Origin of the sequence: Eubacterium sp. AF17-7 (assembly GCF_003461285.1) — a bacterium.
In the GTDB taxonomy this organism is placed as follows: Bacteria; Bacillota; Clostridia; order Lachnospirales; family Lachnospiraceae; genus Eubacterium_U; species Eubacterium_U album.
The window spans coordinates 1-57,671 of record NZ_QTWU01000009.1 but is presented as its reverse complement, the minus strand read 5'-3'; the positions used below and the strand labels follow the sequence as shown (position 1 = coordinate 57,671).

Here is a 57,671-nt window from a genome sequence, read left to right as displayed (position 1 = left end):
CTCCAAGCCAAATATGTATTCCTGTTTTCTTTCTTAAAAACATAGTTGACAATACAGGTACTAACACTATGTACATTGCTGTGAGAAATCCTGCTTTTCCGACCTCAGTATATTGAATTCCTATCTGTTGAAATGTCATCCCACCAAAAAGGCATAATCCACAACACAATCCTCCAATAAATACTGCTTCCGTACTCTTTTTTGATTTCTTACTTCCTTTACCCATAACCATAATATATATGGCTAAAAATATGCCTCCAACAATACATCTGGAAAAGTTAAATGTAAATGGCTGAACAAAATTCATACCAACACTCTGTGCTACAAATCCGCTTCCCCAAATTATTGCCGTAAGAAGTAACAACAACGGATTAATTATTTTATCCTTCATAATTTTCTCCTAAAAACAAAAATTACTTTATACATACATATAGGGAGCCTCTATTGAAGCCCCCTTTGTCTTCATTAAATATTCGGAAGAGTGTCTATATATTCCCTAAACACTTTCCAATTTCCTTTTTTATATTGAGAAATATCTTTTTTCTTACTGTTGATTAGACATTCATTAAGTAAAAATACATCCATGCCAATTTCTAATGCACACATGTCTTCATCTACATCATTACCAACCATCAGACAATCTTCAGCATCCTTATCTAATGTCTTTAGCAAATGTCTGTAGTAACTCAGATTAGGTTTGCTAAAGCACGAATTCTCATATGTAGTAACATGCAAAAATTCATCCGGTTCAAATCCTGCCCAACTAAGTCTTTCATATGTTGCAACCTGCGGATATAAAGGATTAGTTGCTACAACAATCTGATATCCTTTACTTTTAAGTAAATCAACACATTCATTAGCAAGACTGTCAGGTCTTGTATTAAATCTTGCCACCTGAAAATCACTCTTGTAAAACTTAGTCATTTCTCTTTCTATCTTAATTCTTTTTCTACGTTCTAATTTTTTCCCGTCGTCCGAAAAATATTTTTCAAAAACATTCCAAAAACATTCTTCATTTGTTATGTAGCCTTCGTTAGCAACCATGGCTTTTGTTCCGGCCCATAAACATTTTTTAATCTTCTCAGGATCAAATCCTAACGTTTCAAATCTTGACTCTAACGCCTTAAAATATGTATCCATAAAATCATCCATATTCATCGGTAAAAGCGTTCCGTCTAAATCAAACAGTACTGTATTCATATTTTTCCTTTTATTTATTCATCCCAATTGTGGAAAACTTCCTGTACGTCATCATCTTCATCTAATAAGTCGATAATTCTATTCATCTTCTTAATAGATTCTTCGTCAGTAAGTGTTACATAATTCTGTGGAATCATTGTAACTTCTGCTTCTGTCATCTTAACACCAGCTGCTTCTAATGCTTCTCTTACTGCACTAAATTCTTCAGGCTGAGTAAGAACTTCATAGCATTCTTCTTCATCTGAGAAATCTTCTGCACCTGCATCAAGTGCAATCATCATTAACTCATCTGCTTCCATATCACATTCTTCTTTGTCAATTATAATCTGACCTTTTTTATCGAACATAAAAGATACACATCCCTGAGTTCCAACGTTTCCGCCACCTTTAGTAAATGCATTTCTGACATTAGCTGCTGTCCTATTTTTATTATCTGTTAACGCATCAACGATAATAGCTGTTCCGTTAGGACCATATCCTTCGTATGTAACTGATTCATAATTAACTGCATTAACGTTACCTGCAGCCTTCTTAATTCCACGTTCAATTGTATCGTTAGGCATATTGTTAGCCTTAGCCTTAGCAATAACATCACGAAGCTTACTGTTATTATCCGGATCAGCTCCGCCTTCCTTTACTGCAACTGCAATTTCTTTACCAATGATGGTAAACATCTTTCCTTTTGCTGCGTCATTTTTTTCTTTTTTATGCTTAATATTAGCAAATTTTGAATGTCCTGACATTTATATATCCTCTCTTCCGTATTTATAACTTATAACAGGATTTAATCCTGATTTTCATTGTGTATTAATCAAAACACACACTATAAAAATATATCATTTTATCTATTATTAGTCAACTTTTGCAAATTATGTATTGAGTTCTAAACTTATAGCTAATGCCTCATTGACTGCACTTAAGATTTCATCATCTAAATGACATACCTTATCCTTCAATCTTTTTTTATCTATCGTTCTTAACTGTTCTAATAAAATAACTGAATCTTTTATTATATTATACTTATGCGAATCAACCTCAACATGAGTTGGCAGTTTCGCCTTATTCATCTTTGACGTAATTGCTGCAATAATAACAGTCGGGCTGTGTTTATTTCCTGTATCATTCTGAATAATAAGCACAGGTCTTATTCCACCCTGTTCTGACCCAATTACAGGTCTTAAGTCAGCGTAATAAATATCACCACGTCTAATAACCATATCCACACTCCAAAAAATAGATTGTGTTAACACAATTATATTATTCCACTTTTCAAAATGTGTATTCATTTTTGGAAAAATTTATATAAATAAAATATTCTAACATTTTTATTCATAAAAAAATGTCCTCCACCTATATACTTTATCGGCAGAAGACATTTTATTTTTTTATTTTTTAATTATTACCCTTTTTGTTTTTGACCATTTTCCATAAATATCATTGTTAATTGCTCTTACTCTTACATAATACTTTTTCTTAAATGTTAAACTTTTAATTGTAAGAGAAGTTCCTTTTGTAATTTTTGTTTTTGATTTCTTAAACTTCTTATTATTACTATATTGTACTTGATATTTTTTAGCATATTTAGCCTTTTTATATTCTATTTTTATAGATTTTTTCTTTATATTTTTAATTGATTTAATTAAAACTGTAGCTGGTTTTCTAGTTATAACTTTCTTTGTTGTCTCGACTATATTCTTTTTAGTTGCTTCTTCATTGTTTTTAGTAGATTCAATTTTAATCGAGCTATTATTATTATTATTACTATTATCAGCATTATTTGTTACATTTTCATTAGCTTTTGTTGTAGTATCGGTAACAATTTCTGGATATTTATTTGATTCATTAATTGATTGTTCTTTTTCAAATCTATGAATTGATTCATTCCAATAACAATAAATTTTGCTGTTATTTTCAATTCCATTTACTCTAACATTAGAATCACATGGTAATTCTCCCCATGTAGTATCAATATAATACCAATGATCTCTTTCAGGATCATAATAAGCTATTATACCATAACCTCTATCAATATGTTCTAAATCTGAATCACTATAATTTTTATTAGTTGTTTCAACTTCTTTTTCTCTAGTTTCAGATTCACCACAATTTATACAAGTTCTAGTCTGATATCCACCATATGAATCCTGCCAATCTGTCCAATTATGTCCAGTTTTATTTTCATATACTGACCAAAGATCTGTACCACAATCTCTACAAAATACTCTTTCAGAACCATTTTCAGTGCATGTTTTAGTTATTTTCATGAACTGCCAATTATGATCTTCTTTAATTTCTTTTTCATCAATTATGTTATCTCCATCTTTAGTTATAATAACTGAAGGAGTTTTGCAATTACCTTTTACATATTCATAATTATATTTTTTAATAATTGGTATTATATAATGATGAGATTTATTACAATAATTACAATCAATATCTATATGACCTTCTTCAGTTTCAGTAGCTGCTTTTACATCATAAGTATCACATAATAAATCGCTTCCATTTGATATTTTATTGTTAATATTTGTATTAGTATAACTAATATTTAAAAAATCTATTGCTTTTTTACTATTTATATCTATACTATTCATATCTTTGTTATAACCATTTCCATATAAAAAGCAATTAAAACTTTTATTTTTATAAAAAGTCTTCCCATCACTAGTATCACATAAATACCAAGAATTTCCCATTTCTATTATATTCCAAGCATGATAACTATTACCAATATATAAATTTTTAATTCCATAATCATTTAACATACTTGAAAATAATTCAGCAAATCCAGCACAAACACCTTTCTTTTCTAATAATGTATAAAGTCCTGTATGCCCACCATATGTTGAAGTTGTTCCAACTTCTCCATTAACTCTATCATATTTTATATTATTTACAATATAATCAAAAATAATAGCAGCCCTTTCATAATTACATAAATCATTATTAAGACCTAAAGAATTCTCAATATATGTTAATTCATTATAATATTCTTTATTTGCTTCTTTTTCTGTTTCTGAATATTTTTTACAAATAGTTACATTAAAAATCTGATAGTATTTATCATCCTTTTTAAATACATATTTTCCATTATGCATACTATAACTATCTACAGATGGTTCTATATCATAACAAAAACTTGGATTTCTTGCTATTAAAGCATTCCATAAATCTTCCTGTTCTATTTCTTTATCAGATTCAATAAATAATGTTCTTTCCTGTTTTTCAAAATCAATATCGCTTATTTTAACCAAATCTTCAATTGCTTCATCTACAGGTTTAAATAAATAAAACATATCACTGTCTTCAAAAGCAATTTTATTTTCATCTGCCTTTATCAATACAGAATTTACATTTAATGCTACAAGAGAAGCAATTAATAGAATCGCTATTATCTTTTTAGTTTTCATATCCAATCTCCATTTCCTATTTATCTCTGTATCTCAACGTCATATCTGTCATCAAAGTAATCTTTTGTTCCAACTATTTTGTCATCTTTAACATAAACTCTTGGAATACGTTTGCTTAAGTCACATACAAATTCATAATTGAAGGTTCCTGCTAATGCTGCTAATTCATCAACTGTTATTTCTTCGTCTCCTTCTTTTCCAATAAGAGTTACCTTATCTCCTTCTTTAACATCCATTCCCGTAACATCAACCATAAATTGATCCATGCATACTCTACCCACAATATTTACTTTTCTGCCATTAATGAGTACATATCCTTTATTGCTAAGATTTCTCTGATATCCGTCCCCATATCCAAGTGGAATTGTAGCAATTTTCATATCATGAGGTGCTATATAAGTCTGTCCGTAACTTATTCCTCTTCCTTTTTTAATTGTTTTTACGTAAACTACATGACTGTGAAGAGATAATGCAGGATATAGTTTCATATTTTCACGGCTCATTTCATCTGATGGATACAATCCGTACATTGAAATTCCTGCTCTTGACAATGATAATGAAGTCTTTGGCATTTCCATCATTGCTGCACTATTTGCACACTGATGTATCGGAATCTTAACTCCATTTTTTTCTACTTCATCAACAAAATTTACAAACTCATCAAACTGCTTGTCAGCAAATGACTTGTCAACATAGTCTGCTTTTGCAAAATGTGTAAATATAGATTCTATTTTTATAAAAGGAAGTTTGTTTATTTCAACAATTTCTTTTACTGCATCACTTCCCGGAATATAACCAATTCTGCTCATTCCCGTGTCAACAGCAATATTAATCTTTACTTCTTTGCCAAGTTTTTGTGCGTGCTTTGATAATTTTGTTGCCATTTCTAAAGAAAAAATTGCTGGAATTAATTCTTTTTCTATAATCATATCGTACGATGATTCATCCGCATAACCTAATAAAAATGTAGGTTTATTAAGTCCATGATTTCTTAAATTATTGCCTTCATATGGAGTTGCAACTGCATATCCATAGCACAAATCATCTAGTGCTTTAGCTATAGGCACTGCTCCATGCCCATACCCATCTGTTTTTATTACAAGAACAACTCCTGTATTTTTATTAAGTCTTGTTTTCATCTCATATACATTTTTGTATATTGCATCCAGATTGATTTCTGCATAGCCCCTAAAATATTCTTCTTCACATATTTCTCTTTTCATTTTCTTCTTCTCCACGTTTATAAATTATTTGAATTTATATCTTTATCGTTTTTTATTACATTACAATTCCAAATTATCTCTATTATGTACAGTTTTAAATGAAAATTTATCATTATTGTGTCACAATTATTTACTGAGGCATAATATTTTTTATTTCCTCAATTATATCTGTAGCCATTATAGAGGCTTTAGGCATCTTTGTTGCTACCAAATCTCCGGCAATTCCATGAATGTATGGTGCAAGCGTTGTAGCGTTTTCTACATTGCACCCAATAGCCAACAATCCTGCAACAATTCCAGTAAGCACATCTCCCGAGCCTGCAGTCGCCATGCCACTGTTTCCTGTCATATTTATGTATATATCATCTTGCGTAACAGCAACGCTTCTTGCATCTTTTAGAATTCCATTTGCATTGTACATATAATTAATATTGAAAGCACTTTTTACAAGATTGTCCTTTATTTCATCTATCGTTTTATTTTCAAATCTGGCCATTTCGCCTAAATGCGGTGTCAATATTACATTCTTATGAAGCATTTTTTTTAGTTTAACATTTTGTGAAATAACATTAATTCCATCTGCATCTATTACCGTGTTCTTTCTGCTTTCAAGAACTGCTTCAACCATATTTTTTTGTATTCCACCCGTTCCAATTCCCGGACCAATTGCAATAACATTTGCCCATTCTATACAGGCATCTAAAGCCTTTTTGTCAAAATCATCTGTATCATATACATTTACCATTGCTTCAGGTAATAGTTTTTGTATTACTTCACGATTTTCCTTTGCAGTAAATATCCTTACCAGTCCGGCTCCTGTCCTAAACGCTGCCTTTGCACATAAAAACGCTGCCCCTGTTATATCTTTATTACCTGCTATAACAAGAAGTTTTCCATATGTACCTTTATTAGAATAATTCGGTCGTTTCGGAATTAGTTTTAAATCATCGCTTGTGTGGTATTTATAAACTGTTTCACACTTCTTATAGGAAACATCCGGAAAACCTATATTATCAAATGATAGTTTTCCACAATAATCTGCTCCCGGATAAAGAACTGCTCCAAGTTTAAGTTCTCCAAAGCATACAGTATAATCAGCTTTAACAGCCACACCCATCACTTTTCCTGTATCTGCGTTCAGGCCTGATGGAATGTCTACAGCATAAACTTTAGCCTTGCTTTGATTTATTGCTTCAATTAACTTTTTGTAATCGCCTTCTACATTTCTTGATAATCCGACTCCAAATATTGAATCAACAATTACATGTTTCTTATCCATTTCATCTCTTGTCAGTCTTGAAGCATCTTTGATTTCAATTCCAACTTTCTGTGCTATCTCAATCTGTGTTTTGAATTCCTGTGTTGCTTTATTTATGTTTCCCATAATATAAATGCAGGTGTTATATCCATCTATATATAACATCCTGCAAACTGCAACGCCGTCGGCACCATTATTACCAGTTCCGGCAATAGCAATTACCTCACTGTTTTTATCTGTTGTTTCTTCAATTAAATCAGCAACACTCTTTGCTGCTCTTTCCATTAATACTAAACTTGGGATTCCAACTTCATTAATTGTATATTCATCAACCTTTTTCATATCCGTACCAGAAATTATTCTTTCCATAGTACTTCACCTCTTATTTATTTTTATTTGCTTTTTCTGATATTCTATATGTAAGTTTCATTAAGCTTTCTGATAAATGAACATTCTCAACTATTATGTCATCGCTAAATCCTAAATCAGTGTGAGCAAAATTCCAAAATGCCTTCACTCCACATTCGACTAATTTTTCAGCAATATCTGTTGCCGGTCCTTTAGGAAGTGCCAATGCCACAATCTCAATATTTTCATTTTTCACATAATCTATTATAGTAGAAATGTCTCTGATTTCAGTCCCATTCACTGTCTTTTTACCAATTAAATCTTTATTTTTGTCAAATAAAGCCGTAATTTCAAAACCTCTGTTTCTAAAATTTCCATAGTTTGCAATTGCCTGTCCAAGATTTCCTGCACCTACAATTATCATCTTATGCGTCACATCAAGTCCTAATAATTTTCCGATTTCATCATACAGATATTTAACATTATATCCGTACCCCTGTTGTCCAAACCCACCAAAATTATTCAAATCCTGTCGTATCTGAGAGGCCGTAACATTCATCATGTCACTTAATTCTTTAGACGAAACTCTTTCGACATCCTGCTGTATTAATTCATCTAAATATCTATAGTATCTTGGCAATCTTGTGATTACCGCCTTGGATATTTTTCTCATTTCCATTCTCCTTCGTTATTTAACCACTTCAATTATATGTTTTAGGGCAAACATTGTCAAATATTTATCATTCTTTTTGACACTGTTCTTTTACAGTATTTCATTGATTGTTTTAGCTTTTCGTTTTATAATCTTACGTGGTATCAGCCTATTTTTGCTGATTATATAAAAACACTACAAACACAGGAGGATTCCTATGATTTTATCATGCAATCATATAAGCAAGGCTTATGGTGAAGAAGTTATTCTTGACGATTGCAGTTTTTTTGTAAATGACCATGAAAAAGCTGCCATTGTAGGCAATAATGGAGCCGGAAAGTCTACTATATTAAAAATAATAATGAATGAACTTTCATCCGATTCAGGGGATGTAATTATCGGAAAGGACAAGTCTGTTGGTTATCTTGCCCAATATCAGAATTTAGATACAGACAATTCTATATATGAAGAAGTACGTTCCGTAAAGCAAAATATTATAGATATGGAAAATAAATTAAGGGAATATGAATCCTTAATGGCCAACGGATGCGACAACTATGATGATATAGTTAACAGTTACACAAATCTACATCATCAGTTTGAATTGTTAAACGGATACGCATACAAAAGTGAAGTTGATGGTACTCTTCGTGGACTTGGTTTTGAAGACAGTGATTTTAATAAAAAAATTTCAACTTTATCCGGAGGTCAAAAAACCCGTGTTGCACTATGTAAACTTTTAATTCAAAAACCGGATATTATTTTATTGGATGAACCTACAAACCATCTTGATTTAAATTCTATCAAATGGCTAGAAACTTATTTGTCTAACTATAACGGAGCTGTTGTAATCGTTGCCCACGACCGTTATTTCTTAGATAAGATTGTAACTAAGATTGTTGAAATAGAAAATACACACTGCCATGTTTACGATGGCAACTATTCAGCTTACGCTGTTAAAAAGAAAGAACTTAGAGAAGCAGCAATTAAACTCTATATCAAACAACAGGCTGAAATAAAGCATCAGGAAGAAGTCATTGCCAAGCTTCGCTCATATAAACAGGAAAAGTTTTATAAGCGTGCTGAAAGTCGTGAAAAAGCTTTAAGTAAAATGGAAGTAATCGATAATCCTGATACATATGAAAATGCCATGACTCTTAGACTTGAACCAAACTGTACGAGTGGCAATGATGTTTTAAGTGTTTCAAATTTAGCAAAGTCATTTGATAACAAATCATTATTTTCCGATATTTCTTTTGAAATTAAGAGAGGTGAACGTGTTGCTCTTATCGGCGATAACGGAACCGGAAAAACTACAATTTTAAAAATTATAAACGGACTAATTGCTGCAGATAGCGGCTCTTTTACTCTCGGAACAAATGTTAATATCGGATATTATGATCAGGAACATCATACATTAAATGATTCAAATACTTTGTTTGATGAAGTGAGCGATTCTTATCCTAATCTTACAAACACAAAAATCAGAAATGTGTTAGCCGCTTTTATGTTTACAGGTGATGATGTATTTAAACGCGTAGGAGATTTAAGTGGTGGAGAAAAAGGTCGTCTTTCTTTAGCAAAATTAATGCTTTCAGAAGCTAATTTCATTATATTAGATGAACCTACTAACCATCTTGATATGGTTTCAAAAGAAATTCTTGAAAACGCATTAAACAATTATACCGGCACAATTTTTTATGTATCTCATGACAGATATTTTATTAATCAAACTGCCACACGTATCATTGAATTAACAAATAAAGCAATTGTAAATTATATTGGAAATTATGACTATTACGAAGAAAAGAAGGACGAACTTACAGCAATATATGCTCCAAAAGAAGAGCAAACTTCTTCTAATACTCCTTCTGCTTCTACTAATAAGCAAAATTATTTAGAAAGGAAAGCCGAACAGGCAAGGATTAGGAAGTTGAAAAATGATATTTTAAAAGTTGAAGAAAAGATAAAAGCTAATGAAGAGCGTTTAAATGAATTAGATGAACTTTTAGCTGACCCTGAAATTGCTAAAAACTCAGCTAAATTAAACGAAATCAGTAAAGAACAGGATAAAATTAGCGAAACTCTCGACGAGCTAATGGTCCAATGGGAAGAATTATCCGATTTACTTGACGAATAAACGGTTTATTTATTGTATTTTTCCTTATTATAAGTTAAAATATTTATAAGATTTTGGTCTCAACGGACCTCAAATTACATCAGGTTTTATCCTGATATCAGTAAAGGAGACTACTTATGGCTAACAAAAAAATTGTAGTTGCTTTAGGAAGAAATGCTTTTAGTGAATCATTTCCTAAACAACAGGAACGTGTAAAACTTGCTGCAAAAGCTATTGCAGATTTGGTAGAAGAAAAATATGATGTTGTTATTACTCACAGTAATGGTCCTCAGGTCGGAATGATTCAGACTGCAATGACTGAATTTTCAAGACTTGACCCTGACAGAACTGTTGCACCTATGTCAATCTGTAGTGCAATGAGTCAGGGATATATTGGATTCGATTTACAGAATGCAATTCGTTCAGAGTTACTTTCAAGAGGATTATATAAACCTGTAAGTACTATTATTACTCAGGTAAGAGTTGATCCTTTTGACAGAGCATTTAACGCTCCTTCTAAAGTTATCGGACGTCTTATGACTAAGGAAGAAGCTGAAAATGAGAAGAAAAAAGGTAACTACGTTGAATACGAAGAAGGCGATGAAGGCTACAGAAGAATCATTGCAAGTCCTAAGCCAATTGATATTTATGAAATTGATGCAATCAAGGCTTTAGTTGATGCTCATCAGTTAGTTATCGCAGCAGGTGGCGGTGGAATTCCTGTTCTTGAACAGCGTACAGGATTAAAAGGTGCCAGTGCTGTTATTGAAAAAGATTATACAGCAGCTAAACTTGCAGACATGTTAGATGCTGATGCTCTTATGATTCTTACATCAAGTGATAATCTTACAATTGATGTAGACGGAGAAGTTAAAGAACTCGGTACTTTAACTACAAAAGAAGCTGAAGAATTAATTGATAAAGGATACTTTGATCCTATTACTTCTCTTCCTAAGATTGATGCATCTCTCAATTTCGTATTAGCAAAGAAGGGAAGAAAGGCTATCATTTCTAACCTTGCTAAAGCTAAAGATGCAATCAGAGGAAAAATTGGTACTGTAATTGAATAACAGTCAATTTAATTAACAAATGTTTACAATATGCTCTCTACAAAATATACAATGCGTATTTTAGTAGCGGGCATATTATTTATTCAAAAATAATGTATACATACAGGAATTATTTTTTTATTATTTCTGTATATAAAAGGGGTATTTATGCACGATATTTTACAATATGAAGAAAAGCTAATTAAAACCAGATTAGAACTAAATGATTTAATTGAAAAGTATTCTAACAATAAAGAAAACATAGACAAAGCTATAATCGAAAATAAAATTGAATACTTAACAAAAGAATTAGACTATCTTAACAACCAGTTAAATCTTTTAAAATTATCTGTTGAGAATGAAACCGAACATAATAATACATATTCTGCGGACAAACCTACAGTTAATCCACAACCTTATTATTCTGCCGGGCACAGTTCTGCACCACAGCCTTATTATTCTAAGGGGCAGGTTCATCCTTATTCACCTGTCACTTCTACTACAGGCACTAGCATTGACAATGGTGTTAGAAAAAATTCAACTAAAAATTTCAATAATTTTGAATTACTCATGGGCAAATCTTTAATGGGAATTTTTGCCTCTGTATTAATTTTTATCAGTTTAATTTTATTTGCCACTTTAGTATTGCCAATGTTATCTGATACTGCAAAAATTTTAATTTTATATATTTTCAGTTTTGCACTTATGATAGCCGGAATTTTTCTTCTAAAAAAAGATTCACATAACAAGCTTTATATTTCAATTAGTGGATGTGGCACAGGGGCAATATTCATTTCATTGTTGCTGAGTAACATGTATTTTAAAATTATTAACGAAATAACATTATATTTATTTATATTTGTATGGGCATTATTTGTTTGTGTATTATCTAAAACAAAATCATATATTTTTGCAATTATTGGTCAGGCAGGTATTACAATTTCCATTTTATTTGGCACTTATTTTTGTCACGCTTCAGGCGATTGGAACAAATTGCTTTTTCTCTCTGCATTTTTTGTAGTAACAGAATCAATATTTTATTACACTAATATTCAAGATGAATATCACAAAAATTCAATTTGCAATATATTCAATATAATATGCTTATTCACTTTTAATGCTACAATGCCTGACTATAAACTTTATGCAGGAAATAGCACAGTGATTATTTTGTCTTACTGCATCCTACTACTTTTTATATCCTCTATTATTATTACCGGGTTTGTTAAAATGAAAGTAGATAACAATTTTTCTGCTGTATTCAGTATTACAAATATGTTTTATTATATTGCTTTAACGACCTTATATTGTTTTAGTTTCAATGAATTCTTTAATATAGCTGTAGCGCTCTTAATTCTTATTGGAATTGAATTAAAATTTAAAGACGAAAACAAATTTGATATTATACTTCTTCAAACTGCTATGATGCTTGTTCCGATAATTAGTATGGTACAAATTGCTTTTGATAACAGCGGAAATTTTATTTATAATTATTTTTATTTATCAATATTTATTATCCCATTTGCTGTATACGGTTATTTTTACAAGCAATATATATATAAGATATTCAGTATTGTGTATTTTATATTTTTCGTACTAAACAGTTCTACTAATAATATTTCAAGATTACTCATTAGTATTTCACTTTTATGTCTATTTTCATTCTTAATGAAATATACAAAAGATTATAGTAACAAAATAAAAATATTATTATACTGTATGTTCATCTTTATTACGATAAATGATTTTAGCAATATAATTGCTCCTTTATTTTCTACACATATAGCTAAGGATTTTACAAGCTTTATTATTATATGTTTAGTTAATATTGTAGCAAAGTTCACGCCATTCTCTAAAAACTGGATATCAGGAAAGAATGAAAAAAGTACAAATATTACAACTAATATTGTAAATTTATTTTTAATGATTTGTGGATTACGTTTTATTATCAAACTAAATAGTCCTGCATTACATATCATTGCCATACTAGTGACTCTAGTACTATTTTTGATAAATTCACAGAATTATTTAAAGAAAGAAAAAATTACTTTTGGTATATATGTTGGAATTAAATTCACTATTCTAATGGTTATAATTTTAAATTCATTCAATTCACCAAATTACTTAATTAGCATTTTTGCTTTTTTGTTTGCAATATTATGTATTGTGTTAGGATTTTGTTTTTCTTTCAAATCGCTTCGTATTTACGGGCTTGTACTTTCTTTAGTAAGCATTGCAAAACTAATTTTATTAGATATTACATATGATAACACTATCGGACATGCTTTAAGCTTTTTTGTCTGTGGAATATTATGTTTTGTAATTAGTACAATTTATAATATAGTAGACAAAAAAATAAATAAGCAATAGGTCCTTTATATAAAAATCAGGATGGTTTAAACCCACCCTGATTTTTTTGTTTATGGACTTTAGTCTGTCCGAAAACAATCACGCAGCGTATGATTGTTTTCGGACTATAAACCACCTGCTATGCGGATGGCGGCATTTGTATTTATTTTCTACTAATTATTTACATTATATAAATCATAATATATTCCATGTTTATTTATAAGTTCATCATGTGTTCCCTGCTCTTCTATTCCATTTTCAGTAAGAACAAGAATCTTTTCTGCATTTCTGATTGTTGTTAGTCTATGTGCAATAACTAATGTTGTTCTGTTTTTTGCAAGCTTTTCTAAAGATTCCTGAACTACTTTTTCACTTTCATTATCAAGAGCTGATGTTGCTTCATCAAAAATCAAAATAGGCGGATTTTTAAGAAATACTCTTGCAATTGATAATCGCTGTTTTTGTCCACCTGACAATTTAATTCCTCTTTGCCCTATATCAGTTTCATATCCATTTGGAAGTGACATAATAAATTCATGGGCATTTGCATTTTTTGCAGCCTCAATAACTTCTTCTTTCGTTGCATTTTTCTTTCCGTAACGTATATTGTCATACACTGTTCCCGCAAACAAATACACATCCTGTTGCACAATTCCAATATTATTTCTAAGATTCTCTAATTTTATTTTTCTAATATCAGTATCATCAATTGTAATTTCGCCTTTTGTAACATCGTAAAATCTCGGTATTAAATTACACAAAGTAGTTTTTCCGGCACCTGATGAACCAACCAAAGCTACATACTGTCCTTGTGGGATTTCCAAATTAATATGCTTTAATACTCTATGTGCTGTGTCATTATACTTAAATGAAACGTCATTAAATTTAATATTTCCTTTTACATCATTTAATTCAATTGCATCAGCATTATCTTTAATATCCGGTTCAATTTCCAATATTTCCAAAAATCTTTCAAAACCTGAATACCCATTTTGAAACTGTTCAGTAAAATCAATCAGAGTCTTAATTGGATCCGTAAATATATTTATATAAAGTAAAAATGTAATCATGTCTGTTACATTTACAATTTCTCTTGTTATACAAAATCCACCTACGATTATTACAATCAGATTAATCATTGTAGTAAATGCAGTTAATCCCGAATTGTAACCACCCATATATTTGTAATTATCTTTTTTAGCTTCTAAAAATTCCTGATTTCCAATTTGGAATTTTTCATTTTCAAGTTCTTCATTTGCAAATGATTTAACAACACGTATTCCTGATAAATTATCTTCAATTTTTTCATTGATTGCTGCTATTTTTACTCTGTTTTTCTTAAATGCTTTTTTCATTTTTTTATTAAAAAAGTAAGCATAACAAATCATAAACGGTACCAGAATAAATGCTGCAATTGTAAGTTGTGGACTGATTGTACAAAGAATAATAAGAGCCCCTATTATTTTTATAAAAGAAATTGTCAAATTTTCCGGTCCGTGATGAAGTAACTCTGTTATGTCAAATAAATCTGATGTTACCCTTGACATAAGCTGTCCTACCTTCTGGTCATCATAAAATGAAAAAGATAATTTCTGATAATGTGCAAATATTTCTGCTCTCATGTCATATTCAATTTTTGCTCCCATAACATGTCCATAATTTGAAATATAAAAATTAGAATATGCCTGTATTGCAATTAATATTGTTACAACTACTGCTATAACTATAAGTTGTCTAAAAACATCTTTAGCCGGTAAATATACTACTGTTGAAGTCACATATCTAACTACTAACGGAATTACAAGCGCTATAATTGATGCTAAAAATGCGAAAAACATATCTATAAAGAATACATGTTTATACGGTTTGTAATACTGAAATAATTTCTTTAAATTTTCTTTCATTTTTTACACACTATCCTTTCTTTTTTTCTGATTTGTTCCTAATACCAATACACTAATATTTTATTAGTCTATTGGCATTGGGAATAAATATTTATTATAACGCATAAAAACACTTGACCCACATTATGAGCCAAGTGCTATAATTTTATGCTTTAATTTTAATAATAAAAATTGTCTATTCCATATTCAAATAAATTTATTTCCACTTTATAGAATAAACTCCATTGCTGTTTGCATTTGCTTTTTCAATCTTAATATAGTATGTTCCGGCATTAGCTTTTCCGTAAGTTGTACTATATGTAAGTTTTAAATCTCTCTTGTATCCATAATATGATGTGCTATCAATCTTTTTACCTTTTTTATTGTAAATAGTGAATTTAAGATTATTTTCTACGTTACCATCAAGAGTTATTGTAACAGGTTTCTTTTTCTTTACTGTAAATTTATACCAATTTGCTTTCTTATCTCCTGCTGTAACAATACCCTTTACTGTTTTTCCTTTTTTTATCTTTACTGCTTTAGCTCTCTTAGCTCCGCTTTTAGCCTTAACAGCTGTTTCCTTTAAAGAAAAGCTCTGTTCTTTACCATATGATGTTCCATTAGAAGTAACCTCAAATTTATAAGTTTTACCCTTCTTTACTGCAAAAGATGCCTGACTGTCACTTGTCAAATCAGATACCCATTTTTTTTCACATACAGTCTTACCTGAATCAACAAATGTTACATAACTGCCCATAGAATAAGGAAGTGTTACTGTAACTTTTCCTGTCTTTGTAGCTGTATAATTAAAAACATACTTATCTTCGCCTGAGTTTCTATAATATGTAATTGTCTCACCATCCTTGATTACTTTTGCATCAAGTGTATAGAATCCTGTCTGTACTGTGAATGTATTTGTATAAACATCTTCACCGTTATAGCAATATGAATCAAATTTTATGTAATATGTTCCCGCATTTGAAAATGAAACATAATCTTCAACTGTTGTTGAACCAACCTTCAAATCTGTTAAATATTCCATTCTGTTAGTGCATGCTGCATCAGAATATACTTCAATATTAATATCCTTTAATACACTTGTAGCTGTTGTTACAACTTTTAAGCTTCCCGCTTTAGTAACATTTACAGGTACAACAACACCCTGATAATACTTTCCATTAATAAAATTGCTATTATTATAGCTAAATGTCTGTGGAGCTGTCATTGCTTCTGTGCCATAATAAAATTCTGTCGGTGTAATTGCATCAGCCGCAAACGCTGTTGTAATCATTCCTACAGCCATAATAGTTGTAGCTGCAAGTAAAGTAATCATTTTCCCTAATTTTCTCATTATATTTTCTCCTTAAATAAATTTTTTATATTCAAAATATAAAATGTTCATCTTATATTTTAAATCGTTAATTACATACGTCAAAATTAAAGTAATGCTTCTAAGTGTCTTCTTATTGCTAAAATGAAATCCTGTGTATTTAATTTCTTTTTATTCTCTAATGTAGAAATAATATATAAATCTCCTGTCATTTCTCCATCTTCAATTGTATCAATACATGCCTTTTCAAGCTTATCAGCAAATTCCATTAATTCAGGGATATTATCTAACTCACCACGTTTTCTTAAAGCACCTGACCATGCAAAAATAGTTGCAATTGGGTTTGTTGAAGTTTCTTCACCCTTTAAGTGCTTATAATAATGTCTCTGAACTGTACCATGAGCAGCTTCATATTCATAGTAACCATTTGGTGAAGCAAGTACTGATGTCATCATTGATAATGAACCGAATGCTGTTGCAACCATATCTGACATAACGTCGCCATCATAGTTCTTACAAGCCCAAATATATCCGCCCTCTGAACGCATAACTCTTGCTACTGCATCATCGATTAATGTATAGAAATACTCAATTCCTGCTTCTTCAAATTTTTCTTTATATTCTGCTTCATAAATATCAGCAAAAATATCCTTGAATGTATGGTCATACTTCTTAGAAATAGTATCTTTTGTTGCAAACCATAAGTCCTGCTTTGTATCTAATGCAAAATTGAAGCAGCTTCTTGCAAAACTTTCAATTGAATCGTTAAGGTTATGCATACCCTGTACAATTCCTGCACCCTTAAATTCATGAATTAATTCTCTTGTTTCTTCTCCTGCTTCATTTGTGTATACAATTTCAGCCTTTCCAGGTCCCGGAATCTTCATTTCGCTTCCCTTATATACATCACCATATGCATGTCTTGCTATTGTAATTGGCTTTGTCCAATTCTTAACGTATGGCTCAATTCCTTTAACAATAATTGGAGCTCTAAATACTGTTCCATCAAGAATTGCACGAATTGTTCCATTTGGGCTCTTCCACATTTCTTTTAAATTATATTCTGTCATTCTTGCTGCATTAGGTGTGATTGTTGCACACTTAACAGCTACCCCATACTTCTTTGTAGCTTCTGCTGAATCAAATGTAACCTGGTCATTTGTTTCATTTCTGTACTCAAGGCCTAAATCATAGTACTCTGTCTTTAACTCTACGAAAGGTTCTAATAACTCATCCTTGATTAATTTCCAAAGAATTCTTGTCATTTCATCTCCATCCATTTCAACTAATGGAGTTGTCATCTTAATTTTTGCCATCTTACTTCCTCCTAGAAATATACTCATGTTAAATTATACTTCATTGAACCATCTTTGTAAACTAAACATTTTAACACTTTACACTTTTAAAGACTTGATTTAAAAATCTATAACCGGCAAAATATTTGATGCGTATTATAGTTTAATCATCATAAATATATAAAAGCAAATATAACAATCATCATTTAACACCCAATAATTCTACAGGATTTATAACTCCTGCGCCCTGAATATTAGCCGGCAAATTAACATCCTTGCATGATTCTATCATCTTTCTTTTCACATCTATATTTTTTAATTCAGGATATTTAGATAGCAACAATGCAACACATCCTGTAACAACAGGTGTTGCCATCGATGTTCCACTTTTTACTGTATATTTTTTCAATTTATAATTATTGTTGCAGCTTACAATATTATTACCATAAGCTATCAAATCAGGCTTTTGAATACATTCACATGTTGGACCTCTTCCAGAATAATTCGATGTGTATCTCCCATTTACATTTACTTTTTTCCCATCCTCTACTACACCAACAGTAATAATTTTTTTACTCACACCGGGCACAGTTATACTGCCTATATCAGGACCATTATTACCTGCAGCTGCAACCACAACTAATCCTAACTGCCATAGTATTTCTACATATTTAATCAAACGCATTTCTGAGCAATTATTATGAATTGTTCCAAAAGATATATTTACTATTTTTATATTATATTTTTCATAATTATCTATTATCCATTTAATACCATCTATAACTTTATCTTCAATACCTATTCCCTTTGCATTAAGAACTTTTAGAACAACTAACTGAGAACCCTTTGCAATTCCATTTATATTCATTCTTCCATAGAATCTGTCTTTAGATTCTCCGGCTATTATCCCTGCAACGTGAGTTCCATGTCCATTATCGTCATAACATTTTTCCCTATTCCCAACAAAATCCTTAAATAATATAATTTTTTCCTTCAAATCAGGATGTTCTGCCATTCCTGTATCAAGTATAGCTACAACAATATCCTGCCCGATAATTCCCTTTTCTTCTATACAATCTATTTTCAATAATTTTCTAACTGTATTCATTTCAACTTTCCAATAAAAATATGATATGTAATAAGCAGGCATATAAAAGTTCTTATGTTGTCTATACTTTAATATATGTTTTTTTCTTTTAAAGTTTATTTTTTTGTAAACAATTTTAAGTTCATTACATATTATTTAGTGTAAACAATATTTTAGGGGAAACAAATATGAGTGATTTAGCAGCAACAAACTGCGGATGTGGATGCGGTTGTGAAGGAGGAAACAATACTTTATTTTTAATTCTTATCCTTTTATTCTGCTGTGGTGGAAATAACGGATGCGGTTGTGGAGGAAACGATGGCTGTGGTTGCCAGAGCATTCTTTGGATTTTAGTACTTCTTTGTGCATGCGGAAATAATAACGGTGGCTTCTTTGGAAATGGTTGCGGCTGTTAATTGATTCGAAAGATTATTATCAATATGATTTAGAATGTCTTTTGAAAAATGCACTTGCCACTAATTTTTTAGAAGATACAAATCTGTTTTTATTACTAATGGCATTAAGCATTTAAATTAAAAAGGAGGTCAGCCTTATGGATAATGCAAATATGAAGCAAACGTTATTTGACAGCATGCTTACTAACAGAAATCTGCAGATTCTAAAGGCTGTTCTCCCATACATAGATTATGATACGGGCAAATCTCTTGGAATATATATAAAATTTCAGGAATTAAAAAATTCATTTTCTATTAACCCCGGTTCATACATGATTAAAGATAAAAACGGAAATTATAAAGCCATGAATTGTGACAAGCCTCTTGATTTTTCTACTTTATATCCCATTGTAAAAGATTATCTTACAACTGATGAACAGGAAATGTTTGAAACATTTATCGGTATGATGGATATGTTTTCAATGGATAACGAGGCAAAAGAATCTATGTTTGGTGAATATATGGATATGTTTAAAGAAATGTTTTAACTTAAAATTTATCTGCTTTCATAATACATTTTATAAATTTTTAGCGTATAGTAATGCAGATTAAAAATTATTATGTGCTGCATTTATTGTAGCAGAATGGAGATTTTATATGAGCAATAACGAATGGATGAATGATCCTGTTTTATCAGGTATTTCTAATGAAAAATTAAAGATTCTTACAGACATTGTTGAGAACACAGGTGAAATGGATGCAAAGCAAATGATTCCTTATTTCATAAAAGCATCTAATGAAGCGACAAAGCAAGGTGCCTCTTTTACAAATGAAGAAACTGATGCAATTCTTAATGTTTTAAAGCAAAAAATGACACCAAAAGAACAACAAAGAATTGAAATGGTTAAACGCCTTACAAAACTAATGAGTAAAAATAAGAAAAGCTGATTTTTCCTGATAATTTGATAGAATTTTAAATTGCAAGATAGCTTCTTGATTTTACTCATTTTAATAAGTATATTTATTACATATATATATTTATTAGATTATGTACAAATTGTATTAGATTGTGTAAAAAATGTATTAGATATGGACAGTTTGAATACTGTAATCTGCGTGTAAATTAAATTAAATATGGATGTTTTAAATACTATAACTTGCATGTAATTCAAATTATTTACATACACTATCTATGCTTTTGACGATATGAAAGGTACCTTAAAGATGAGCGAATATCCTATTAAAATAATTAAAAGTAAAAGAAAAACTATGTGTTTAGAAATAAAACATGACGGAACGCTTATTGTAAGAGTTCCGTTTTTCATGAGAAATGATGATGTATTAAAATTTGTTAACAGTAAACAGGATTGGATTAATTCCCATTTAAGCAAAATAAAAAACAATCAGGCTGATTTAGAAAATAATTATTTGACAAAAGATGAAATAAACAATTTAATATCTACTGCTTCCGATTATATTCCAACACGTGTTTCTTATTTTGCAAAAATAATGGGTGTTTCCTATAACCGTATTTCAATTAGAACACAGAAAACGAGATGGGGAAGTTGCAGCAACAAAGGCAATCTTAATTTTAATGCTCTACTTATGCTTACTTCTAAAGACATAATTGATTATGTTGTTATTCATGAACTAAGTCATAGAATTGAAATGAACCATTCTCCCCGTTTTTGGTCTATTGTTGAAAATGTATTACCAAATTACAGAGTTCAAAGAAAATGGCTAAAGGAAAATGGATACAAACTGATTAGCAGAATCCCAAGATAAAAATGACGCAGATAACATTACCTGCGTCATTTTATATTTCCCGAAATATAAATTCTATTTTATTTCAAGAAATTATTTTATTGTGTTTTTTGTCCCAATTATTTCATTACTATGTTAATGATTCGTCCCGGAACATAAATTTCTTTTACAACGTTTCCTGTAAGCTTGTCTGCTATTGCTTCTTTTCCTGCTAAAATAGCATCATCTTTTGAAACATCAGCCGGAAGTTCTACGACTGCTTTTGTTTTACCATTTATCTGTACAGGAACTTTAATTGTATCTTCTACCATCTTGCTCTCATCATATTCAGGCCATTTTTCAAATGCAATTGTATCATTGTGACCTAAAATCTGCCAGATTTCTTCACCTACATGTGGACATATACATGAAAACATTTTAATAAAGTTTTCTGCATATTCTTTTGGACATTTTCCTGCTTTGTATACTTCATTAACAAATGTCATCATCTGAGCAATAGCTGTATTATATCCTAACTCTTCAAAGTCATTTGTTACTTTCTTAACTGTCTGATGATAAATCTTTGTTAATGTATTATCGTTTTCATCTACGATTTTCTCTTCATCTGTAAAGAATGCCCATACTCTCTTAATGAAACGATAAGCTCCCTGTACTGCATCAGAATTCCATGGTTTTGAAACTTCAATCGGTCCCATGAACATTTCATATAATCTTAATGTGTCAGCACCATATTCCTCTACAATATCGCTTGGATTTACAACAAATTCAGGGAATCTTTTACCCATCTTAATACCATTTTCACCAAGAATCATTCCCTGATGAACTAACTTCTTAAACGGTTCTTTTACAGGTGAAAGACCCTGGTCATATAAAAATCTGTTCCAAATACGTGAATACATCAAATGACCTACAGCATGTTCAGGACCACCTACATATAAATCTACAGGCATCCAGTGTTTTAACAATTCCTGATTTGCAAATTCTTTATCATTATCAGGGTCAATATATCTCATATAATACCATGAAGATCCTGCTGAACCGGGCATTGTTGCTGTTTCACGCACACCCTTAATTCCATTTTTATCATACTGCTTCCATTCAACAGCATTTTCAAGAGGAGCTTTACCATTCTTTCCTTTATAATCATCCAATGGCGGAAGAATTAATGGAAGTTCTTCGTCAGGAAGGAAATAAATTTCTCCATCTTCTTTATATACACAAGGAACAGGTTCTCCCCAGTATCTTTGTCTTGCAAAAATCCATTCACGGAAGTGATAATTTACTGTTTCCTTTGCAACTCCCATGTCTACTAATTTCTTTGTAATTGCAACTTTTGCTTCTTCAACTGTAAGGCCTGTAAATTCTTCAGAATTAATAAGCTTGCAACCTTTTCCAAGATAATCCTGTTTTTCAAATGCATGCTCAGATACATCTGCGCCTTCAATTACCTGAATCATATCGATGTTATGTGCTATCGCATATTCAAAGTCTCTCTGGTCATGACTTGGAACTGCCATAACAGCTCCTGTACCATAACTTGCAAGTACGAAATCACCAATAAATAAAGGCACTTTCTTACCATTTACAGGATTGATACAATAAATGCCTTCAAGTCTGCAACCTGATTTTGTTTTATTTAATTCTGTACGGTCAAAATCATTCTTCTTAGCTGTTTCAGCAATATATGCCTCGACTTCTTCCTTATTTTCTACTCTGTCCATAAGGCTCTTAACAATTTCACCGTCCGGTGCTAATACCATAAATGTAATTCCATATATTGTTTCAATACATGTTGTAAAGATAGAGAATTTTCCTCCGTCTACGATTTCAAATTCTACTTCTACACCTGTGCTCTTTCCAATCCAGTTTCTCTGCATATCTTTTGTTGATTCAGGCCAGTCAATTTCTTCTAAGCCTTCCAAAAGTTTTTCTGCAAATGCAGGCTGGTCGATTACCCACTGTTTCATATTCTTTCTAACAACCGGATAGCCTCCTCGTTCTGATTTTCCATCAATTACTTCGTCATTTGAAAGAACTGTTCCTAATTCTTCACACCAGTTTACAGGCATATCAATATGTTTTGCATATCCTGCTTCATATAATTTTTTAAATATCCACTGTGTCCATTTATAAAACTTAGGATCAGATGTTGCAATCATCTTAGACCAATCATAATCAAATCCTAACTCTCTTAACTGTTTTGAGAATGTTGCAATATTCTTCTGTGTAAATTCTGCAGGATGATTACCTGTAGTTACCGCATACTGTTCTGCAGGAAGTCCAAATGAGTCATATCCCATTGGATGAAGTACATTGTATCCCTGCATTCTTTTCATACGTGACATAATATCTGTAGCTGTATAGCCTTCCGGATGTCCTGCATGAAGTCCTACACCTGATGGGTATGGGAACATATCAAGAGCATAATATTTTGGCTTGCTAAAATCCCAGACATCCGTTTTAAATGTCTCATTTTCCTGCCAATATTTCTGCCATTTTTTTTCAACTGTCTTATGATTATAAGCTGTAGACATAATTATTTTTCCTCCTAGATTATAGATTATAATTTATAATCATTTTATTATTTACTCAGCTAAATTTGCTGTTGTTTGCATTTCACTTGTCTGAGAAGTAGTTTCCTTAGAATTCTGTGTTGTTGTTTCCTCAGACTTTTTCTTTGTCGTTGTTTCTTCTTTACTCTTCTTTGTAATAGTTTCTTCTTTTTTATGCTTAGTCGATTCAGGTACTTTTGGTTTCTTATTTAATTTAGTTTCCTTAATAACTAATTCAACTGTTGCTTCACAGTTTCCAATATTACCTGATTCATCAGTAGCAATTACTTTAACGGAATTATCTCCAATTTCTAATTGATCTTTAGGAAAAGCCACTGCTTTAATTGTAACTCCACTTTCATCACAACTTGCTTTTGACTTAACTAAATCTTCTATTGCTTTTTTTACTTTATCTTTCTGATAATCTTTTATGCTTGCACTCTTAACTTCATATTTAAATTTATATGTTGATAATGTTACCTTAGGACAGGTCGTATCAATTACTTTAAATACAACTGTCTGAGAAAATTTTTCTCCGGCTTTATTTTTATATGTAAATTTAACTTTATTTTTTCCAAGCGTGCCTGAATCTATTTTATTGTATTTTAATTTCGATGTAACATCCTGTCCGTTAGCATTAATTGCAATTATATTTTCAAGGTATTTTACATCTGTACCTTTTTCAACATATACAACCTTATCACCAACAGCAATTGTACTGTTAGCAAGCTTTAAATAAGGATTAGCTTCATCAGTGTCAGTAGGATCCCACCCACATTTTTTATATGTTTCAGTCTTTGCAAGCGGTTCCATAGGTAATACATCCTTCTTTGAACCTTTTACAATTTTAACTTTAGTTCCTGTTCCACAGTTATCATATATCCATTTTGCATCTCTTGCAGTAAGCAAAATACATGAACCTGCTTTTTGCTTTTCTCCTAAACTGTTATATGATTTTTTATTTAAAGTCCAACTATATTTTTCACTATAATTAACTGACTGAATCCAACTGTTTTCAGAAATCTGTGAGTTATATTTATGCCATGATTTATTAATATCAAGCCAGGTGTATTTTTTCTGAACCTTACCCTTGCCTTCATTTATTCCATCTCCAACGGAACACTGAAAGACATAGGTAGGAACCTCATTATTATCCTTGTCTGTCTCGTATACAATGAGAGCATTCTTTTTTATATTGACCACAAGATTATATTTACCTGTCCCACTATTCTGCTCTTCATCCTGTGTTTCTTCTTTACTGTCAATTCCTTTTCCTTGTGTACTTGCAGTTCCTCTTGACTGTAATCTATGCTGAACATACATCAGGCCGCCAAAAATAATAGCTGCAACAATAATAACCTCTATTAATGTTGTAATTATATTTTTTAAATTTTTAGCTTTTGAATTATCTTTTCTACTCACAAAATCATTCCTTCCCATAATTTCACGCATACTGTTATATTATACAACAAATGGTTATTTTTGCAATAGAATATAGACGTCGCTCATAAGCCCTGATATATGATATTCCCTACTGATTTTCTTCTTTTTCTTTAGCTATTTTTACAATTCTGCTTGTCCCAAGTCTGTCTGCTCCTAATTCAATAAATTTTTCTGCATCTTCTAAGCTACTGATTCCACCTGCGGCTTTAATTTTAGTATTGTTGAATACATTGTCAGCAAATAATTTTACCGAATGGAAAGTTGCCCCTTCTGTGGAAAATCCTGTTGATGTCTTTATATAATCTGCTTTTGAAAGCGAAACAATTTCTGACATTTTTTCTATTTCTTTATCTGTTAAAAGACAGGTTTCAATAATAACTTTAAGTAATTTTCCATTACATGAATCTTTTACTTTGTTAATCTCATTAAATATTTCTCCCCATTTTTCCTCTTTTACCCATCCGATATTTATAACCATATCAATTTCACTAGCACCATCTTTAACGGCACTTTGTGCTTCATAGCATTTTACTTCTGTAGTATTATATCCATTTGGGAAACCAATTACCGTACATATTGCAATTTTTCCATCAACATATTCTGCAGCCTGTTTTACAAAGCTAGGAGGTATGCATACTGAAGCTGTATTGTATTTAATGCCCTCATCACATATATTTTTTATCTGATTCCATGTCGCCTCCGGTCTTAATAACGTATGATCAACTTTTGATAATATTTCTTTAATATCCATCTCATTCTCTCCTTTATAATTTATTTTTCTTTATTTAACAACTAATCGTTAGAAACGTTAAACTAAATGAGTCGTGTTCACTTTATTTTCTTTTACAATATAATATTGAGTTTTTGATGCCTACGGATTGTTCTGTGCTACGCGCTCTCACAATCCTACCACAATATTAAACTATAGGATTATTTGCTTAAGCAAATAACCCTATAGTCACTTACATTTAACATATCATTTAGTTTTTATAATTTCAAACATAATACTTTACACAAGAATCATGCAAAATTATTTATTATTAGCCTCACTTCTTTCACGCACTTCTTTTTCCTGTACATCAACCGGTGCCTGCTCGTATCTGGACAATACGTATTCAAATTCACCAAGTCCACCTGTTATTGCTCTAAGGCTTGTTGAATATCCATACAAATCAGACATAGGAATTTCTGCTTCTATAATTTGAATATTATTTTTATCAGGAGTCATTCCAACAACTCTTCCATGTCTCTTATTTAAATCTCCCATTACATCTCCTGTAAATTTATCAGGTATTGTAACTGTAAGTAATGCCATTGGCTGTAGTAATACAGGCATCGCTTCCATAAATCCTTTCTTAAATGCAATCATGGTTGCTGTTTTAAATGCAACTTCTGACGAATCTACAGGATGATACGAACCATCAATTAATGTTGCCTTAATTCCAACAACAGGATATCCTGCAAGAGGTCCCTTTAAAACGCTTTCCTGTATTCCTTTTTCGACCGCAGGAAAATAATTTTTAGGAACTGAACCACCAAATATCTTTTCTTCAAATACATATGGTCTTGATAAATCTCCTGATGGCTCAAATTCAATTACTACATCGCCATACTGTCCATGTCCGCCTGACTGTTTTTTATGTTTGCCCTGAGCCTGAACTTTCTTTTTAATTGTTTCTCTAAATGCAAATTTTGGTTTTAACAATTCAATTTCTACTTTATATTTTTCCTTTAATTTACTTGCTACAACATCTAACTGCTGATCTCCTATACCATAAAGTAAAAGTTGTCTGTTTTCTTCGTCACTTACTGTCTTAAGTGTCAAATCTTCTATACACAACTTAACCAATGCCTGTGCTAATTTATCTTCTTCACCTTTCTTTACTGCCTTATATCGTTTATATGTATATGGTTTAGACATTGTAGTCGGGTGATAAACTACCGGCCATTCCTTTGTTGCTAAAGTATCGCCTGTTCTGGTGCTTGTAAGCTTGCCTACCGCTCCTATATCTCCTGCGTGTAATTCGGTTATTTCAGAAATATTTTTGCCACATATAGTATAAAGTTTTCCTAATTTTTCCTCGATTCCTTTTGACGGATTATAAACTGTAGTTGATGCCTTAAGTATACCTGTTCTTACCTTTACTAATGAATATTTACCGACAAACGGATCCATTATTGTTTTAAATACATATGCCGTTACAGGTTTAGTTTCATCAAAATCAGCTATTACATCCTCACCTGTATCCTGATTTTTTCCTTTCTTAAATACCTCTGCCTTATCAGGTGATGGAAAATATTTTTCGCATGTCTGTAAAAGCATATTTACACCTTTACAGTTAATACCTGCTCCTATTTGTACAGGAACTATATCACAACTTATTACACTTTTTCTAAGTGCTTTTGATATTTCTTCATTTGAAAATTCTTCCCCACTAAAATATTTATCCATAAGTTCTTCGTCTGACTCCGCCACAGCCTCCATAAGCTGTTCTCTACATGGAATCAAATCACTTTCAAGATTATCCGGTATATCTCTTTCCACATATTCGCCATTATCACCTACAAATTTTCGTCCACCCATTTTAACAACATTTACATATCCTGTTAAAATGCCATCTTCAATTATTGGCAAATGAAACGGAGCAATCTGTTTACCAAATGTTTCCTTTAATTGCTTTACGGTTTCCATATATTTAGCATTAGGATCATCCATTCCTGTAATAAAAAATATTCTTGGAATTTTTCTTCGTTCACATATTTCCCATGCCTTTATCGTTCCTACTTCTAATCCTGCTTTGCCATTTACTACTATTACAGCTGCATCTGCCACACTCATGGCATCCTCTGTCTGTCCGACAAAATCAAAATAACCCGGAGCATCCAGTATATTAATCTTTAATCCGTTCCATTCTATTGGAATAACTGCCGCATTAATAGAAAACTTACGCTTAATTTCTTCTGAGTCATAATCGCTTATAGTGTTTCCATTATCGACACTGCCCATTCTGGTTATCACTCCTGTTGCGTACGCCATTGCTTCTGCTAATGTAGTTTTACCTGCGCCTCCGTGTCCTAAAAAAACTACATTTCTAACCTGAGATGTTTTATACACATTCATAGCTGTACCCTCCTAATATTATTATGTATTGCCCCTTCCAGTGGTTGGTGGCTTATTTCTTGAAACATTTATAAAAAATAATTTCGTTCACCATTTTTAATATTTAATTAATCCGTTCACTATCATACAATCTATTTTACAAAATTATTATATGATTTACAACATTCCTCTATGTTAAAAAACGTTACAATAAAAATTTGTTTTTTCCTATAAAATGGGTTATAATGCCTTGAATAATTCTTATAATTTTTTATTTAATACATAAAGTTTAAATTTTATATTGAATATCTTGCTTTAAAGTGCTAAACTTTAAAGCGTTAAAGTTAGAAGATTAATTTACGGGAAGAAAGGACTTAAAAAATGAGAAAACTAACATTTGGATTTATTGGAATCGGATTAATTGGTGGTTCTATTGCAAAAGCTATTCGACGTGTTTTACCTGAATCAACAATTATTGTATATAACAGACGTGAATCATCCAGAACATTAGCTTTAAATGATGGTACTGCAAATATTGCAACTGATAAGGTTGATTCAACATTTTCACAATGTGATTATATTTTCTTATGCACTCCTGTTGAAAAAAATGTTGAATACCTAAGTATTTTAAAAAAAATTATAAATGATAACTGTATTATAACAGATGTTGGTAGTGTAAAAACAAATATTCATCAGGCTGTAAATGCCCTTGGTCTTGAAGAACATTTTATCGGCGGACATCCTATGGCCGGTTCTGAGAAAACAGGATATGAAAATGCTAATGACCGACTTGTTGAAAATGCATACTACCCTCTTACTCCTACAAATAAAGTTGAGCAAAAATATGTAGATGAATTAACTAAAATTGTTAAAATGATTGGAGCAATTCCAATTCGTATATCTTATGAAGAGCATGATAAAGTTGTTGCAGCAATTAGTCATCTTCCTCATCTGATTGCAGCCAGTCTTGTTAACTTAGTAAAACATAACGACTCAAAGGAAGAGTATATGAAAACTTTAGCTGCCGGAGGATTTAAAGACATAACAAGAATCGCCAGTTCTTCACCTGAAATGTGGGAACAGATTTGTATGACTAACACCAAAAACATCAGCATTATGCTTGACAAATATATTCATGATTTAAAAGATATTAAATCAAGCCTTGATAACAAACGTGGCTCAGACATCAATGCTCTTATTACTGAAAGCCGTGATTACAGAGATAACATTGAAGAACATAACAATTCTATCATACCTAGAAGTTACAGAATTTACTGTAATATTATCGATGAATCAGGTGCAATTGCTACTATTGCAACTATCCTTGCAACAAGTGGCGTCAGCATTAAAAATATCGGAATTGTTCATAATAGGGAATTTGAAGATGGTGTTCTTAAAATTTCTTTCTATGACCAGGATTCAGCTGATAGAGCTGTAGAAATGCTTGAAAGACATAAATATGACATAGTAAAGAGACAATAAATATAACAAAAAAGTGTAACAATTAACAAAAATAACTGTTACACTTTTTTATTTAATACAACGAATCAATTATATCAAAGTAATTTTCAAATGTTTTTTTACAGCACATCGGATTTTTTATAGTTATGCCTCCGCAAACTAACCCAATAAGTGTAAATGACATAGCAACTCTGTGGTCATTAAATGTTTCTATCTCTCCACTGTTGACTTTTCCCGGTTCAATGCAAATATTAACTTTACCATCCGCTAATTCTTCTCTTGCTTTTATTCCTAAACAATTAAGATTAGTTATTATGGCATTTACTCTATCACACTCCTGCATTTTTATATGTCCTACATTTTTTATTAATGTTTTACTTTTTGCAAATGCAGCTACACACGCCATTGTCAATGCCTGATCAGAAAAATCATTCATATCAATTTCTATTCCTTTGTATTCAGATACATTTGAACCATCAATTATAATCCCTTCATCAGTATCTTTTACAAGGCATCCCATTTTTTTCAAAGCATATAAAAATTTAATATCTCCCTGCATTGAATTTAAATGCAGATTTTTTACCAAAACTTTTTTCTTAATCATTAATGACATTGCATAGAAATAACATGCTCCTGACATATCAGGTTCTATCTGATATTTTTCTAATCTGAACCTTTGTTTTTCTATATTATATTTATTTTCTTCAAATTGAACATATTTAATTCCAAATTGCTTAAGCATATTTAAGGTAATTTTTATATATGCACCGTTAACACGTTTTCCTGTTAGTTTTATTTTCAAACCTGTCATAACAGCAGCCATTAATAATGCACTTGCATACTGACTACTTGTATCTGTGTTAATCGAAACTTCTTTCTTGTCTAAACCATTTGAAGAAATAATAAATGGAAAATGACCTTCTTCTTCTAAACAACTAATCTTAACTCCTGCATTTCTTAGCAAATCAATAATTTCACCCATCGGTCTTTTTTTCATTTGTTCTGAAGAATTAAGAGTATATTCTCCTCCTGTAACTGCAAGCATAACCGTTAGGAATCTGGCTGCAGTTCCAGCGCTTCTTACATCTATTGTTGCTTTTCTATTTGGTATTTCCCCTGATGTTCCAACAACCTTTACTCTTTTTTCATTTTCGTCTATAAATAATTGAAATCCCAATTTTTCAAGGCAATCTAAAAATGCTCTGGAATCATCACTAAAAAGTACCCCATCTAAGTTACACTCTCCATCAGACAATGCAGCTAACATTAATGCTCTGTTAGTTATGCTTTTTGAACCCGGCACATTTACAATAATATCTTTATTATTTTCTAATTTCTGTACTATATAAACATCTGTCATTACTAATCCTCATATAAGTTTATGTGTCTATTCTTCTGTTTCATTATCTGTTATAAACATAGCATCTCCAAATGAGAAAAATCTATATTTTTCTTTTACTGCTTCTTCATAAGCTGCCATAATATTTTCTCTTCCTGCAAGTGCTGATACAAGCATTAAAAGTGTTGATTCAGGAAGATGAAAATTAGTTATAAGACAGTCAATTGCCTTAAATTTATAGCCCGGATAAATAAATATCTCTGTCCAGCCATTTCCTGCCTTAACAATGCCATCTTCACCTGTAACAGATTCTAGTGTTCTACAGCTTGTTGTCCCTACAGCAATAACTCGTCCACCATTTTTACGGCATTCATTAATCTTTTTAGCCTCTTCTTCCTCTACATCATAAAATTCGGAATGCATATGATGTTCTAATACATTTTCTACTTTTACAGGTCTAAATGTACCTAGTCCGACATGAAGAGTTACATTTGCAATTTCAACACCCTTTTCTTTGATTTCATTTAACAATTCTTTTGTAAAATGAAGACCTGCTGTAGGCGCTGCGGCACTACCTTCATACTTTGCATATACTGTCTGATATCTGTTTTTATCTTTTAACTGATGTGTAATATATGGTGGAAGCGGCATCTGTCCTAACTTATCAAGTATTTCTTCAAATATGCCTTCATATTTAAATTGTATTAATCTGTTACCTTCTTCAACAACATCAATAACCTTTCCAACTAAAAGTCCTTCACCAAATGAAATTTCAGTTCCAACTTTGCATTTTTTACCCGGTTTAACTAATGTTTCCCAAACATCATTTTCTTTTCTTTTTAATAATAATACTTCAATCTTCGCATCTGTTCCGACTTTACTTCCAAAAAGTCTGGCAGGAATAACTTTTGTATTATTAATTACAAGACAATCTCCTTTATGCAAATATTTAACAATATCTTTAAATATATGATGTTGTATTTTTCCTGTGTTTTTGTTTAATACCATAAGTCTTGAACTACTTCTGTCCTCAAGTGGGTCCTGAGCTATCAGTTCCTGTGGTAAATCATAATAAAAATCATGTAAATTCATTGTTTTTTCCATTATTTTATAATTTCCTTACTATCTAAAACAATTGTGAATGGTCCATCATTTTCCAGACTAACTTTCATATCTGCGCCAAATATTCCTTTTTCAACAACGCTTATTTCTTTTTTGCATTGTTCTATAATGTATTCATACATTTCATTTGCCATATCTGGTTTTCCCGCATTGATAAAAGAAGGTCTGTTTCCTTTTTTACAATCTGCATACAAAGTAAATTGTGAAATAAGTAAAAGTTCACCTGATACATCTTTTAAACTAATATTTGTTTTTCCATTTTCATCTTCAAAAATTCTTAAGCCAATCATTTTCTTAATCATTTTATCAGCTATTTCCTTTGTATCATTTTCAGATATACCTATAAGTACCATATAGCCTTTATCTATTTTACCTACTACATTTCCATCAACCTTAACTGATGCATGATTTACTCTTTGTATTACAAATTTCATTTTATTCTCCTGTGCAATATGTAATGCCCCTGCCCTTCTGTCAGAGGCTATTCGTCGGAAACATTTATAAAAAATGAACTTCGTTCATTTTGTTTCCTACTATAGCAACAAAGGAAAGGTTGAAATTTTATTCCAACCTTCCCTGTTTAATTTAATCCTACAGATATATGAAAAACTTTGTTCACATACATCCGCACAGACAATGTTCCTTTCTTTATTGGAACTTTGCAAATAATGCATGAATTAAAATTATTTAATTCCAAACATCGTTCTGCATATACGCTTGCCTGATTCTGTCTTAAATACAGCTTCATAAGCAGCCTTTACATTCTGAGACGGCAATCCGTCTTCATACATATTAACTAAAAAATCTGCTTCAACTAAAATCTGGTAATCGCTGTCACATATATCATTATATGTGTGATGATGAGCAACTAAATAACTTACTCTTTCAATGACATCTTTAGGATAACCTAATTCATTTAACATTTTTTCAGCAATTTCAGGTCCAAGTTTTTCCTGTAATTTTCCACTACAGTTTCCTTTTCCATGTACTTCTTCTGCTTTTTTTATTCCAATATCATGAACTAAAGCTGTTGTTTCTAAAGCGAACTGCTCTTTTTCAGGAATATTTTCCATTGTTCCAATGAGTCTACAATATTCAAATACTTTTGTAAAATGCTGTATTCTCTTTGGATCGCCTTCATAATACTCAATCATTTTATTAAAAAGTTCTATATGATCCATTTTTGTCCTTTAACCTCTTAATTCAATACCAAGTTCCTGTAATCCTTTAAGAATCTTGTCCATTGCCTTTGTGATATCAGCTTCTTCAAGTGTTCTGTCACTTGCTCTAAATACAATCTTATATGCAACTGACTTAAATCCTTCTTCAATCTGATTTCCTTCATAAATATCAAACAACTGATAGTTTTCAAGATTCTTTCCGGCACATTTCTCTATTACTTCTTCAATCTGACCTACAAGTATTTCTTTTGAAACTACCATACTAATATCTCTTGTTACAGCAGGATATTTAGCAATTCCTTTATATTTTGTATCAAATGATGCCATTTCAACGATATATGGCATGTCAATTACTGCAACATATACTCTGTCTTTAATATTATAGTTATCTAATACTTCAGGATGAACTTCTCCTAAATAACCAACAACTGTATCATTATAAATAACATTTGCCTGACGTCCCGGATGTAAAAATGTCTTTCCTGCTTTAGCATCATATGTTACTTTTTTATCCATTCCAACCTGTGAAAAGAATTCTTCTACAACACCTTTCATTGTAAAGAAATCACCTTCTCCATAAAATCCAAGTGTAAACTGCATTCTTTCATCTGGAAGTTCTGTTACAGGCATTGATTTTGGAAGATAAATATTTCCAAGTTCAAATAATTTAACATTCTTATTTCTTCTGTTGAAGTTTGTTGAAAGTGATGTAAGCATTCCATTTAACGATGTAGTTCTCATTACACTAAAATCTTCACCTAATGGATTCATTATAGAAACTGTATTTCTAAGTTCTGAATCTTCAGGTAATAAAAGTTTATCAAATACTTTCTTGCTTTCAAATGAATATGTCATTGCCTGAGAGAATCCACAGAACCGTGCAACTGAACTTGCAATTTTTTCAATCTGTACTTTAAGTGGAATCTTACCTGATGTTGATTCTCCTGACGGAAGTGTCATTGGAATCTTGTCATATCCATAAAATCTTGCGATTTCTTCTGCAATATCACATGTTCTGTATAAATCCTGTCTAAATGTAGGAACTGTAATTAACTGTGTATTATCATCATATTTTAATTCTAATGCAGGGAAGTAACTTAACATTTCCTCTTTTGATAAGTCTGTTCCTAATAACTTGTTAATTTTTTCAGGCTCAAATTTAACTGTATTTTCTTCTTTCTTTTCAGGATAGATATCTACCATTCCCGCAACAACTTCACCTGCTCCAAGTTCTTCAATTAACTGACATGCTCTGTTGATTGCTGCTTCAGCATTATTAGGGTCTAATCCTTTTTCAAATTTTCCTGATGCATCTGTTCTTAAGCCTAAACGTTTTGATGATAAACGGATGTTAGTTCCATCAAAGCATGCTGCCTCAAATACCATATCTTTAACATCATCTGTGATTTTTGAATTTTCTCCACCCATGATTCCTGCTAATCCAATTGCTTTTTCTCCATCACATATCATAAGCATTTCACTATCAAGATTTCTTTCCTGTCCATCAAGTGTTGTAAATGTTTCACCATCATTTGCACGTCTTACAACAATCTGTTTACCTGCAATTGTATCTAAATCGTAAGCATGCATTGGCTGACCAAATTCTTCCATAACATAATTTGTAATGTCTACAAGATTGTTAATTGGTCTGATTCCACAAGCTGCTAAACGTCTCTGCATCCATTTAGGTGATGGTCCAATTTTTACGTTTTTAACTACTTTTGCACAATATCTTGAGCATAAATCAGAATCTTTAACTTCTACTTTAATATATTCGTTAACATCTCCATCTGTTCCAACTGCATGAGTTTCAGGTGCATGGAATGGTTTTCTAAATGTTGCTGCAGCTTCTCTTGCAATACCAATTACACTGTAGCAGTCAACTCTGTTAGATGTAATTTCATATTCAAATACACTGTCATGTAATCCTAATGCTTCTACTGCATCACTTCCTACCTCTGTTCCTTCAGGGAAAATATAAATTCCATTTTCAGGTGCTTCCGGGTACATTTCATTTGTTGAGCCCAATTCTTCTATTGAACACATCATACCAAAACTTTCAACTCCACGAAGTTTTCCTTTTTTGATTTTAATACCACCCGGAGTCTTTGAGCCGTCATGTCCTCCGGCAACTCTTCCTCCATCAAGAACAACTGGTACGATGGCACCTTCAAATACATTCTGTGCTCCGGTAACAATCTGTACTGTTTCTTTTCCAACATTAACCTGACAGACAACAAGTTTATCTGCATCAGGATGCTTTTCAATTTTTTCTATTTTACCTACAACAATTTTATCAAGGTCAGCATCTAATCTTTCAAATCCTTCTACCTTTGTACCTGACAAAGTCATTGCATCCATATATTCCTGATCTGTACAATCCAAATCATCAACATATGCTTTAATCCAAGATAATGGTGTATTCATGATTAATTCTTCCTTTCTCTATAAACAAAATTAGAACTGTGATAAGAAACGATCATCATTTTCATATAACAATCTCATATCATCGATTTCATATTTTAATAATGCGATTCTTTCCAAACCAACGCCGAAAGCAAATCCAGTATATTCTTCAGGATCAATTCCACTCATTTCTAATACATGAGGATGAACCATACCACATCCTAAAATTTCAATCCATCCTTCACCTTTACAGAATCTGCATCCTTTTCCTCCACATTTAAAGCATGTAACGTCCATTTCAGCACTTGGCTCTGTGAATGGGAAATGATGGGGTCTGAATTTAACCTTTGTATCTGCTCCAAATAATTCTTTTGCAAATTCCTGTAATGTTCCTTTTAAGTCAGCAAATGTAACATTCTTATCTATTACAAGTCCTTCTACCTGATGGAAAGATGGTGAATGTGTTGCATCTACTTCATCTGAACGGAAAACTCTTCCCGGTGAAATAATTCTGATAGGAGGTTTCTCATTTTCCATTACATGCACCTGAACTGATGATGTCTGAGTTCTTAAAACCATATTTCTGTTTATGTAGAAAGTATCCTGTTCATCTTTAGCCGGATGGTTTGCCGGAATATTTAAAGCTTCAAAGTTATAGTAATCATATTCAACTTCCGGACCTTCAACAACTTCATATCCAAGTCCTACGAAAATCTTTTCTAATTCTTCTAATGCAACTGTATTTGGATGTAAATGACCAATCTTATTTTTCTTTGCAGGAAGTGTAACATCAATTACCTCTGCTTTTAATTTAGCTTCCCTTGCTTTAGCAGCTAAATTATTTTTAACTTCTTCCATTTTTTCTTCGATGGCTGCTCTTGTTTCATTTACCATCTGTCCAACCTTAGGTCTGTCTTCAGGAGCAACATCCTTCATTCCTTTAAGTACTTCTGTTAACTGACCTTTTTTACCTAAATAAGCAACTCTAATTTCATTTAACTTATCTAAGTTTTCTGATTCTAAGATTTTAGAAACAGCTTCTTCTCTGATTGCTTTTAACTTTTCCTTCATTATTTATTTTTCCTTTCACTTATTTTCGGATACTGTTTAAAATATTTTTTTGCATAAAAAAAGTACCCTTGATTAAGGGACGGAAATATCCGCGGTACCACCCTAGTTCCTGATTAAAATAATCAAGCTCTCTATATGCTTAACGCGCATAAACGTCATTCATTACTAAGAAAATTCCGTTTACAAATGCAGCTCCAGTGGGAAATTCAAATTGCAGCGTAACCTAAAAAATCTCTCAGCCGATGAATCTTTCTCTCTTAAAGAATACTGCAACTTTACTTACACTATCATTGCCTTTAACTTTAGTAATTCTAACACACATAAAATTTAGTGTCAACACGCTAATTAGGCATTATTTAACTCATTTTGCAGCAATAACCATTCTGCTGTTGTTACTCTGTTCATTATTAGTTTTCGTCTTTCTTGTTTCATTAAACAAAAAATGTTATAATAAATATGTTTTCCTTAAATTACTAAAGGAATTATTTAAATACAAAAAGAATATAATTATTTATTAGAAGTAATATCATTTTCTTCTATTTAAAATGAAAAGGGTATATTTATGAAAAAAATAGAAAATAAATTTATCAACACTATCATGGATTTTGTTAATGCAATTGGTAAAGACAAGGTTGGTGTATATAGTGCTCAGGCCTCTTTCTTTATTATGCTTTCAATTTTTCCATTTGCTATGTTGATTTTAAATATGATTGGGCTTACTCCAATCACTGAAGACTACATAGTTAATTTTGCAAATTCTTATTTACCTGATAGCGTTAAGCCTCTTATTATTCAAATAATAAACGAGATGTATTCAAATGTATCCGGTACTGTTATTTCCATTACAGCTATTGTCGCTATATGGTCTGCGTCAAAAGGTGTATTATCTGTTATGTTTGGTATATATAATATTTATAATGTGCATTCATCAAGGAACTATTTTATATCACGATTTATCTCTATGATATATACTGTTTTCTTTGTAATTGCCATGGTTGTCACATTAGTACTTTTAGTATTTGGAAACAAACTGTTTAAACTTGCAATTTCAATTGTTCCGCCTTTGATAAATGTTTCTGTTTTATATACAATAACAAGTTACTCGGCAGTTTTTATAATATTAACACTATTCTTTCTAATAATATTCAAGGTTGCAAATTTAAAGTTAGCTAAATTCAGGAAAATATTACCTGGAGCTGTATTCAGTTCTCTTGGATGGATTTTGTTTTCATTTGCATTTTCAATTTATGTAGATAATTTTTCTAATATGACATATATGTATGGCAGCTTAACCGCAGTTATAATTATGATGTTTTGGATTTACTTTTGTATTTACATTTTATTTATCGGAGCAGAAATAAATGTTTATTTTTATCCTGAAATTTCAAAAAAAACAGCAATTAACCAATAACGGCAATTGCTGTTTTTTTATAAAAAAATTCAATTATATTTTCGTAACTATAGCCGGAAAGTGCAAGTTCTTTGCAACCATTCTGACTCATTCCGCAACCATGTCCAAATCCTCCACCATATATTTTAATCCCCCACCATTTTCCATTCCTATAAATGTTTTCAATTGAAAAAAAACTACTAGGAAGCATTGACATATTACTCCTTATATCACCATCATTAAGCTTTATCCCTAAGCCATATGGATTAAGTGCTTTTCTTATATTAATTTGGTTGCTTATGCTAATCTGCTTATTTTTTCCGTACACGGTAATATTAGAAACTATACCTCCTGCACCTCTATTATTAATTTCTATTTTGCTAATTTTTCCTATATCGTATCCTATATAATTATTTACAACATATCTTAAATGAGACTTAGACATTTTTACATTCCATCTATAGAACGGATATTTATTTTCTAAATCCGTTTTAGATTTCTTTTTTATATAAGTATCAAAATCTGCCTGCGTTTCTGCTTCTTCTAAATTTTGTTTTACATGAACGCTTTCCAGATATTTTTGTTTTTTTGTTCCCCAAATTTTATAATCTGTAGTATACCCACATGATGTAGAAAAGAAATAAGTGTTTATTAAATTATCATTATAAGTAACTACTTCGCCTTTTGTTTGTGCTACCGCATCTTTTATTTTATTATCAGGCTCAACTATATTGTATACCTGATACGCTGTACTATCATCTCCAAAAGCATTATATTCCTTATATTTTTCATTATTAATTCTTTTTGCAATATATGTTCTTGCACAAACAGCCTGGGCTTTTAATGCTTCATTTGGATATGAGTTATTTAATTCACTTGATACAACAGCCGCTACATAGTCTTCAATTCCCACTTCATTTACTACAACAATTCCATTTTCTGTCTTATATAAATATATATCTCCTTTGTAACCGTTAATTTTTCCATTTCTTTTTATCGAGTTAATATGAATTTTTTTCTTATTATTTGAAATCTTTATTATACTACTTCCATTAAAATATTCTGACCCACATGAAATTATTTTATCTTCATTTACAATTTCTGAATTTTGAAAGTCTTTTCCATAATTAATATTTATTTTTTCTTTTTTCTTTATTTCTATATTATTGTGATAAATCGAACTAAAATCACTATTCATAAGAACTATTCTTACATTATTCAATTCCATATTTATAATTTTTTCAGTCTGATTTTTTTCTTCATTTGCTTTGCTTTCATCATCATATATAATTTTATTAACTATGATATCCTGACCATATGTTTTTAACTGATTGATTTTTATAAGTACATCCTGACACTTAATTGTATATGCACAAAAAGTAACTATAAGTATTGTAGATAAAGCAAAAATTATCTTTTTCATTTTTTGCACCCAGCCTTTCAAATACGACTTACAGCTTTATATCTAAATTTACTATTACATAAGAAAGGCACAGCAAAAATGCTGTGCCAACTTATCTTTTGATTTATACTCGAAATGCCGTCCTTGCCTTTTGAGTCCTAGCTTGCGCCAGGTGGGCAACCGCATTCACACTTCTGCCTTCCACTAGCTAGCCACCTGTACTATGTACTGACGGCATATATGAGGCCTGACATCCATGCAAAGATATAGGAATCCCGTCTCGATAAATGTAGGTTCAAAATATACAAGTCTACGAGCATTCCAAGGAAACAAACACAATCAATGACTGTGTTGTTTGTAATATTATTATAGAATATATTATTCTTTTTATCAATGGAAAATACTGACTATTTATTATTTTCACAAAACTTTAACATTATAATTTGCATTTCCACTTGAAGATTGTCGTATAACAATCTATTTTTTACCTTATCTTTTTTCTACTATTTCTCCCTGCTTTTTGTAGATTGAATTGGCTTTAACTACGCCTCTAACACTTGATAAAGGATAGATATTTACATTTCTTCCAATGACTGTTCCCGGATTTAGGACTGAACCACATCCTACTTCTACGTAATCTCCAAGCATTGCTCCAAATTTCTTTAAACCTGTTTCAATCTTTTCTTCTCCATCTTTAACCACAACTAATGTTTTGTCTGATTTTACATTTGAAGTAATTGATCCGGCTCCCATATGCGAATGCGTTCCTAAAATACTATCTCCAACATAATTATAGTGTGGGACCTGAACAGTATTGAATAATACAACATTTTTTAATTCTGTAGAATTACCAACAACACAATCTTTTCCAACAATAACTTTTCCACGGATAAATGCCCCAGGTCTTACTTCTGTACCTTCATCAATTATCAATGGTCCGTTTAATGTTGCTGTTTTTGCTATTGTTACATCTTTAGCAATCCATATATCTTCCTGTGGATGGTCAAATTTATCTTTCGGCAAAGTCTTACCTAATTCAATTATAAAATCACCTATATTAGCTAATACTTCCCATGGATATTCTACCCCATCAAATAATTTAGCTGCAATTGTTTCGTTTAAATCATATAAATCTTTTATTTTGTACATTCTAGCACCTCTCTTTGTGAATTATTTTTCTTTCACTATTTAAAGAAAAACTGTTACTAATATAAGTAACAGTTTTTCGATATGATCTTATTCTACTGTAACTGATTTTGCAAGATTTCTTGGTTTATCTACATTTAATCCTTTTAATACAGAAGTATAATAAGCTATCATCTGTAACGGAATAACTGTTACCATTGGCATTAATACATCTTCTAATTCAGGTACTTCTACTATATAATCATTTACACCTTCTGCAAATTGCTCTCCTTCCTTACAAACAGTAATTGTCATTGCCCCTCTTGATTTAACTTCAACAATATTGCTTACTGTTTTTTCAAGTAAGTGACTCTGTGTAGCAACTGCTATTACCGGCATACCATCTGTAATAAGAGAAATTGTTCCGTGTTTTAATTCGCCTGCAGCATAACTTTCAGAATGAATGTATGAAATCTCTTTCAACTTAAGTGAGCCTTCCATACTAAGTGCATAATCAAGCCCTCTACCAATATATAATAAGCTTGACGCTGTTATTAACTTGCTGGCAATATATTTACATTTACTCTCAGCCTGCATTGTTTTTTCTAAAACTTCAGGAATATTCTTTAACTCTTCTGTAAGTCTCTTACACTCTGCTTCGTCTATACATCCTTTAGCATATGCCATTTCAAATGCTATTAAATACATAACAGACATCTGTACTGAGAAAGCTTTTGTTGATGCTACTGAGATTTCAGGACCTGCATGAGTATAAAGAACCATATCTGATTCTCTTGCAATTGAAGAGCCCTTAACATTAACAATTGAAAGTACTTCTGCGCCTCTTTCATGTGCTAACTGCAATGCTGCCTTAGTATCTGCAGTTTCACCTGACTGTGATACAACAACCATCAAATCATCTTTTCCAATTATAGGGTCTCTATATCTAAATTCTGATGCAATATCAACTGTGACTTCTGTTCTTGCTAATTTTTCAATTACATACTTTCCAACCATTCCTGCATGCATTGCTGTACCACATGCAACAATAAATAACTTATGATATGATTTTAATTTTTCAGGTGTAAGTCCACATTCTGATAAATCAGGCATACCATTCACAATTCTTGGTGCAATTGTTGTATTTACTGCTGTTGGCTGTTCATGTATTTCTTTTAACATGAAATGTTCATATCCACCCTTTTCAGCTGCATCCATATCAAGTTCTGAAACCTGAATTTCTTTCTTAATATTCTGCTTATGAAAATCACAAAATTCAATTCTATCTGACTTAATTGTTGCAATCTCACCATATTCAAGAAGATAATAATTTCTTGTATATTTTAAGATTGCAGGTACATCGCTGGCGATAAAGTTTTCTTCTTCACCTTTTCCAATAATTAATGGGCTGTCTTTTCTTACTGCATAAATTGTATCAGGAAAATCTTTAAAAATAATTCCCAATGCATATGCACCTGTAACATCTTTTAATGTCTTAATTATTGCATCTATAGGATCACCTTCATAATAGTAATCTAATAATTTTGCAACTGTTTCTGTATCTGTTTCACTTACAAATGTATATCCTTTATCAATTAGGAAATCTTTAATTTCTTTATAATTTTCTATAATCCCATTGTGTACAATTGATACTCTCTTATTTCCATGTGGATGAGAGTTAATGTCTGATGGTTCACCATGTGTTGCCCATCTTGTATGTCCAATACCACAATGTCCATATGGTTTATGTTCTTTTTTCATTTTTTCTGTAAGTTTCTTTAATTCTCCTTTTGCCTTACATACAGATATTTCACCTTTTTCAAATACTGCTATTCCTGCTGAATCATATCCTCTATACTCAAGTTTACTTAATGAGTCTATTAATACATCAGCGCAGTCTTTACTGCCCACATATCCTACTATTCCACACATTATTTGTTCCTCCTGTAAAATTGTGCCACATAATTATAGTAATTCACCATCTGATTAGCATTGTTGATTCTTAGAACATTATCTGTTCTACCTCTTATAAAATCATCTAATTTCTTCATATATTCATCAGCTGTTATTTCACCCTCTGCAACCTTGGTAAGACCTAATTCCCAACTTGCTGTCAATTCAGGGTTAAGAAGAGATCTTATTGACATATAAACTACGCCATAAACCATTTCTCCTAATTGCATTGGTGTCACAATCTGTGTTTTACTATTTAACTTAATGTATTCATTTTTTTGTAGTTTGGTTATTATTCCAGCTCTGGTAGCACTTGTACCAATTCCACTTCCTTTTATCTGAGCTCTTAAATCCTCGTCCTCTATAAGCTGACCTGCGTTCTCCATTGCAAGAATTAAAGAACCTGAATTATATCTTTTTGGTGGTTTTGTTTCACCTTCTTTAATATCCAGACCTACCATTGAAATTTTATCATTTTTCTTTATATTTTTCAACAATTCAAAAAATTTGCTGTCTAGTGTTAACTCCTGATTTTCACTATCATTAGTGCCATCCTGATTTTCAGCATCATTTTCCTGCTTATCTTTTGAGCTTTTCTTTTCGCCCGGAACGCCTGCAATTTCAAAATAACCTTTCTGAACTAATATTTTAAAATTGCTTCCAAATTGTTCCATTGTTTCACTACCATCTTTGAAAACAGATTTAACATTTCCTATCAATGATGCTTTTTTGTATATAGCCGGCGGATAAAAAATACTTAAAAATCTTCTTACAATAAGCACGTATACTTTCTGTGCAACCGGTTTTAAACTATTTAAGCCATTTAATCCCTGTCCTGTAGGAATTATTGCATAATGGTCTGTTATCTTCTTATCATCTACATATTTAGTTTTTTCTAACCCTTTGTAAGAACCTGCTTTTAAAATATTTTCAGCAAATCCTTTTACCGGAGTAAATCCTCTTAATCCATTTATATTCTTATAAATCTCTTTTGATACCGCAGTAGATAAAACTCGTGCATCAGTTCTTGGATAAGTTACCAGTTTCTTTTCATATAGTTCCTGAACTACATTCAATGTTTCATCAGGATTTATCTTAAATAATCTAGAACAATCATTCTGAAGTTCTGCAAGATTAAATAACAATGGAGGTTGCTTTTTTTCATCTTTTTTAGTAATTGACTTAACCATTAATTCGACCGGCTGTGAAACATTTATTGCCTCAATTAATTCTTCTGCCGTCTTTCTTTCTTTAAAACCATTTTCCTTATATAAAAATGGTGTTTCAAAATATTTTGTATTTTCAACTGCCTTCCATTCTGCATCTACTTTGTAATCTTCAATCTGCAATTTACCATTTACTCTGTAAAATGGTGTTTTTACAAAATTTCTTATTTCCCGTTCTCTATTGCATATCATTCCTAATACGCACGTCATAACCCGACCTACAGAAATCACTGTGTATTTTTTATTTAAGAATCTTGCAATTGAATTTCCATATCTAAGAGTTAATAATCTAGAGAAATTAATTCCCATTAAATAATCTTCCTTCGCTCTTAAATAAGCCGCGTCAGACAAATTATCATATTCAGATATATCTTTTGCTTCCCTAATTCCTCTTAAAATTTCTTCTTCAGTCTGAGAGTCAATCCATACACGTTTTTGTACTTTATCATGTACTCCTGCTTCCTGAGCCACCAGTCTGTATATATATTCTCCTTCTCTTCCTGAGTCAGTACAAACATATATCGTCTCTACATCTTCTCTGTTCAAAAGACCTTTTACAATATTAAACTGCTTTTTTACTCCAGGAATTACTTCATATTTCCATTCTCCTTCCGGAATAAAAGGCAAATCCTGAATATTCCATTTTTTCAATTTTTCATCGTAACATTCCGGATAGCTCATAGTAACCAAATGACCTACACACCATGTTACTACGGCATTTTCACTTTCTAAATATCCGTCACCACGTTTTGTATTCTCTTTTAATGCTTTTGCAAATTCAGCAGCAACACTTGGTTTTTCTGCTATAAATAGTGATTTTCCCATTAACACTCCTGCCTTGTCCGGTAATTAATTTATCTCGTCTAATGTAATACTGTATGATGGAAGAAATTTTTCAATAAAAAAAGCAATCTCCGGCATCTTCATTTCGTCTATACTCTTTTTAATTGAATTTTGTGCATTAACAAAATCTGTATTTCCCATTTTTGACTCTTCTATGCACTTTATATATGCTGATAATCTATCTGCAGCCTTTACATATTTCCACTCTTCATTTTGTTCTTCTTTTAAGATAGTTCTGTAAACCTTTCTCATTTCTTCCGGCAATTCATTTATAAGCTGATTAGTAGCCACTTCCTCTACCTTTTTATAAGAATCTCTTATTTCAGGTGCATAATATTTTATAGGTGTAGGCAAATCTCCCGTAATAATTTCGGATGTATCATGAAACATCGCTAAAACCGCTATGTGTTCTGCATCATTTTGTTTATTAAAATAGATATTTCCTATAGTAGCTAAAGCATGGGAAATAACAGCCACATCTAAACTATGTTCTGCTATATTTTCCTGAATTGTATTTCGCATAAGCCCCCATCTGTTTATATATTTCATTCGGGCAAGCATACCAAAAAAATTGTTCATTTATTCTCTCCATATTACAAAAGTTTTCTACCTTTTAAATAGATACAAAGGTCTTTTTGTCATTAAACATCATCAACAAAAAGACCTTTGTATTTGTAATTTACGGTATTACCTTCGCTTACAATATATTTATATTATTTAACTTCATATTTCAAATTTTTAAATATATATCTGAGAAATAAAATAATACTTCACAAACTCTTGTGCACTACATGTTTACACAATTATGCTCTCTTTACATATTTAAAAATTTCTTTACAACAGATTCCATTTCATCTACATTGCATAAGTTATTATGACGGATTTCTGCGTTTCTGATTTCTTCAATTGCATTTGGAACTTTAACATTTCCAATCTTGCTTAATTCATCAACTAATTCAAAATCGCCAAGCTTATCATATGCAGGATTAATTGCATTCATAACACTTCTTGTAAATTTGAATGGGCTTGCTGTACTTGCAATAACAGTTACCTTATCATCATTTGTATCTTTCTTGTACTTACCATATACACATGAAGCAACTGCAGTATGAGTGTCCATAATATATCCTGTCTTGTCATATACTCGTTTAATTTCTTCTGTTGTTTCAGCTTCAGTAGCATAATTTCCATAAAAATCAGCAAGTTGCTTTCTCATTGAATCAGTAATAGTATATTTTCCGTCTTTTGCAAGTTCTGCCATTAATTCAGCATTCTTTTCTGAATCATTTTCAGCAATTTTATAAATTAATCTTTCAAGATTACTTGAAATCAAAATATCCATAGATGGTGAGTTTGTTAAAATAAACTCTCTGTTTCTATCATAGCATCCTGTTTCAAAGAAATCATAAAGTACTTTATTATCATTTGAAGCACATACTAATTTATCAATCGGAAGTCCCATATTCTTTGCATAGTAAGCTGCTAAAATGTTACCAAAGTTACCTGTTGGAACTACAACATTAATTTTTTCATCCTTAGCAACTTTTCCTTCTGCAAATAATTTTGCATATGCATATACATAATAAGCAACCTGTGGGATAAGACGTCCAATATTAATTGAGTTTGCTGATGAGAACTGGAATCCTTTTTCATCCATTTCTTTTGCAAGTTCTTTATTTCCAAATATAGCTTTAACTCCACTCTGTGCCTGGTCAAAGTTTCCATTTATTGCTACAACAAATGTGTTATCACCTTTCTGTGTAACCATCTGTTTTTCCTGAATAGGGCTTACTCCACCATGTGGATAAAATACTACAATTCTTGTTCCTTTAACATCTGCAAATCCTGCCAAAGCAGCCTTACCTGTATCACCTGATGTAGCTGTCAAAATAACAATTTCATTTTTAACATCATTCTTTTTAGCTGATGTTGTAAGTAAATGTGGAAGTATTGACAATGCCATATCCTTAAATGCTATTGTTGCGCCATGGAAAAGTTCCAAATAGTATGCGCCATCAACTTCTGCTAATGGAGCAATTTCTTCTGTATCAAATTTAGAATCATATGCTTTATTAATACAATTCTTTAATTCTTCCTCTGTAAAGTCTGTAAAGTATAATTTCATAACTTCATATGCAACTTCCTGATATGTCATTTTTGACAATTCATTTACAGATACTTCTAACTTCGGAATAGTTGTAGGTACAAATAATCCTCCATCATCTGCTAATCCTTTTAAAATAGCCTGTGATGCCTTTACTTCTCCACCTTGTCCACGGGTACTTCTGTATAATACTTCCATCTTTTCCTCCTACTGATAACCTTATTTGTTATTTATATAGTTTATTAAACCTTCTGCTTTAATGATTTTCTGCATAAACTCCGGGAATGCCTGACCTTTAAATTCAGTTCCTTTTGTTTCATTGTAAATCATACCTGTATCAAAATTAACTCTTACCACGTCTCCTGCCTCAATGCCTTTAGCAGCTTCCGGGCATTCAATAATTGGTAAACCAATATTTATTGCATTTCTATAAAAAATTCTGGCAAATGTTTCAGCTATAACACAACTTACACCCGATGCCTTAATTGCTATTGGTGCATGTTCTCTTGATGAACCACATCCAAAGTTCTTATCAGCTACTATAATATCGCCTTCTTTGACATTTTTTACAAAATCAACGTCTATATCTTCCATACAATGCTTTGCAAGTTCCTTTGCATCAGGAACATTTAAGTATCTTGCTGGAATAATTACATCTGTATCAACATTATCGCCATATTTAAATACTCTTCCTTTAGCTTCCATTTCTGCCTCCTATAGTCCTAATTCTTCTGGTCCTGAAATCTTACCTGTAACTGCACTTGCTGCTGCTACTGCAGGGCTTGAAAGGTAAACTTCTGATTCAGGGTCTCCCATACGTCCTACAAAGTTTCTGTTTGTTGTAGCTATTGCTCTTTCTCCCTTTGCAAGAATACCCATATGTCCTCCAAGACAAGGGCCACATGTTGGTGTGCTTACTGCGCATCCGGCTTTAATGAAAGTCTGAATTAAGCCTTCTTCAATTGCCTGTAAATATACTGCCTGAGTTGCTGGGAAAATTATGGCTCTTACACCTTTTTTAACTTCTCTGCCTTCTAATACTTTGGCAGCAATTCTCATATCTTCAATTCTTCCGTTTGTACATGAACCAATAACAACCTGATCAATCTTAACTTCGCCAACTTCGTCAATTGTTCTTGTATTTTCAGGAAGATGTGGAAATGCAACTGTCGGTCTTAATTTACTTAAGTCAATAGTGTATTCCTCATCATATTCAGCATCCTCATCTGCTTCATATACTGTAAATTCTTTAGTAGAATGTTCCTTCATATACTGAATAGCCAAATCATCTACAGGGAAAATACCATTCTTTCCACCTGCTTCGATTGCCATATTTGTCATAGCGAATCTGTCATCCATAGATAAGTATTTAATTCCATCTCCAACAAATTCCATTGAGCGGTATAATGCACCGTCAACACCGATTAAACCAATTATATGTAAAATAATATCTTTTCCACTTACCCATTTAGCCGGTTTACCTGTAAGATTAAATTTAATAGCTGATGGAACTTTAAACCAAGCCTGACCTGTAGCCATACCTGCTGCCATATCAGTACTTCCTACACCTGTTGAGAAAGCTCCAAGGGCTCCATATGTACATGTATGTGAATCTGCACCAATAACTACGTCTCCGGCAACAACTAACCCTTTTTCAGGAAGTAATGCATGTTCAATTCCAACTCTTCCTGTTTCAAAGTAATTAGTAATTTCGTTTTCTTCTGCAAAATCTTTAACGCATTTATATAATTCTGCTGATTTAATATCTTTATTTGGTGTAAAATGATCTGGTACTAATGCAATTTTATCTTTGCAAAACACACAATCAACATTCATTTTTTTCATTTCGCCAATCGCTACAGGAGCTGTTACATCATTACCTAAAACCAAATCTAAATTGGCTTCAATCAACTGTCCTGCTTCGACTTTATCTAATCCCGCATGTGCTGCAAGAATTTTCTGAGTCATAGTCATTCCCATGTTCAGATTCCTCCTTAATTGAATACGCTTTTATTCTAATGCACTATTTTATAACAAAATTCAATCAGCGTCAATTGATGATAATTATTTATTTCATTTTAAATCTTAACAATTCATTATAATTATCCATATCGAGAACTATTACATTTCCATCAAATCCAATAACGTACAAATTATCGTCTATATATAATCCTCTAGAAGAATATATATTTCCAGACATTTTTATTTTTGCTCTTCTTACAAATTTTTCATTTTCTTTATCATATCCAAATATATAATAATAATTTTCTATATTACCATTTTTATATTCTTCAGCCATGAATCCGATTATATTTTTCTCATAAGATACCATAACCGCTTTATAATTATATAACGCTTCTGAATATTCAGTTCCACTTATCACCTTTCTGGATTCTAATTCAGCTTTTCCATTTTTAATATTATACATATCAAGTTTTATTTCCTGATTATTTTCATTTTCTGTATTCATTCCTAATCCTAATAAACTATCTTCTCCATAGAAATGCAAATAATCTGAGTATCCGGAAATTTTTAATTTTCCAATAATACTTGGATTTTCTATATCAGAAAAATCAACTGCAAAAAGAGGGTCTGTATTTCTATATGTAACAAAATATCCATAATCGCCCATAAATCTTGCTGAATAAATTTCTTCATTTTCAGCTAATCCTTCTGTTTTTGAAACAACTTTCATGCCTGAATCTAAAACATACAGATTATTGTGCATATCATTTTTATAGAAATCATTTTCTAAAACTTTTTCATTATATATGTCTTCGTATCCGATTACTTCATCTTGTTTATTATAAACAACAATTCTACTAACAAGATTTTTATAATCATTAACGGTTGTAACCATTCTAATATGCCCTTTATATTCATCAACAGATAAATTGTCATCTATTGTTCCATCTACAACTCCATCTGAAATTATTTTCAAATTTCCATCTTTGCATTGTATTTTTATTATTTCGGTATTGCTTTTTTCACGTACATAAACAACTTTTTCTTTTGCATATACTTCATTAAAATTAATATCCGGATATGCTTTTTTAAGATATTTTTTATATTCCTTTCTTATTTTTACATCTTTATCTTTTATATCTATTTTGCTTATATATTTTTTTCCTTCCTTTGTGTCAGAAATATCTTCCTCACTGCTTTTTGATATGCATAAATACAAATTGTCCTCACTCATATAAACATTAGTATTTCCGACAGCTATAGCCTTTGTTCCCATTATTTTGTCGGGTTTTAAAATATTAACTGATGTAACAATAACATAATCACTACCATCACTATTTTCAGGAATATAAATATCCGAAGCTGCCATTTTTTTATTTTGAACATATGGTACGCAATTGTCTATTGAAATATTGTCTATTGGTTTATTTGTAACAGTATATAAAATATTTCCAACTAATCTTGAAGAATTATAATTGCCTTCTATCTTCAAAGTTGATGCTAATTTAGCATTTTCAATATCTGTTATATCGTAAATCAATACTTCTGTATTTCCCGAATAAATTGCTATATCATAACATCCCATTTTTCCGGTTGAAGAACTATATTTACTTGCAAAAACTACGAGTCTATTATCATTAACGTACATTTCCTGATACTCATATTTATTTTTATTTTTTCCTGATGATAAGTTTATTGCTCCAACCTGTTTAGTATTTTCTCCATCAGCATTGCATATTAAAACTTTACTCTTGCTTTGATTAAGAAGAAATATATTCTTGCCATTCGTCTTTACGATATCTGCTTCATCTACGCCTTGCGTCTGTACATTTGTATTGTAAGATTTAGATTGTGATGATGCTGAAGAATCTGCTACATTAGTACTTTCAGATTTTGCAGTTTTAAGTCCGTTTCTTTCTTTCATTCCATAGTAAATTGCATTATTTGCAATTTGTAAATTTTTAAGTTTATCATATATATCCGAATAACTTTCATTATTGTCTGATTTGCTCTCATTATTCTTTTCATTTACAACTACATTGAACGTTCCACTATTATTATCGTTAGTTATATAATTGTATGTAACATTAAATACTCCAACAATTAACGCAAGGCATGCGGCAATTGTTCCAATTTTAAGTATTTTCCCCTGTTTTTTTCTTTCATTACTTTTGTTTAATAATCCGTTTAATTCTTCACTGTTCATTTTGTCAGGAATTATTGTTTTATCAGATTCTTCTTTTATAAAACTTGCAATTTTTTTATTTTCTTTATTTACATCCTCAAAAAAATCTTTCTTATCCATTCCTAATCCTCCAAATATTTTTTCAATTTGTTTAAACTTCTATTCAATTTAGATCTTATGGTTGATGATTTAATATGTAATATTTTTCCGACTTCTTCACTTTTATATCCTTCTATAATGCATAAAGTCACAATCATTCTGTCTGTTTTATTCAATATGCTCATAGCCATTTCCAAGTCGATTTTTTCTTCTTTATTATCTGTTTTTCCTTCAACACCTGTTAATTCATCAAATTGGATAACTTTAGGATTTTGAATTGTTACTTTATCATATTTTTCCCGCATTTGTCTTTTACATTTGCCTGATAATATTTTTATAATCCAAATATCAAATTTATCTGTGTTTTTTAGTTTTCCAATTCCTTTATAAGCATCTAAAAATGTTTCACTTACTGCATCTTTAGCCTGTTCACTGTTTCCTATTGTGTAAAATGCAAATTTGTACAAATCTCTATGTACTGCTGAATACAGATTTTCAAATGCAGTCTTATTTCCCACCTTTGCTTTTTCTACATCATTGATTTCATAATTCATATTGTTTTCTCCATAATTTATTCCTGAATAAACAATAGTGTTTTCCAGGTTGTGTACACTTTACCCTTCAAATATATAGTGTTCTTCTTTTTCCGTTTTGTTGCATTCTTCTTTAAAATATGTTATAAATTTCTTGTTGCTTTTTGGAGCGGTATCGAAGAGGCCATAACGAGACTGACTCGAAATCAGTTTGTCCATTTACTTGGGCACGTGGGTTCGAATCCCACTCGCTCCGCTTTTCTCTTGTTATACACATGACTTTTTTGTATATAACAACAAAACTCATCTTACATGATTATTTGCATATTCACATGCATTACTCTTCATGTAAGATGAGTTTTTTCGTTTACGTGACTTTGACCTTATGAAATCAAATTATACTGCCATCATAAAACACCATAATAAAAAGCACATAACAGCTAAATATCCGAAGAAAATCACCATTCCTTTTTTGTTTTCATAAAATTCCATAATGAATTCCTCCTTTCTAAAATCCGTCTCCTTTATTTATATAAAATTATATCATTTTTTCCTTTGTTTTTCTATGACTAAGCTTGTTTTTCCACGGACAAATATAGCCAATATTACGTCTTCTTTTTTGGTTATTTTTATATCTTATTTCACCTGTATGTATATTTTATTTTTGCTACTTTTTATGATAAGATATATTATTATGTCAAAACAAAAACATAAAACTACAAAGTGTGTTTATTATAATAGTTTATAACTTTATGTTGGAATCAAAAAGGTCTTTCACCCACTCATTAGCAAGCTTATGTGGACTTAAACCTTTTGCCCCTGGCATAAACTTTATACTATTATTTATGCTGACAATTTCAATATTGTCACTTTTATCATTTTACTAATTTATAAAGGAGTATCCGCAATGTATTACAACTCTTTAAATGCTTATTTAAGAAATAAATTTGGATGTAAAGTATATAAATTGTCTATAAGTTCCGGCCTTTCATGTCCTAACAGAGATGGTAATATTAGTATGGGTGGTTGTATTTTTTGTAGTGAAGGTGGTTCAGGTGACTTTGCTAGCAATCCTTCATATTCAATAACTGCCCAAATTGAGGAAGCAAAAGAAAAAGTTTCAAAGAAAATATCATCAGGTAAATACATAGCCTATTTTCAATCATTTACAAATACATATGGTTCTGTTGAATATTTAAGAAAAATATTTACAGAAGCAATAAATCATCCTGATATTGTTGCTTTGTCAATTGGGACCCGACCTGACTGTTTGCCTGACGAAGTAATTGCACTTTTAAATGAATTAAATTCAATTAAACCTGTCTGGATTGAACTTGGATTACAGACAATTCACGAAAAAACTGCAGAATTCATTAATCGCGGTTATAATTTGGATTGTTTTAATAACGCTGTAACACGTCTCAATCAAGCTAATATAGATATTATAGTACATTTAATATTAGGACTTCCCGGAGAATCTATGGAAGATATATTACAATCAGTTGATTATGTTTGCTCCTTACATATTCAAGGCATTAAGCTTCAATTACTCCACATATTAAAAAACACTACTCTTGCAGATATTTATATGCGAAATCCTTTTCATGTTTTCACTATGGATGAATATGTTTCCCTAATAGGCAAATGTCTTGAGCACATTCCTTCAAACATTGTTATTCATAGATTAACCGGAGATGGTCCAAAATCTTTATTAATAGAGCCTTTATGGAGCGAAAATAAAAAATTAGTTTTAAATACTCTCAATAAATATTTATCTGATATGGACATTATTCAAGGGAGTAAAGTTATCAACTAACTATTTACTTAACTACACCTTGTTTTGTTTCGCTCTCAAGAGTTGTTTGTATTTCCTGACTTTGTGTAGTTTCAATTTCCTGTGTATTTTCTACTTCACTGGTTTCTTCTGTCGTTACTTCACTTTCATATTCAGAAGTAGTTTCCTGACTTTCTGTTTCACTTATCGTTTCTGTGATTTCTTCTTCAGTAAAAGGTTCAGAAATCTCTTCTTCAACTATTGCTGGTTCTATATTCAATATTAGCTCATCATCGTCATTTGCCACACCCTTTTTTTCAACTTCTCCTGCCAGGGTATTAATACTTTTCCTACATAGTTTATTATAATCTTCCTTTCCTGCTTCTGCCAATTTTATACACAATGCAGCTTTTCCTAGTGAAACATTATTTTTCTTTGCAACTTTTTCAACCTTTTTATCTACTTTTATATCCTGATAAATTGTTTTAAATTTCTTTCCCTTATCAATTTCGTATTTTTCAGTATTATATTGAACTGAATTTAGTACTTCTTTTCTTGTCTTTGCATTATCTGACACAACTGTTACAAGCATAGAATTCTTATTTTTTTTCAAATATCCTTCATTCGATATTTCTTTTATAATTCCATTCATTACATCTTCGCATTTAGATTTTTCATTCAATTTGTTTCTCAATTTTTTTACAATTAACTTTGCATCTTTGTTTCCTGCTACAATTTTTTCAACGCATCCTTCCTTATTAAATTGTACCGTAATACTTGGATTAACATCTACAATTATGGAAAAAGCATATTTTTCCTCCTTAAACTGCTGTTTTGGAGAAAATACCATTATAACAATCATAATACACGCCACCATAGCAGTAACAATACCACCAAATATAACTTTATTATTCTTTCTAAATAACGGCTCATCATTACCAAAAAGTTCAGACTCGTCTTTTATTTTTTCTATTTTATTTTCACAAATTTTATTAACTAAATCCGGAGCCATTGATTCAAATTTGTCATCTAAAATTTCTTTTATATCCTTTTCTTTCATCATATGCCTCCTATGCTTCAATTTTACTCTTCATTTTTTTTAATGCTCTGTTATATTTAGATAATACAGTTGATAGCGGTAATCCTGTAATTTCAGCAATTTCTCTATGTTTCATCCCCATATATATGTACATAATTACAATCGTTCTTTCTTCTTTTTTTAATGACGCAAGTGCCTGTTCTAATAAAATTCGTTGTTCACTAACATTATTTTCATTATCTGTCACATAATTCTCCACCAAATCAAAATCAACTTTTGTAATTTTTCCATATTTTCTTATGTGGTCGAGATATACATTTTTTGCGACACGACACATCCACCCCATAGGTGTACCTTGTTTTGTGTATAAATGACTTCCATTACGCACTTTTATATATGTATTTTGCAGCATATCTTCTGCATCTTCTTTGTTTCTCGTAAGCGATAATAAAAACCCATACAATTGTTTATACGATGCATAATATAATTGTGCAAAAGCTTCATTATCACCATCTGCTATTTTTGCAAATAATCCTTCATCTATTTTATTATTTTCACTTTGCATAAATATTACCTTATTATATCCCCTTTTTATTCACCCCGTAATTAGTATCATCTCATACTCTATTATCTACTAATTAAACGTGATATGTTCAATTTTTATTGCATAAATTAAATGCAAAACTGATTTTTATTGCATATAAACTAAAAAATTGAATAAAAATTAAGCAAAAAGTTTAGTTTCTATTCAACTTTTTAAGTTTTATATTTTATTTTTAGCTATTTTCTTTGTCTCGTCAATCAAAACATTTTTAAATTCCACATATTCTTCAGTTCCGTCAACATAATACTCATGTGGCATTTTTGTTCTCTTTACTTCAGGATAAATTTTTTTCATTTGTTCATTACAATACTTCTGTTTTTCTAAAATTTCCGGATCGTCATACACTAATTCACCATTTTTAAATATTGTCTTTTGTAATTTTTCTAATTTAAAATTAGTAATTGTAGTATGTTTTAATATATTGGCCGGATCAGCAATAACTATTTTATCCCTTGATACATTTTCTATTCTTCTTGCCATTATATCTGCAATTGCATATCCTGTTTCTTTATCATATGCTCTATATAATTTTTTAAAATCAGGATTGATTGTCTTTGAAACATCATTACTTAATTTTATTTTAGGAATCCAATTTCCATCTTTCTTTAATGCAACTTCTTTATATACGCATCCCATTCTTCCTTCAGGTTTAGAAATGTTATCGCCAACACCAAGACTTGAGAACTCTGCTCCCTGTATAATTAATGATTCTATTGATTCAGCTGTAAGTCCATTGCTTAAGCATATTCCTGCATCTTCTAATCCTGCATCATCAAGCATTTTTCTTGCTTTCTTAGATAAATAAGCTAAATCTCCTGAGTCAATTCTAATTCCTTTTAATCTATAACCGTTTGGAACTAAATACTCTTTTGCAACTCTTATAGCATTTGGAACGCCACTTCTTAGAGTATCAATTGTATCAACTAATAATAAGCAATTATCCGGATAAGCTTTTGCATATGCTAAAAATGCATCATACTCAGTGTCATATGACTCAATCCAACTATGTGCCTGAGTTCCCAGTCCTTTCATATTAAGCATATCCGCAGCAATATCATTACTTGTTCCATCACATCCTGCCATAATTCCATATATTGACGCATCTATTGCTGCTTCACAACCATCTGCTCTTCTAGCTCCAAATTCCATTATTGTCACATCATCAGGAGTAGCTTCTACTATTCTTCTTGCTCCTGTTGCATGTTCCATTGCTCCGTTAACCATAGATAAAATTGCAGTTTCAATTATCTGTGCTTCAATTATAGGTGCTTTTACCGTTATTATAGGCTCATTTGGAAATACAGGAGTTCCATCAGGTATTGCATATATATCACCCGAGAATTTCAAATTTTTTAAATATTCTACAAATGACTTACCATATCCTTTTCTTTCTAAATATGATAATTCCTGTTCTCCAAAACTGAAATCTTTAATGTATTCTATTACTTTATCTAATCCTGCCATAATAGCATACCCGCCATTGTTAGGCACTTTTCTAAAGAAAACATCAAATGCAGCAATCTGATTTTGCATTCCATTCTGATAATATCCGTTCGACATTGTAAATTCATATTCATCTGTCATAAGAGTATAATTTCTTGGTAAACGTTTATATCCATTATATATTTTCATCAACCTTACCTCTGTCTTTCTTTTTGTTTTTCACTATTCCCATTTTACTTAGTCTTATTTCTTTATTATATTTGTATATCTTATTAATTTTATTACTTGAAATTTAAATTGTCTACCTTTTAAAATAAAAAATACCAAACTGTGGATGTTATTCGCAACCTGATTATACGCTTTGGATTTCCTCATGCTAAAAAAGAGCCTAAAAAATGCGGTCAATCCTATCGAATTAACCGCATTTCATTAAAAATCAATCTTAGTTATTGATTAACTTGTCTTCTTCATTATTCCAGCTGTAAAGTTTTCTGATTTCCTGTCCAACTTTTTCTGATGGATGTTCTGAAGCTAACTTTCTCATAGCCTTGAAGTGTACCTGACGTCCTGCCGGTGACATATCAAGTAAGAATTCTTTTGCGAATGTTCCGTCCTGAATGTCGCTAAGTACTTTCTTCATTGCTTTCTTTGTTTCTGCTGTAACAATCTTTGGTCCTGTTACATAATCACCATATTCTGCTGTATTTGATATTGAATATCTCATTCCTGCAAATCCTGACTGGTAAATTAAGTCTACGATAAGCTTCATTTCATGGATACATTCAAAGTATGCGTTTCTTGGATCATATCCTGCTTCACATAATGTTTCAAATCCTGCCTGCATTAATGCACAAACACCACCACAAAGTACTGCCTGTTCTCCGAATAAGTCTGTTTCTGTTTCTGTTCTGAATGTTGTTTCAAGAACTCCGGCTCTTGCTCCACCAAT

Annotated in this window: 45 protein-coding genes, 1 tRNA gene, 1 other RNA gene, 1 pseudogene and 1 other annotated feature (1 of these 49 running past the window's edge); of the genes and pseudogenes, 11 read left to right on the top strand and 37 right to left on the bottom strand. The window is 31.2% G+C overall.

Annotated elements, in window-relative coordinates:
* The 8 genes from DWW96_RS09005 to DWW96_RS08970 all read right to left on the bottom strand — a co-directional run.
* Nucleotides 1–391, bottom strand: partial view of a DMT family transporter gene (locus tag DWW96_RS09005; RefSeq protein ID WP_199522688.1) — the 5' portion only. It extends 488 nt beyond the left edge of the window; the window shows 391 of its 879 coding nt (coding positions 1–391); it begins with the start codon at nt 389–391; its stop codon lies beyond the left edge, outside the window.
* Between the two features lie 74 nt (nt 392–465).
* Nucleotides 466–1,200 carry an HAD-IA family hydrolase gene (locus tag DWW96_RS09000; protein ID WP_022089106.1) on the bottom strand — a complete coding sequence of 245 codons (735 nt, stop codon included), beginning with the start codon at nt 1,198–1,200 and terminating at the stop codon, nt 466–468.
* A gap of 14 nt (nt 1,201–1,214) precedes the next feature.
* Entirely contained in the window at nt 1,215–1,943 is a 729-nt protein-coding gene (locus tag DWW96_RS08995) for a YebC/PmpR family DNA-binding transcriptional regulator (RefSeq protein WP_022089105.1), read from the bottom strand.
* A gap of 126 nt (nt 1,944–2,069) precedes the next feature.
* Nucleotides 2,070–2,417, bottom strand: a complete 348-nt coding sequence (locus DWW96_RS08990; RefSeq protein WP_022089104.1) for a type II toxin-antitoxin system PemK/MazF family toxin — start codon at nt 2,415–2,417, stop codon at nt 2,070–2,072.
* A 168-nt stretch (nt 2,418–2,585) separates the two neighbouring features.
* Nucleotides 2,586–4,610, bottom strand: coding sequence for a transglutaminase domain-containing protein (locus DWW96_RS08985; protein ID WP_117910179.1), 2,025 nt, complete (start codon nt 4,608–4,610; stop codon nt 2,586–2,588).
* A gap of 20 nt (nt 4,611–4,630) precedes the next feature.
* The gene (gene alr / locus DWW96_RS08980) at nt 4,631–5,833 is read right to left on the bottom strand and encodes an alanine racemase (protein ID WP_117910178.1); all 1,203 of its coding nucleotides are present in this window, start codon (nt 5,831–5,833) and stop codon (nt 4,631–4,633) included.
* Nucleotides 5,834–5,963: 130 nt separating this feature from the next.
* Entirely contained in the window at nt 5,964–7,460 is a 1,497-nt protein-coding gene (locus DWW96_RS08975) for an NAD(P)H-hydrate dehydratase (protein ID WP_117910177.1), read from the bottom strand.
* A 13-nt stretch (nt 7,461–7,473) separates the two neighbouring features.
* Entirely contained in the window at nt 7,474–8,118 is a 645-nt protein-coding gene (locus tag DWW96_RS08970; protein WP_117910176.1) for a redox-sensing transcriptional repressor Rex, read from the bottom strand.
* A 190-nt stretch (nt 8,119–8,308) separates the two neighbouring features.
* Between DWW96_RS08970 and abc-f the strand changes: the two genes are divergently transcribed.
* From abc-f to DWW96_RS08955, 3 genes are all read left to right on the top strand, one after another.
* Nucleotides 8,309–10,231: a ribosomal protection-like ABC-F family protein gene (gene abc-f / locus DWW96_RS08965; protein WP_117910175.1), complete on the top strand. Its 1,923-nt coding sequence runs from the start codon at nt 8,309–8,311 to the stop codon at nt 10,229–10,231.
* A gap of 116 nt (nt 10,232–10,347) precedes the next feature.
* Nucleotides 10,348–11,280 (top strand): carbamate kinase, encoded by a 933-nt coding sequence (arcC, locus tag DWW96_RS08960; RefSeq protein WP_117910174.1) that lies wholly within the window; start codon nt 10,348–10,350, stop codon nt 11,278–11,280.
* Between the two features lie 147 nt (nt 11,281–11,427).
* Entirely contained in the window at nt 11,428–13,629 is a 2,202-nt protein-coding gene (locus DWW96_RS08955; protein WP_117910173.1) for a DUF2339 domain-containing protein, read from the top strand.
* A gap of 152 nt (nt 13,630–13,781) precedes the next feature.
* Here DWW96_RS08955 and DWW96_RS08950 read toward each other — a convergent pair whose 3' ends face one another.
* The 4 genes from DWW96_RS08950 to DWW96_RS08935 all read right to left on the bottom strand — a co-directional run bounded on the left by DWW96_RS08950 (nt 13,782) and on the right by DWW96_RS08935 (nt 19,224).
* Nucleotides 13,782–15,512 (bottom strand): ABC transporter ATP-binding protein, encoded by a 1,731-nt coding sequence (locus tag DWW96_RS08950; protein WP_117910172.1) that lies wholly within the window; start codon nt 15,510–15,512, stop codon nt 13,782–13,784.
* A 196-nt stretch (nt 15,513–15,708) separates the two neighbouring features.
* The gene (locus DWW96_RS08945; protein ID WP_117910171.1) at nt 15,709–16,842 is read right to left on the bottom strand and encodes a PPC domain-containing protein; all 1,134 of its coding nucleotides are present in this window, start codon (nt 16,840–16,842) and stop codon (nt 15,709–15,711) included.
* Nucleotides 16,843–16,928: 86 nt separating this feature from the next.
* Nucleotides 16,929–18,137, bottom strand: a complete 1,209-nt coding sequence (locus DWW96_RS08940; RefSeq protein WP_022089095.1) for an NADP-dependent isocitrate dehydrogenase — start codon at nt 18,135–18,137, stop codon at nt 16,929–16,931.
* Nucleotides 18,138–18,318: 181 nt separating this feature from the next.
* Complete coding sequence (locus tag DWW96_RS08935) at nt 18,319–19,224, bottom strand: S8 family peptidase (protein WP_117910170.1); 906 nt, start codon at nt 19,222–19,224, stop codon at nt 18,319–18,321.
* A 167-nt stretch (nt 19,225–19,391) separates the two neighbouring features.
* On the opposite strand from DWW96_RS08935, the gene DWW96_RS08930 reads away from it, so the two are divergent.
* The 4 genes from DWW96_RS08930 (at nt 19,392) to DWW96_RS08915 (ending at nt 21,383) form a co-directional block, all read left to right on the top strand.
* Nucleotides 19,392–19,619 carry a hypothetical protein gene (locus DWW96_RS08930; RefSeq protein ID WP_022089093.1) on the top strand — a complete coding sequence of 76 codons (228 nt, stop codon included), beginning with the start codon at nt 19,392–19,394 and terminating at the stop codon, nt 19,617–19,619.
* A gap of 137 nt (nt 19,620–19,756) precedes the next feature.
* Nucleotides 19,757–20,146 carry a hypothetical protein gene (locus tag DWW96_RS08925; RefSeq protein ID WP_117910169.1) on the top strand — a complete coding sequence of 130 codons (390 nt, stop codon included), beginning with the start codon at nt 19,757–19,759 and terminating at the stop codon, nt 20,144–20,146.
* A 109-nt stretch (nt 20,147–20,255) separates the two neighbouring features.
* Nucleotides 20,256–20,546 carry a hypothetical protein gene (locus DWW96_RS08920; protein ID WP_022089091.1) on the top strand — a complete coding sequence of 97 codons (291 nt, stop codon included), beginning with the start codon at nt 20,256–20,258 and terminating at the stop codon, nt 20,544–20,546.
* 321 nt (nt 20,547–20,867) lie between these two features.
* Nucleotides 20,868–21,383: a SprT family zinc-dependent metalloprotease gene (locus tag DWW96_RS08915; protein ID WP_243003056.1), complete on the top strand. Its 516-nt coding sequence runs from the start codon at nt 20,868–20,870 to the stop codon at nt 21,381–21,383.
* 98 nt (nt 21,384–21,481) lie between these two features.
* Here DWW96_RS08915 and leuS read toward each other — a convergent pair whose 3' ends face one another.
* The 4 genes from leuS to DWW96_RS08895 form a co-directional block, all read right to left on the bottom strand.
* Entirely contained in the window at nt 21,482–23,896 is a 2,415-nt protein-coding gene (gene leuS / locus DWW96_RS08910) for a leucine--tRNA ligase (RefSeq protein WP_022089089.1), read from the bottom strand.
* 51 nt (nt 23,897–23,947) lie between these two features.
* The gene (locus tag DWW96_RS08905) at nt 23,948–25,336 is read right to left on the bottom strand and encodes a L,D-transpeptidase (RefSeq protein ID WP_117910167.1); all 1,389 of its coding nucleotides are present in this window, start codon (nt 25,334–25,336) and stop codon (nt 23,948–23,950) included.
* Nucleotides 25,337–25,445: 109 nt separating this feature from the next.
* Nucleotides 25,446–26,108, bottom strand: coding sequence for a deoxyribose-phosphate aldolase (gene deoC, locus DWW96_RS08900; protein WP_022089087.1), 663 nt, complete (start codon nt 26,106–26,108; stop codon nt 25,446–25,448).
* Between the two features lie 279 nt (nt 26,109–26,387).
* Nucleotides 26,388–28,478, bottom strand: a complete 2,091-nt coding sequence (locus tag DWW96_RS08895) for an elongation factor G (RefSeq protein WP_117910166.1) — start codon at nt 28,476–28,478, stop codon at nt 26,388–26,390.
* 360 nt (nt 28,479–28,838) lie between these two features.
* On the opposite strand from DWW96_RS08895, the gene DWW96_RS08890 reads away from it, so the two are divergent.
* A complete protein-coding gene (locus DWW96_RS08890) occupies nt 28,839–29,939 on the top strand; it encodes a prephenate dehydrogenase (protein WP_022089085.1) in 1,101 nt (366 codons plus the stop codon).
* 52 nt (nt 29,940–29,991) lie between these two features.
* On the opposite strand, the gene aroA is transcribed toward DWW96_RS08890, so the two are convergent.
* From aroA to pheS, 6 genes are all read right to left on the bottom strand, one after another.
* Nucleotides 29,992–31,278, bottom strand: a complete 1,287-nt coding sequence (gene aroA / locus DWW96_RS08885) for a 3-phosphoshikimate 1-carboxyvinyltransferase (protein WP_117910165.1) — start codon at nt 31,276–31,278, stop codon at nt 29,992–29,994.
* A 27-nt stretch (nt 31,279–31,305) separates the two neighbouring features.
* Nucleotides 31,306–32,349, bottom strand: coding sequence for a tRNA preQ1(34) S-adenosylmethionine ribosyltransferase-isomerase QueA (gene queA / locus DWW96_RS08880; protein WP_117910201.1), 1,044 nt, complete (start codon nt 32,347–32,349; stop codon nt 31,306–31,308).
* Nucleotides 32,350–32,360: 11 nt separating this feature from the next.
* A complete protein-coding gene (dtd, locus tag DWW96_RS08875) occupies nt 32,361–32,813 on the bottom strand; it encodes a D-aminoacyl-tRNA deacylase (RefSeq protein WP_022089082.1) in 453 nt (150 codons plus the stop codon).
* A 249-nt stretch (nt 32,814–33,062) separates the two neighbouring features.
* Nucleotides 33,063–33,533 (bottom strand): HD domain-containing protein, encoded by a 471-nt coding sequence (locus DWW96_RS08870; RefSeq protein WP_243003055.1) that lies wholly within the window; start codon nt 33,531–33,533, stop codon nt 33,063–33,065.
* A gap of 36 nt (nt 33,534–33,569) precedes the next feature.
* Complete coding sequence (pheT, locus tag DWW96_RS08865) at nt 33,570–35,987, bottom strand: phenylalanine--tRNA ligase subunit beta (protein ID WP_117910163.1); 2,418 nt, start codon at nt 35,985–35,987, stop codon at nt 33,570–33,572.
* Between the two features lie 30 nt (nt 35,988–36,017).
* Nucleotides 36,018–37,037 carry a phenylalanine--tRNA ligase subunit alpha gene (pheS, locus tag DWW96_RS08860; RefSeq protein ID WP_022089079.1) on the bottom strand — a complete coding sequence of 340 codons (1,020 nt, stop codon included), beginning with the start codon at nt 37,035–37,037 and terminating at the stop codon, nt 36,018–36,020.
* Nucleotides 37,038–37,109: 72 nt separating this feature from the next.
* Nucleotides 37,110–37,337: a binding site (T-box leader), on the bottom strand.
* A gap of 262 nt (nt 37,338–37,599) precedes the next feature.
* Here pheS and DWW96_RS08855 point away from each other — a divergent pair.
* Nucleotides 37,600–38,448, top strand: coding sequence for a YihY/virulence factor BrkB family protein (locus DWW96_RS08855; protein ID WP_022089078.1), 849 nt, complete (start codon nt 37,600–37,602; stop codon nt 38,446–38,448).
* On the opposite strand, the gene DWW96_RS08850 is transcribed toward DWW96_RS08855, so the two are convergent.
* The 11 genes from DWW96_RS08850 to DWW96_RS08800 form a co-directional block, all read right to left on the bottom strand.
* Entirely contained in the window at nt 38,438–39,850 is a 1,413-nt protein-coding gene (locus DWW96_RS08850) for a SpoIID/LytB domain-containing protein (RefSeq protein WP_117910162.1), read from the bottom strand. The two genes, DWW96_RS08855 and DWW96_RS08850, sit on opposite strands and share 11 nt — an antisense overlap.
* A gap of 102 nt (nt 39,851–39,952) precedes the next feature.
* A non-coding RNA gene (ssrS, locus tag DWW96_RS08845) (6S RNA) lies at nt 39,953–40,160 on the bottom strand.
* 158 nt (nt 40,161–40,318) lie between these two features.
* Nucleotides 40,319–40,978 carry a transferase gene (locus DWW96_RS08840; protein WP_022089076.1) on the bottom strand — a complete coding sequence of 220 codons (660 nt, stop codon included), beginning with the start codon at nt 40,976–40,978 and terminating at the stop codon, nt 40,319–40,321.
* Nucleotides 40,979–41,065: 87 nt separating this feature from the next.
* A complete protein-coding gene (gene glmS, locus DWW96_RS08835; RefSeq protein ID WP_117910161.1) occupies nt 41,066–42,886 on the bottom strand; it encodes a glutamine--fructose-6-phosphate transaminase (isomerizing) in 1,821 nt (606 codons plus the stop codon).
* Nucleotides 42,886–44,958 carry a DNA topoisomerase gene (locus tag DWW96_RS08830; RefSeq protein ID WP_022089074.1) on the bottom strand — a complete coding sequence of 691 codons (2,073 nt, stop codon included), beginning with the start codon at nt 44,956–44,958 and terminating at the stop codon, nt 42,886–42,888. The genes glmS and DWW96_RS08830 overlap by 1 nt, the downstream gene beginning before the upstream one ends.
* A 24-nt stretch (nt 44,959–44,982) precedes the next feature.
* Nucleotides 44,983–45,555, bottom strand: a complete 573-nt coding sequence (gene yfbR / locus DWW96_RS08825; RefSeq protein WP_022089073.1) for a 5'-deoxynucleotidase — start codon at nt 45,553–45,555, stop codon at nt 44,983–44,985.
* Nucleotides 45,556–45,790: 235 nt separating this feature from the next.
* Nucleotides 45,791–47,278 (bottom strand): threonine synthase, encoded by a 1,488-nt coding sequence (thrC, locus tag DWW96_RS08820; RefSeq protein ID WP_117910160.1) that lies wholly within the window; start codon nt 47,276–47,278, stop codon nt 45,791–45,793.
* Between the two features lie 21 nt (nt 47,279–47,299).
* Nucleotides 47,300–47,785: a 3-isopropylmalate dehydratase small subunit gene (gene leuD / locus DWW96_RS08815; RefSeq protein WP_022089071.1), complete on the bottom strand. Its 486-nt coding sequence runs from the start codon at nt 47,783–47,785 to the stop codon at nt 47,300–47,302.
* Nucleotides 47,786–47,794: 9 nt separating this feature from the next.
* The gene (gene leuC, locus DWW96_RS08810; RefSeq protein WP_022089070.1) at nt 47,795–49,060 is read right to left on the bottom strand and encodes a 3-isopropylmalate dehydratase large subunit; all 1,266 of its coding nucleotides are present in this window, start codon (nt 49,058–49,060) and stop codon (nt 47,795–47,797) included.
* Nucleotides 49,061–49,148: 88 nt separating this feature from the next.
* Nucleotides 49,149–51,350, bottom strand: coding sequence for a beta-propeller domain-containing protein (locus DWW96_RS08805; protein WP_117910159.1), 2,202 nt, complete (start codon nt 51,348–51,350; stop codon nt 49,149–49,151).
* Nucleotides 51,351–51,352: 2 nt separating this feature from the next.
* The gene (locus DWW96_RS08800) at nt 51,353–51,883 is read right to left on the bottom strand and encodes a sigma-70 family RNA polymerase sigma factor (protein WP_117910158.1); all 531 of its coding nucleotides are present in this window, start codon (nt 51,881–51,883) and stop codon (nt 51,353–51,355) included.
* Between the two features lie 145 nt (nt 51,884–52,028).
* On the opposite strand from DWW96_RS08800, the gene DWW96_RS08795 reads away from it, so the two are divergent.
* Both DWW96_RS08795 and DWW96_RS08790 read left to right on the top strand, forming a co-directional pair.
* Nucleotides 52,029–52,118 (top strand) — tRNA-Ser (locus tag DWW96_RS08795).
* Between the two features lie 651 nt (nt 52,119–52,769).
* Nucleotides 52,770–53,678: a TIGR01212 family radical SAM protein gene (locus DWW96_RS08790; protein WP_117910157.1), complete on the top strand. Its 909-nt coding sequence runs from the start codon at nt 52,770–52,772 to the stop codon at nt 53,676–53,678.
* Nucleotides 53,679–53,682: 4 nt separating this feature from the next.
* Here the strand turns inward: DWW96_RS08790 and DWW96_RS08785 are convergent, their stop codons facing one another.
* From DWW96_RS08785 to DWW96_RS08770, 4 genes and pseudogenes are all read right to left on the bottom strand, one after another.
* Nucleotides 53,683–54,699 (bottom strand): hypothetical protein, encoded by a 1,017-nt coding sequence (locus tag DWW96_RS08785; protein ID WP_158562676.1) that lies wholly within the window; start codon nt 54,697–54,699, stop codon nt 53,683–53,685.
* 7 nt (nt 54,700–54,706) lie between these two features.
* Nucleotides 54,707–55,240: an RNA polymerase sigma factor gene (locus DWW96_RS08780; protein ID WP_117910156.1), complete on the bottom strand. Its 534-nt coding sequence runs from the start codon at nt 55,238–55,240 to the stop codon at nt 54,707–54,709.
* A gap of 198 nt (nt 55,241–55,438) precedes the next feature.
* Nucleotides 55,439–56,911 (bottom strand): nicotinate phosphoribosyltransferase, encoded by a 1,473-nt coding sequence (locus DWW96_RS08775; protein WP_117910155.1) that lies wholly within the window; start codon nt 56,909–56,911, stop codon nt 55,439–55,441.
* Between the two features lie 253 nt (nt 56,912–57,164).
* Nucleotides 57,165–57,671, bottom strand: a pseudogene (locus tag DWW96_RS08770) (ketol-acid reductoisomerase); the annotation flags it as partial.

Coding starts and splice junctions, on each gene's coding strand:
- DWW96_RS08940 (WP_022089095.1), bottom strand. CDS start 18,137: ATGGCAAAAATTAAGATGACAACTCCATTAGTTGAAATGGATGGAGAT.
- DWW96_RS08855 (WP_022089078.1), top strand. CDS start 37,600: ATGAAAAAAATAGAAAATAAATTTATCAACACTATCATGGATTTTGTT.
- DWW96_RS09000 (WP_022089106.1), bottom strand. CDS start 1,200: ATGAATACAGTACTGTTTGATTTAGACGGAACGCTTTTACCGATGAAT.
- DWW96_RS08830 (WP_022089074.1), bottom strand. CDS start 44,958: ATGGGAAAATCACTATTTATAGCAGAAAAACCAAGTGTTGCTGCTGAA.
- DWW96_RS08895 (WP_117910166.1), bottom strand. CDS start 28,478: ATGAATGTGTATAAAACATCTCAGGTTAGAAATGTAGTTTTTTTAGGA.
- abc-f (WP_117910175.1), top strand. CDS start 8,309: ATGATTTTATCATGCAATCATATAAGCAAGGCTTATGGTGAAGAAGTT.
- DWW96_RS08805 (WP_117910159.1), bottom strand. CDS start 51,350: ATGGATAAGAAAGATTTTTTTGAGGATGTAAATAAAGAAAATAAAAAA.
- DWW96_RS08890 (WP_022089085.1), top strand. CDS start 28,839: ATGAGAAAACTAACATTTGGATTTATTGGAATCGGATTAATTGGTGGT.
- yfbR (WP_022089073.1), bottom strand. CDS start 45,555: ATGAACAATTTTTTTGGTATGCTTGCCCGAATGAAATATATAAACAGA.
- leuD (WP_022089071.1), bottom strand. CDS start 47,785: ATGGAAGCTAAAGGAAGAGTATTTAAATATGGCGATAATGTTGATACA.
- DWW96_RS08920 (WP_022089091.1), top strand. CDS start 20,256: ATGAGCAATAACGAATGGATGAATGATCCTGTTTTATCAGGTATTTCT.
- DWW96_RS08800 (WP_117910158.1), bottom strand. CDS start 51,883: ATGAATTATGAAATCAATGATGTAGAAAAAGCAAAGGTGGGAAATAAG.
- leuC (WP_022089070.1), bottom strand. CDS start 49,060: ATGGGAATGACTATGACTCAGAAAATTCTTGCAGCACATGCGGGATTA.
- DWW96_RS08990 (WP_022089104.1), bottom strand. CDS start 2,417: ATGGTTATTAGACGTGGTGATATTTATTACGCTGACTTAAGACCTGTA.
- DWW96_RS08935 (WP_117910170.1), bottom strand. CDS start 19,224: ATGAATACAGTTAGAAAATTATTGAAAATAGATTGTATAGAAGAAAAG.
- glmS (WP_117910161.1), bottom strand. CDS start 42,886: ATGTGTGGAATAGTAGGATATGTGGGCAGTAAAGACTGCGCTGATGTA.
- DWW96_RS08915 (WP_243003056.1), top strand. CDS start 20,868: ATGTGTTTAGAAATAAAACATGACGGAACGCTTATTGTAAGAGTTCCG.
- DWW96_RS08840 (WP_022089076.1), bottom strand. CDS start 40,978: ATGTACAAAATAAAAGATTTATATGATTTAAACGAAACAATTGCAGCT.
- deoC (WP_022089087.1), bottom strand. CDS start 26,108: ATGGATATTAAAGAAATATTATCAAAAGTTGATCATACGTTATTAAGA.
- aroA (WP_117910165.1), bottom strand. CDS start 31,278: ATGACAGATGTTTATATAGTACAGAAATTAGAAAATAATAAAGATATT.
- dtd (WP_022089082.1), bottom strand. CDS start 32,813: ATGAAATTTGTAATACAAAGAGTAAATCATGCATCAGTTAAGGTTGAT.
- DWW96_RS08785 (WP_158562676.1), bottom strand. CDS start 54,699: ATGATGAAAGAAAAGGATATAAAAGAAATTTTAGATGACAAATTTGAA.
- DWW96_RS08945 (WP_117910171.1), bottom strand. CDS start 16,842: ATGAGAAAATTAGGGAAAATGATTACTTTACTTGCAGCTACAACTATT.
- DWW96_RS08955 (WP_117910173.1), top strand. CDS start 11,428: ATGCACGATATTTTACAATATGAAGAAAAGCTAATTAAAACCAGATTA.
- DWW96_RS08930 (WP_022089093.1), top strand. CDS start 19,392: ATGAGTGATTTAGCAGCAACAAACTGCGGATGTGGATGCGGTTGTGAA.
- DWW96_RS08850 (WP_117910162.1), bottom strand. CDS start 39,850: ATGAAAAAGATAATTTTTGCTTTATCTACAATACTTATAGTTACTTTT.
- DWW96_RS08790 (WP_117910157.1), top strand. CDS start 52,770: ATGTATTACAACTCTTTAAATGCTTATTTAAGAAATAAATTTGGATGT.
- DWW96_RS08985 (WP_117910179.1), bottom strand. CDS start 4,610: ATGAAAACTAAAAAGATAATAGCGATTCTATTAATTGCTTCTCTTGTA.
- DWW96_RS08925 (WP_117910169.1), top strand. CDS start 19,757: ATGGATAATGCAAATATGAAGCAAACGTTATTTGACAGCATGCTTACT.
- thrC (WP_117910160.1), bottom strand. CDS start 47,278: ATGGAAGTATTATACAGAAGTACCCGTGGACAAGGTGGAGAAGTAAAG.
- pheS (WP_022089079.1), bottom strand. CDS start 37,037: ATGAAGGAAAAGTTAAAAGCAATCAGAGAAGAAGCTGTTTCTAAAATC.
- DWW96_RS08870 (WP_243003055.1), bottom strand. CDS start 33,533: ATGATTGAGTATTATGAAGGCGATCCAAAGAGAATACAGCATTTTACA.
- arcC (WP_117910174.1), top strand. CDS start 10,348: ATGGCTAACAAAAAAATTGTAGTTGCTTTAGGAAGAAATGCTTTTAGT.
- DWW96_RS08950 (WP_117910172.1), bottom strand. CDS start 15,512: ATGAAAGAAAATTTAAAGAAATTATTTCAGTATTACAAACCGTATAAA.
- DWW96_RS08780 (WP_117910156.1), bottom strand. CDS start 55,240: ATGCAAAGTGAAAATAATAAAATAGATGAAGGATTATTTGCAAAAATA.
- alr (WP_117910178.1), bottom strand. CDS start 5,833: ATGAAAAGAGAAATATGTGAAGAAGAATATTTTAGGGGCTATGCAGAA.
- DWW96_RS08970 (WP_117910176.1), bottom strand. CDS start 8,118: ATGGAAATGAGAAAAATATCCAAGGCGGTAATCACAAGATTGCCAAGA.
- pheT (WP_117910163.1), bottom strand. CDS start 35,987: ATGAATACACCATTATCTTGGATTAAAGCATATGTTGATGATTTGGAT.
- queA (WP_117910201.1), bottom strand. CDS start 32,349: ATGAATTTACATGATTTTTATTATGATTTACCACAGGAACTGATAGCT.
- DWW96_RS08995 (WP_022089105.1), bottom strand. CDS start 1,943: ATGTCAGGACATTCAAAATTTGCTAATATTAAGCATAAAAAAGAAAAA.
- leuS (WP_022089089.1), bottom strand. CDS start 23,896: ATGTCTACAGCTTATAATCATAAGACAGTTGAAAAAAAATGGCAGAAA.
- DWW96_RS08775 (WP_117910155.1), bottom strand. CDS start 56,911: ATGAAAATATATAATGGATATAAACGTTTACCAAGAAATTATACTCTT.
- DWW96_RS08975 (WP_117910177.1), bottom strand. CDS start 7,460: ATGGAAAGAATAATTTCTGGTACGGATATGAAAAAGGTTGATGAATAT.